Consider the following 57671-nt stretch of genomic DNA (forward strand, 5'->3'; position numbering starts at 1 on the left):
TGTTTCGTCGTCATCTTAACGACTTAATCATTATATCACGATAACTTCTTAGAAGTCAACAACTTTTTAAAAAAGTTTTTTGTGTCAGTTAGTATTTCTTAACTGGACAACTTCTTAATTATATAACAATAATTCATTGAAGTCAATTGCTTTTTTAAAATATTTTTATAACTGTTTTCCAACAGCAACTTTTATATAATATAATACTTTTTTATAAAGTGCAAGTTTTTTTATGAAATTAACTTTAGATTTTAAAAATACACCTTAGACTTACTGTCTGTGGTGTATTTCCAAAGTGTTTCTTCTATATATGAACTCGGTGAATAAATATGTTTCTTTTTAAACTCAAATCAATAATCTCGCCGCTATGTTCAATTTTAACAGTAGGTCGTGTAATTAAATTATTATTTGTATAAACAATCGTTCCGATTAATCCATTAGACAGTTCCACTACTGTACCTAAAGGTAAATCTGCTACTGACGCCAATAAGGCCTGAACGACATCTATACGATACTTACCAAATGCTGATTCTCTAATGACTTCTACTACTTTAAACACAGACTCTTTAGGTTTGTATAAACGTTCGCTAGTCATTGCATGAAATACATCTGCGATTGCAATAATATGAGCTACCTGTGTAATTGAATCACCTTTGACTCGATTAGGATAACCACTTCCGTCTAATTTTTCATGATGTTGAAAAATTGCGAGCTTCATTTCTTGTTTTAAAATCGGTATATCTTTTACCATCTTCAGACTATGAAGTGGATGATTCATGATTTCTTTAAATTCAAATTCATTTAAAGCACCCGGTTTCATTCGAATTCTCTTACTAATCTTCGCCATACCACAATCAGCTAACAAGGCAGCTGTTGCAATTTGTAGAACATCGCCTTTGTTATATTTCATCTTATTCGCAATAACAGCTGCTACTAAAGCTACTGCTACTGAATGATGGTAAATATATTCTCTAGAATCCGCATAATCATTCAATGTGAAGATTTTTGTGCGATCTGTAATCATCTCATCAATTAGCGGCATGACAATATCTCGTGCTTTAACGATATCTACTTTAGAGCCTGCTTCCCAGTTAGAAAATTCAGATTTAAATTTTTGCACACTTGTTTTAAGTTTTTTCTCAAAGTTCTGCTCATCTGTTTTAAAAATTTCTTTTGTATATACTACTTCTTTTTTAGATTCAATTGATTGTTTTGATATTGGAATCATCGATATATTGAACGCTTGAAAGACCATCAACATGTCACGGTCTACTCTTGTATCCTTATATGCGATTGGATACTGTGTGTTCGCTAAAATATCTTCTGCTAATACACTACCTAATTTTATTTCATCTAAATTAATTTTTACTGTATCCAACTCACTGCCTCCTCATTCTATTTTATAAAAAATCAATTCACATATTTTCCACTAAATAGTCTACTTTCATTAAATATACACCTAATTTTTATGTGTTCCAATATAAAAAGAAGAAATCACGCATATTAACGTGATTTCTTCTAAGTCTAACAACTATTCTTCTTCTGTAGATTCTTCTTCAACAATTTCGGATTCTTCTTCAGATGGATCTTCTTTTTCTACTTTCGCAACAGTCGCAACAAATTCTTCATCGGCTAAACGAATTAAACGAACACCTTGTGTACTACGTCCAATTTGAGAAATATCATTTACATCCATACGAATTAACATACCGTTAATTGTGATCAGCATAATATCTTCTTCACCTGTAACTGCTTTAACTGCCACTACCGGACCATTTTTATCTGTAATTTGACATGTTTTAATTCCAACGCCACCGCGAGTTTGTAAACGATATTCTTCTTCTGAAGTACGTTTTCCATAACCTTTTTCTGTAACAACAAGAATCTCTTGACCTTCTTCTAAGATTTCCATGCCGACTACATAGTCATCGTCACGTAAACGAATACCACGAACACCAGCTGCATTTCGTCCCATCGCACGAATATCTTGTTCTTTAAAACGAACTAACATCCCTTGATGTGTTCCGATAATAATTTCTTTTGTACCGTCTGTTAAACGCACTGAGATTAATTCATCATCTTCACGTAAAGAAATAGCAATCAAACCGTTAGTACGAATGTTTGCAAAGTTTGATAATGATGTACGCTTCGTTACACCTGTTTTCGTTGTGAAAATAAAGTAAGCATCTTCTTCATATGAAGGAACGCGAATCATCGCTGTTACTTTTTCATCTTTATCCACATTTAACAGATTCACAATCGGTAAACCTTTTGCTGTACGTCCAAACTCAGGGATTTCGTATCCCTTCGCTTTAAACGTTTTACCTTTTGAAGTGAAGAATAGAATTGTATCATGCGTTGAAGCATACATTAAATGTTCTACAAAATCATCTTCATTCGTTCCCATACCTTGAACACCGCGTCCACCGCGTCGTTGGCTGCGGTATGTATTAGCTGGTAAACGTTTAATATAACCATTGTGTGTAAGTGTTAATACTGAATTTTCTCTTGGAATTAAATCTTCATCTTCAATCATATTCGCGCCACCAGCAATAATTTCTGTACGACGTGCATCATTGAAGCGTTCTTTTACTTCTGTTAATTCTTCATGAATAATCGCAATGATTTTTCCTTCATTTGCTAAAATTTCTTTTAATTCCGCGATTAGAGCTAACAAACCATTGTATTCTTCTTCGATTTTATCGCGTTCTAAACCTGTTAAACGTTGTAAACGCATATCAAGAATTGCTTGTGCTTGTCTTTCACTTAATGAATATTGCTCACCTAGCGCTCGCTTCGCTTCATCTGCTGTTTGTGAACTACGAATTAATTGAATGATTGCATCGATATGGTCTAGCGCAATACGAAGTCCTTCTAGGATATGTGCGCGATCTTCAGCTTTCTTCAATTCAAATTCTGTACGACGACGAATTACCTCTTTTTGATGCTCTAGATAATGATAAAGTGCTTCTTTTAAACTTAATGTTTGAGGCTGTCCATTTACTAAAGCTAGCATATTAATACCAAAGCTCGATTGCATCGCTGTTTGTTTATATAAATTATTCAAAACAACATTTGCATTTGCATCTCTACGTACATCGATCACAATACGCATACCATTACGATCCGATTCATCTCGAATATTCGTAATGCCATCAATTTTTTTATCACGAACTAATTCAGCAATTTTCTCAATTAATCGCGCTTTATTTACTTGGTAAGGAAGTTCATTCACAATGATTACTTCTTTACCACTTGTTTTTTGTTCAATTTCAACTTTTGAACGGACAACAATTGATCCGCGTCCTGTTTCATAAGCACGACGAATTCCACTACGCCCAAGAATAAGACCACCTGTAGGGAAGTCTGGTCCTGGAATGATCTCCATTAATTCTTCTGTCGTAATTGCAGGATTTTCAGATACTGCTAAAACGCCATCAATCACTTCACCAAGTTGGTGAGGAGGGATATTTGTCGCCATACCTACAGCAATACCTGATGTTCCATTCACAAGTAAATTAGGATAACGCGCTGGTAATACAACCGGTTCACGTTCATTCCCATCGTAGTTATCTTTATAATCAATTGTATTTTTATTAATGTCACGCAACATCTCCATTGCGATTTTTGACATACGCGATTCTGTATAACGCATCGCTGCGGCACCGTCACCATCAATTGAACCAAAGTTACCATGCCCATCTACAAGCATGTAACGGTAACTGAAATCCTGTGCCATACGTACCATTGCTTCATAAATAGATGAGTCACCGTGTGGGTGATACTTACCCATAACATCCCCAACAATACGTGCAGATTTTTTATATGGTTTATCCGATGTACTACCTAGCTCTTGCATTCCATATAAAATACGTCTTTGAACTGGCTTCAATCCATCACGCACATCTGGTAATGCACGTGAAACGATTACGCTCATAGCATAATCTAAAAATGCTGTTTTAACTGTTTTAGTAATATTGACTCCTTTTACGCCGGAGTGATTTTCTTCAGACAAAACGTAAACCTCCTTTCAAAAACCTTACTTAAATATCTAAATCTGCATATACTGCATTCTCATTAATAAATTGACGACGTGGTTCTACATCATCACCCATTAATTGTTCAAATGCTTGATCTGCTTCAATTGTATCATCTAATTCAACTTGTAATAATACACGATGTTCTGGATCCATGGTTGTATCCCACAGTTGCTCTGCATTCATCTCACCAAGACCTTTATAACGTTGTGTCATTGGTTTTGGTTGACTTGGTAAACGATTTAAAATTTCTTGTAATTCAGCATCGCTATAACAGTATTCTAAATGCTTACCTTGTTTCACTTGATAAAGTGGTGGTTGTGCGATATACACATAACCTGCTTCAATCAATGGGCGCATGAAACGGAAGAAGAATGTTAATAGTAATGTACGGATATGCGCACCATCAACATCGGCATCTGTCATAATAACGATTTTATGATAACGCGCTTTTTCTAAATTAAATTCTTCACCAATACCTGTACCGATGGCTGTAATCATCGCACGAATTTCCTCGTTTGATAAGATACGATCTAAACGTGCTTTTTCAACGTTTAAAATTTTACCTTTCAGCGGTAAAATTGCTTGGAAATGACGATCACGTCCAGATTTTGCAGACCCACCTGCAGAGTCACCCTCTACAATATAAATCTCACAGTCAGCTGGATTACGAGATGAACAATCAGCAAGCTTACCAGGAAGGCTTGAAAATTCTAAAGCTGATTTACGACGTGTCATTTCACGTGCTTTTTTAGCAGCTACGCGCGCACGAGAGGCAATTAAACCTTTGTCGATAATTGTACGTGCTACATTTGGATTTTCTAATAAAAAACGTTCGAAGCGTTCTGAGAATAATGAATTCGTAATCGTACTAACTTCCGAGTTACCTAATTTTGTTTTTGTTTGACCTTCAAATTGTGGATCAGGATGTTTAATTGAAACAATCGCAACTAACCCTTCTCGTACATCTTCACCTGTAAGGTTCGCATCATTTTCTTTTATTAGATTATTTTTACGTCCATAATCATTAATCACACGTGTTAAGGCAGTTTTAAAACCTGATTCATGTGTTCCACCCTCATACGTATTGATATTATTAGCAAAAGAGAAAATATTGGATGCAAAGCCATCATTATATTGCATTGCAATCTCTACAGAAATGCCGTCCTTTTCACCTTTCAAATCAATCGCTGGGTGAAGTGGATCTTTGTTCTCATTGATATGTTCTACATATGATTTGATACCGCCTTCGTAGTGGAACTCATCACGACGTTCGCTATCTGGTCGTTCATCAATAATAATCATCGTAATACCACGATTTAAGTATGCTAATTCTCGAATACGATGCGCTAAAATATCATATTCATATACAGTTGTTTCTTTGAAAATTTCTGGGTCTGCTTTAAAACGCGTTGTTGTACCATTATGATTTGTCTCACCAATCACTTTTAGCTCTTGTACAACTTGACCACGTTCAAAGATGATTTCATGGATTTTTTCATCACGATGAACTTGTACGCTTGTTTCGACAGATAGTGCATTTACTACTGAAGCACCTACACCGTGTAAACCGCCCGAAACTTTATAACCGCCACCGCCAAATTTACCACCTGCATGTAGTACTGTCATAATAACTTCTACAGCTGGCTTACCAACTTTTTCTTGTATATCAACTGGAATACCACGACCATTATCCTCTACGCGTATCCAATTATCTTTTTCAATTGCAACAGTAATCGTGTCACAGTAACCTGCTAAAGCTTCGTCAATACTGTTATCCACAATTTCCCACACTAAATGATGAAGACCTTTAGAACTGGTAGATCCAATGTACATACCTGGTCTTTTACGAACAGCTTCCAATCCTTCTAAAACCTGAATCTGCTCGGCATCATATGAAGCTGGATTTTTCTCTTCTAACGTCATAACTTGTTCCACCTACTCTTTCATATAACATTTAGATGTCTTTTGATTTGATAAGGTTCTGTAAATACTGTTACTCAGAATCTACAGAACCTTGTTTCACGTGAAACAATTTTGCTTCACGTATTGTATTGTGGTCAATGCCATCTACACTCGTTGTTGTAACAAATGTTTGTACATCGCCATGTATTGTGTTTAATAAATGGGATTGGCGATAATCATCTAATTCAGATAAAACATCATCCAATAATAAAATCGGCGCTTCTCCCACTTCTTGTTTAATTAATTCAATCTCAGCTAACTTTAAAGAAAGCGCTGTTGTACGTTGTTGACCTTGTGAACCATATACTTGTACATCATAATCATTTACCGTAAATTGTAAATCATCACGGTGCGGACCAAGTAATGTAACACCACGCTCAAGCTCTCGATTTTTTTGTTCTTTTAATTTAGCTAATAGATGTTCTTCCATAGTTGTCGAATCCCAAGAAGCTTCTAATCCACTTACAGCTTTATAGTGAATTTCTAACTTTTCTTTTTCCCTTGAGATTCCAAAATGAATAGGCGCAGCCCACTCTTGTAATAATTCCATGAATTCAAAACGTTTACGAATAACCTTCACTGCAGCGGCAACATATTGTTCAGTGAAAATATCAAAACTTAAATCATCTAAATTTCGTTTTCCCTGATTTTTTTTCAAAATGTGATTACGTTGTTTTAATATTTTTTGAAAACTAGATAAATCATGTAAGTAAGTCGGCGAAATCTGACCAATCTCCATATCTAAAAAACGCCTGCGCAACTGTGGACTTCCTTTGACGACATTTAAATCTTCAGGAGCAAACATGACTACATTCATTTGTCCAATATATTCGCTTAATTTACTTTGATTGAGGTGATTTGCTTTCGCTTTTTTACCTTTTTTGGAGATTGTAAGTTCTAGAGGAAGTTTTCCATATCGTTTTTGAATGTCTCCCTCTATTTTACCATACTCAGCGCCCCACTGGATTAATTCTTTATCATTCGATGTTCGATGTGATTTTGCCATCGCTAAAACATAGATTGCTTCCATGACATTCGTTTTACCTTGTGCATTTTCACCGATAAAGATATTAATCGTTTTAGAAAAATTTAATTCAAAAGAATTGTAATTTCGGTAATCATGTAATTTTAAGCGTTCAATATACATGCATTATTCCTCAAGAAATGCATCTTTCACAATAAATTTCCCTACCTCAGGTAACTCCACAATATCTTCGTGTCTTAATTTTCTTCCTCGGCGATCTTCTAACTCATCATTCACAAATACATCATTCTCAGCAAGGTACCATTTTGCTTGGCCTCCAGAACTAATAATATCGACCATTTTTAAAAATTGACCTAATGTTACATATTCAGTGTCTATTACGATTTCGTTCACAGTTTTCATCCTTTTCATAACGATTCTTTATCTTTCTATTATACCGAATTTTGAGCAATAAGTAAAAATAGGTATTAAAAAAGCGAATTTAGCACCTGGTACTAAATTCGCTTGGGAAATAATTCACACTGTTGCTATTTTAAAATATTAATACGTACGCACAGGTAAAATCAGCTGTAGAATCGAGTCGTCATGAATTGAACGAATGATAAACGGACGCATCGCACCAGTGAATTGAATGATTACATCTTGACCATCGATTGATTTTAGAGCATCCATCATATATTTCGCACTAAATGAAATACGCAATTCATCACCCGTTAATTCTTGTACTTGAATTTCTTCTTCAACTTTACCAATCTCAGGTGAATTTGAAGAAATTTCGATTTGGCTTTGATCTAAAGTTGAAAAACGAACAACATTATTGCGTTCTTCACGTGCTAAAAGTGATGCACGATCGATTGCTTGTAATAATTCTTTACCGTTAATTTGTACAGTAGTTTGATATGTTTCTGGGATTAAGCGATTTGTATCAGGATAATTCCCCTCTAATAAACGTGAGAAGAAAAGAACATCTTCAGTTTTGAATAGGACTTGTTGATTTGTCATATAGATATTCACAGATGTAGATGAATCTGAAAGAATTTTGCTTAATTCAGTTAAACTCTTCCCTGGGATAACAACACTTTCCACATCTTTTGGTAAGTTATCCAGCGTGACAATTCTACGTGCTAAACGATGGCTGTCTGTTGCAACGCAAATAAGCCCTTCTTCTGTAACTTTCCAATTTACTCCTGTTAATACAGGACGCGATTCACTTGTTGAAACTGCAAATACTGTTTCACGAATAATCGATTTTAATAAATCCCCAGGAATTGAAATTTGATTTTCTTCACTTACTTCTGGAAGCATTGGATATTCATTTGGTTCTAATCCGATTAAGTGGAAATCTGATTTACCAGAACGAATACGCGTTTGATAATTTTCAGTTACTTCAATTTCAACTTCATTTGTTGGTAATTTACGAATAATTTCGTTAAACATACGAGCTTGTAAAACAATTGAACCTGTTTCATCAATTTGAATTAATTGTTGACCGTCTTTTTCAGTTGGAATAAATGTTTGAATTGTAATATCTGCATCACTACCTGTTAAACGAATACCTTCTGTAGATACATCGATTTTAATACCTGTTAAAATTGGAATCGTTGTTTTTGAACTTACAGCTTTCATTACATCATTTAGTGCATTTAATAATTGATCTCTTACTATGTTGAATTTCATGTAAATAACCTCTCTTTATATATTATTAATTAATATTATTTTTAATAGTTTAAGTAATAGGGGGTGTGGATTCTGTGGATAACCCACCTCGTACGAATAAAATCAGTCTATCTGCTTGTAGATAGACTGTGTATAAGTGTGTGGTTAAAAATCTAATTTATCCACAAGCTAATTACTTAACTTGGTTTTAATCTGTTTAATATCATCTTGTAAAATTGCGTCTGTTTTTAATAAGGATGTAATTTTTTCATGTGCGTGAATTACAGTTGTATGATCACGCCCACCAAATTCTTCACCTATTTTTGGTAGTGAGGAGTCTGTCATTTCTCGTGATAAATACATAGCTACTTGACGAGGAAAAGCAATTGATTTTGTTCTCTTTTTAGCAGAAAAATCTTCAAGTTTAATACCATAGTGTTCCCCAACAGTCTTTTGAATATCCAAAATGGATAAAATTTTTGGAGTTGTTGAAGGCATAATGCTTTTTAAAGCTTCAGCAGCTAATTCAGCTGTTAAAGGTTGATTTAGTAAGTTTGAATAAGCAACAACTCGTGTTAAAGCACCCTCTAACTCTCGAATGTTCGAATCAATTTGACTTGCAATATAACTCATTACATCATCTGAAATTTGTAAACCATCTGCATCAGCTTTTTTTCTTAATATGGCAATACGTGTTTCTAAATCAGGTGGCCCAATATCGATAATCAATCCCCATTCAAAACGAGAACGTAAACGATCTTCTAATGTTGGAATTTCTTTCGGTTGGCGGTCACTTGAAATAATAATTTGTTTAGACTCTTCATGTAGGGTATTAAATGTATGGAAGAACTCTTCTTGAGTAGATTCTTTTCCAGCTAAAAACTGGATATCATCAATTAATAACACATCTACTTTTCGGTATTTATTACGAAAGGCCTCCGTATTATTATCACGAATTGAATTAATAAATTCATTTGTGAATTTCTCCGAAGATAAATAAACTACTTTCGCATTTGGATCATGTTCTAGCACATAATGACCAATTGCATGCATTAAATGCGTTTTTCCTAAACCTACCCCTCCATGTAAAAACAAAGGGTTATAAGCTTTTGCCGGTGCTTCAGCTACAGCTAATGATGCAGCGTGTGCAAAGCGATTTCCTGGTCCGATTACAAATGTATCAAATGTATTTTTTGTATTTAACATTGCTGGAGAGTGATCATTTGCAACGACAGGTAACTCTTTTTTCTTACGTTTAGTTGATGGTTGAAAATCATCATCTGCTACTTCAGTAAAATGAATATCCAATGACGAACCCGTTAATTTTTTAACAATCCCTTGAATTGTAGTTACATAATTTTTAGCTAACCATTCTTTCGAAAATGAGTTTTCAGCTGAAACAACGAGTTGATCATCTTCATATGCAATTAATTCAGTTGATTTAAGCCAAGTATCAAAGCTTGGTTTCGATATGATTTTTTTGGCCTCATGTAACACCTGACTCCAAAAATGTTTTAGTTCTTCTTGGTTCAAAATCGTCTCTCCTTTCAATTAATTTTTATGTAAATAAAAGCGCAATGTTTAATATACATGAAAATAGAATTATACACAATAGCAACAACCTGTGGATAAGTGTTGTTAAGAGGTTGCAAATAACTTTATCCACAGAGTGTGGGAAATTGTGGATAAATAGAATTAAGAGAAAAATTGTATACAAACATTTCAACAAAATGGAAGTCCTATAATGATTGATATATAAGTATTTAAAACACTTATCCACAGAAAGAATTTATTGTTCGAATAACCTTATCCACAGGGTATTAATTTGTGAAAAACTTGTAGATAATGCCTGTGGATAAAAAATATCTGAAAATTTTTAGTCACAAGCCTTCTGTATAACCAAAATGAGATTTGTGGATAAATTTCATTTGTTATTCAGTAATGAAAATCAGGGTATTTTTGAAGCAGACTTTTTGGGATCCGTATTGACAAACTATTTATAAAAACGCTATAATGTGCAAGACTGTCTGTAGCATTTATAAATGGACTTTAGACTTTCAACAGGAGGTGTATTACACAATGAAACGCACATACCAACCAAAAAAACGTAAACATAGCAAAGTGCATGGTTTCCGTGCTCGTATGAGTTCTAAAAACGGTCGTCGCGTATTAGCAGCTCGTCGTCGTAAAGGTAGAAAAGTATTATCAGCATAAGCAAGTCCACTGACCAACATCAGTGGTCTTTTTCTTTTGAGAGGTTCGTGTCAATTTTTGGCACGGACACCTCTATTCAATAATTGTTGAGCAGGTGAACGATGAAAAAAAGTCGTAGAGTGAAGTCAGAACATGACTTTCAAAAAGTATTTCGAAGAGGTAAATCTTTTGCGAATCGTCAATTTGTTGTTTACGGTTTAGCAAAAGAAGAGCAAGAACAGTTTCGTATCGGTTTATCTGTGAGTAAGAAGTTAGGGAATGCCGTAACACGAAACCAAATTAAACGTTATATCCGACAAAGCTTTCACGAGCTAGATCTTGAGTTACGTCAAGATATGGATTACGTCATTATCGCCAGAAAACCGGCGGCCACAATGAATTTTGAAGAAGTAAAAAAGAGTTTAGAACATGTTTTAAAAATCTCTAAATTTTTGAAGAGAACTACTAGAGTTAAGCAGAATAAGCATGATAAAATAGAGAAAATGAATTGACTCGCAGGGGCGATCACTAAAAAGATTTCTACATTACTTCATCCTGCGAACAACAGGAGGGGCCCAATTGAAAGAATCGATCCAAGTCGCGAAAACAGTGGAAGAAGCTGTTGCGAATGCTTTGAAAAAACTTGATTTGACCCATGACCAAGTAGAAATAGAAATTTTACAGGAGCCTAAAAAGGGTTTTTTAGGCATTGGTGCGCGCGATGCACATGTTCATGTAAAAGAGAAATTAATATTGGTTGAACCAGAAATTGAAGAAGTAGAAAATGATGAAGCTCATCCACAAACTGTAGATAACCCTGTGGAAAAAGAAGAAGTTCAAATAAAGCATGATGACACCCGTGCAATTGAAGAAGCAAAAACGTATATTGAGTCTATCGTAAAGCAAATGGATATCCATGACTTGCAAATGGATGTTATACAAAAGCAGAAAACAATTCATATTCAATTATCAAGCGAGAAAGCAGCACTGTTAATTGGAAAACGAGGTCAAACATTGAACTCACTTCAACTAGTTGCACAGTTAGTTGTACAAAAATATGCAACGCGTTACCTTACTTTAGAATTAGATGTGGAAAACTATCGCCAAAAGCGTAGAGAGGCATTAATTGAATTGGCACATCGTTTAGCTGATCAAGCTGTATCCACAGGTAAACGTATTGATTTAGAACCAATGCCATCTAGTGAAAGAAAAATTATTCATCATTCGTTAGCGAGACGTTTGGATGTGGATACTTTTTCAGAAGGTGACGCGAACCGTCGCCATTTAGTAATTGAACCGATTCGCTCATAAGTATTAAAGGATTGTGAAAGAGTCCTTCTCACGTTTTTACGGAGAAGGACTCTTTATTTTTTGAAGTAATATGAGTGTAGTGAAAAAAGAATTTATGTTAACATATATCATTAGTGAATTACGGAAAATTAGATCCAAGGAGGATTCAAAAGATGTTTGAATTTGATACAATTGCGGCAATTTCTACGCCACCAGGAGAAGGGGCGATTGCGATTGTACGCATTAGTGGTGAAGAAGCATTTGCAATTGCTGATCGTGTATTTCATTCCCCGAGTGGAAAAAGTTTGATGGAAGCACCATCTCACACAATTCATTATGGTCATTTAAAAGAAGTGGATAGTGGACAAGTTGTGGAAGAAGTCATGGTTTCAATTATGAAGGGGCCAAAAACTTTTACACGTGAAGATGTAGTTGAGATTAACTGTCATGGTGGTCTCGTTACTGTGAATCGTGTACTTCAACTTATTTTACGAAACGGTGCACGCATGGCTGAGCCTGGTGAATTTACAAAACGCGCATTTTTAAATGGGCGAATTGATTTATCTCAAGCAGAAGCAGTAATGGATTTAATTCGTGCGAAAACAGATCGCGCGATGAATGTAGCTTTAGGACAGATGGACGGAAAATTGTCTCGTTTGATTACACAGTTACGCCAAGCACTGATTGAAGTGCTTGCACAAGTAGAAGTAAATATTGATTATCCAGAATATGATGATGTGGAAGAAATGACAATTCCACTCATGCTTGAAAAATCAAATTGGGTAAAAGGTGAAATCGAAAAGTTATTACAAACTTCTTCACAAGGTAAGATTTTACGTGAAGGTTTATCCACAGTTATTTTAGGACGTCCAAATGTGGGGAAATCATCACTTTTAAATAGTTTAGTACAAGAAAATAAAGCAATTGTAACAGATGTTGCCGGAACAACTCGTGATATCATTGAAGAGTATGTCAATGTTCGTGGTGTGCCACTTCGTCTTGTGGATACAGCAGGTATTCGCGAAACAGAAGATATTGTAGAACGTATTGGTGTAGAACGTTCACGCCAAGTATTACATGAAGCAGATCTCATTTTATTTGTTGTAAATTATAATCAAGCATTAACAGACGAAGATTTACGTCTTTTCGAAACAATTCAAGATATGAATTATATTGTCGTTGTAAATAAAACAGATTTAGAACAAAATATCGATTTAGATCAAGTGAAGACTTTAGCGAAGGATCGTCGTGTGATTACAACATCTATTTTAAATGAAGAAGGTGTAGACGCTTTAGAGGAAGCAATTTCTTCGATGTTCTTTGAAGGTTCAATTGATGCCGGAGATGCTACGTATGTATCGAATTCACGTCATATTGCGTTACTGCATCAAGCATTAGATCGTATCACAGATGCGATTAATGCAGCAGAGGCAGATGTGCCTGTGGATATGATTCAAATTGATGTAACACGTACATGGGAAATCCTTGGAGAAATTATCGGCGATACAATGCAAGAAAGTTTATTAAATCAGTTATTCTCACAATTCTGTTTAGGAAAATAAATTTATTTTTAAAAAAGAAGGGAAGTACGAACATGCCAAACACATTTGAAGCAGGCACGTTTGATGTCATCGTAGTAGGAGCAGGTCATGCAGGGGTAGAAGCTGCTTATGCTTCAGCACGTATGGGAGCAAAAACACTCGTTTTAACAATTAATTTAGATATGATTGCTTTTATGCCATGTAATCCATCAGTTGGTGGACCGGCAAAAGGAATTGTCGTTCGTGAAATTGACGCAATGGGAGGCGCGATGGGAAAAGTCATCGACCAAACTCATATTCAAATGCGTATGCTGAATACTGGTAAAGGTCCAGCTGTACGTGCATTACGTGCGCAAGCAGATAAAGTTTTATATCAACAAGCTATGAAACAATTATTAGAAGAACAAGATAATTTAACAATTCACCAAGCAATGGTAGACGAGTTAATCGTTGAAGATGGTGAAATTAAAGGATTAATTACACAAGTTGGTGCTGTATATCGTGCAGAAACAGTTGTTATTACAACAGGTACATTTTTACGCGGCGAAATTATTATTGGCGACTTAAAATATTCATCAGGTCCAAATAATCAACAACCATCGATTAAATTAGCAGATAATATGCGTGATTTAGGGTTTGAAATGGTTCGTTTTAAAACAGGTACGCCACCTCGCGTAAATAGTAAAACAATCGATTACTCAAAAACAGAAATTCAACCAGGCGATGAAGAGCCACGTGCATTCAGTTTTGAAACAACTGAATTCATTATGGATCAAATTCCATGTTGGTTAACATATACAAGTCCTGAAACACATCAAATTATTAATGATAACTTAGATTCATCACCAATGTTCACAGGTGTGATTACAGGTGCAGGTCCACGTTATTGTCCATCAATTGAAACGAAAATTGTACGTTTTAATGATAAACCACGTCACCAACTGTTCTTAGAACCAGAAGGACGTAATACACAAGAAGTTTATGTACAAGGTTTATCCACAAGTTTACCTGAACATATTCAACGTAAAATGCTTGAGACAATCCCAGGATTAGAAAAAGCTGAAATGATGCGTGCAGGTTATGCGATTGAGTATGATGCAGTAGTTCCTACACAATTGTGGCCAACACTTGAAACGAAAAAGATTAAAAACTTATACACAGCTGGTCAAATTAATGGTACTTCTGGTTATGAAGAAGCAGCAGGTCAAGGAATGATGGCTGGTATTAATGCAGCAGCGCGCGTATTAGGTAAAGAAGAAGTTATTTTAGGTCGTGCAGATGCTTATATCGGTGTTTTAATTGATGACTTAGTTACAAAAGGTACAAATGAACCGTATCGTTTATTAACATCACGTGCAGAATATCGTTTATTACTACGTCACGATAATGCAGATATGCGTTTAACAGAAAAAGCTTTTGAATTAGGTCTTGTTTCTGAAGAGCGTTATAACAAATTTGTTGAAAAGCGTGAGTTAGTAAAAGCTGAAATTAATCGTCTAGCTGAATTTGGCATAAAACCACGTCTTGTCAATGAAGCTTTAACTGAAATGGGCAGTAGTCCTTTAAAAGATGGTATTCATGGAACAGATTTATTAAAACGTCCAGAATTAAATTATGATTTTGTTGCTAAAGTGACAGAAGCTCCTGAATTACCTGAAGATGTGAAAGAACAAGTAGAAATTCAAGTGAAGTACGAAGGTTATATTGAAAAAGCTTTACAACAAGTTGAAAAACTTAAGAAAATGGAAGGTAAGAAAATTCCAGAGCAAATTGATTACGATGCCATTTCAGGAATTGCGACAGAAGCACGTGAAAAGCTAAAAGAGATTCGTCCATTAACTGTTGCACAAGCATCACGAATTTCAGGCGTAAATCCAGCCGATATTTCAATTTTATTAGTGTATATTGAACAAGGTAAAATTGCTAAAATCGCACAATCATAAATCAATTTAGTCGAGATGAGAGGGGAACAATATGAACGAGGAACAGTTTATACAAGCGTTAAAAGAACAAGGTATTGAGTTATCAGAAAAACAAATTCAACAATTCCGTCGCTACTTTGAAATTTTAGTTGAATGGAATGAAAAAATGAATCTTACAGCGATTACAGATGAACCATCTGTTTACCTAAAGCACTTCTACGATTCAATTAGTGCAAGTTTCCATTTTGATTTTACAAAAGTTACAACTGTATGTGATGTAGGTGCAGGGGCTGGTTTCCCAAGTTTACCAATTAAAATTTGTTATCCACATTTACACATTACGATTGTGGATTCTTTGAATAAACGTATTCAATTCTTGAATCATTTAAGCGATGAGATTGGTTTAGATCATGTGGAATTTGTACATGCAAGAGCAGAAGAATTTGGTCAAAATCCTCAATACCGCGAAAAATTTGAGCTTGTAACTGCTAGAGCTGTGGCACGTTTATCTGTATTATCAGAACTATGCTTACCTCTTGTTAAAGAAGGCGGTAAATTCCTTGCATTGAAAGCTGCAAGTGGTGATGATGAATTAAAAGATGCTAAAAAAGCGATTACTATATTAGGTGGTAAATTAGTGCATCATGTTGCTTTTGAGTTACCTGTTGAGGAAAGTGAACGTACCATTTATGTATTTGATAAAGTAAAAGCAACACCAAAAAAATATCCAAGAAAACCTGGAACACCGAATAAATCTCCTATTAAATAACGAATGTTTCATGTGAAACGATATGTCATCTTACTTTTTTTGTAGAAAGAAACTATAATAGAGGTATTGCGCAACAAAACAGACATAAAATCGACTTATCACAATGATGTGGAATGAGGATATACTTGAAATAATCGTTAAAAGGTGGTGCTAAACTTGAAAAGTGCTTTATCACGTATTTTTGGTGGCGGCGATAAAACTGTAACGAAAGAGTCAGCTGAAAATGTGCTAAACTTACCAATTAGTAAAATTCATCCGAACCGTTTCCAGCCACGTACAATTTTTGATGACTCCAAAATTGAAGAATTAGCTCGAACAATTCATACACATGGGATTATTCAACCAATTGTTGTACGAACAATGGAGAATGGTGATTACGAAATCATTGCAGGTGAACGCCGATATCGTGCGATGAAGTCATTACAATGGGTGGAAGTCCCAGCTATTATTCGAGAGATGTCAGATAAAGAGACTGCTTCTGTCGCATTAATCGAAAATCTTCAACGAGAAGAACTAACAGCAATTGAAGAAGCACAAGCATTTCAACAGTTGCTAGAGCTACATGAATTAACACAGGAAGCGTTAGCGCAACGTTTAGGTAAGGGCCAATCGACTGTCGCAAATAAATTGCGTCTATTAAAATTACCTGAGCAAATTAAAGAGTCTATTTTAAAACGTGAAATCTCTGAGCGTCATGCTCGTGCATTAGTTCCTTTGAAAAATGAAGAATTGCAATTGCAATTATTAGAAGAAATTAAGGAACAAGACTACAATGTGCGTCAGTTAGAACAGCGGATTCGTGAAATTCTAGAGCCAATTGAAAAGGTGAAGAAACCACGTGTTAAAAGGAAGTCTGTTAGTCGTGATGTTCGTATTGCTTTAAATACAATTCGTGAATCATTAACCCTTGTTAATAAAACAGGTATTGATGTAAAAGCAGAAGAAGAAGAACATGATGAGTATTATCAAATTACTGTAAAGATACCAAAAAATAAAAAATAAATTGCGTAAAAGGGAAGCAGACATATGAGCTGTTTCCCTTTTTCATATACTTATACTGAAAAAAATTTGATAGAATATAGAAAATACAGACAATTAAGGGATGGTGGAATTTATATGGTACGTGTAATTGCGATGGCTAATCAAAAAGGCGGTGTTGGTAAAACAACCACAACGATTAATTTGAGTGCAGGTTTGGCTAGTTTAGGACAACGTGTTTTAATTGTTGATTTAGATCCACAAGGAAATGCAACAAGTGGATTAGGTGTGGATAAAAGTACAATCGAACAATCTATTTATGACGTATTAGTTCGAGATGTACACATCAATCAAGTTATACATAAAACCAATACATCTAATCTATCCATTGTACCGACGACAATCGCGCTTGCAGGTGCAGAAATTGAATTAGTCTCTATTATTTCACGTGAATCGCGTTTAAAGAAAGCGTTAGAAGAAATAAAGGATCAGTTTGATTATATTGTAATTGATTGTCCACCATCTTTAGGATTATTAACGTTAAACGCACTGACAGCATCGGATGAAGTAATGATTCCAGTACAATGTGAATATTATGCTTTAGAAGGTTTGAGTCAGTTATTATCCACAATTACATTAGTACAAAAACATTTGAATCAAGATTTGAAAATTGCTGGTGTTTTACTCACAATGTTTGATATAAGAACAAACTTAAGCACACAAGTAGCAGATGAAGTGCGTCAATTTTTTGGTAATCAAGTTTATCAAACAGTTATTCCAAGAAATGTTCGTTTGAGTGAAGCACCAAGTCATGGCGAATCTATTTTAGAATATGATGCAAAATCAAAAGGTGCGCTCGTTTATTTAGAATTAGCAAAGGAAGTGAATCAGATTGGCTAAAGGTTTAGGAAAAGGATTAAATGCCTTATTTAATACAGATGAAGTAGTTGCAGGGGAAAAAGTTGAGAAGATTCCAGTACGTGATATTAAACCAAACCCGTATCAACCACGTAAAGAATTTAAAAAAGAAGCGCTAGAAGAATTAGCAGAATCAATTAAAGAACATGGGGTTTTACAACCAGTAGTTGTTCGTAAACAAGGAAAAGGCTATGAACTAGTTGTAGGAGAACGACGATTTAGAGCTGCTAAAATGGCTTTGCAAAAAGAAATTCCGGCAATTATTCGCGAATTCAATCAACAACAAATGATGGAGTTAGCTATTTTAGAAAATTTACAGCGTGAAGATTTAACAGCATTGGAAGAAGCAGAGGCCTATCAAAATTTAATGGAGAACTTGAATTTTACACAAGAACAATTGGCACAGCGTTTAGGAAAAAGCCGTCCCTATATTGCGAATCAAGTTCGCTTACTATCGCTACCAAAAGATGTTCAACAATTAATAGCAGAACAAATAATTACACCAGGACATGGTCGTACATTACTAGGTTTAAAACGCAATAAGCTCATTTCACAAGTAGCAGCTAAAGTTGTTCAACAAGGATTAAATGTTCGTCAGTTAGAAGCGCTTGTTCAACAATATAATGAAGATGTTTCACGTGAAACGAAAGAAAAACCTAAAAAGGATTTATTTTTACAAGAGCGTGAAGATCAATTGCGTGATGTCTTTGGAACAAGTGTTGTAATCACAAAAGGAAAGAAAAAAGGGAAAATTGAAATTGAATTTTTCTCAGAAGACGATTTAGAACGCATTTTAGAAATACTTGAAAAGTAATAGGATATAAAAAGCAGTGCAATAAAATCTTCTGCACAATTAAAGGAATCGTTTGACTTAAATTAAAATTTTATAAAATCTCCATAGTGATTTATCGCATCTATAACATAATTTTTATATAATCAAACGAGTGAAAGTGAGGGATTTTATTTGTCTAATTTGTATGGAGATGCCAAAAGTCAATTATATAAATGGGTTATGAATAAGCTAACAGATGAGGATATGTGGGTGGCATTAGGAACAGGATTGTTAAAAATTATTGCCATTACAATTTGTTCAATTATTTTAGTAAAGCTCGGAAATCATATGATAAAAAAAGCATTTGATTTACGGATTCACGCACCTGCAAAAATGACGCAGCAGCGTGAACGTCGATATGAAACGATTTTGAAATTACTTCAAAGCGTCATTACGTATGTTGTGTACTTTACAGCCATTTTAGCCATTTTATCTGTTATGCAAGTAAAAGTTGCTGGATTATTGGCAGGAGCTGGTATTGTTGGTTTAGCAGTTGGATTCGGTGCGCAAAGTTTAGTAAAAGATGTTATTACAGGGTTCTTCATTATATTTGAGGATCAATTTGGTGTTGGGGACTTCATTAAAGTTGCTGGAGTACAGGGAACAGTTATTGAAATTGGATTACGCACTACAAAAATTCGTGGAATTGAAGGCGAGATAAATATTATTCCGAATGGCTCCATTTTAGAAGTTGTTAACTGCTCTGTGAATAACTCCGTTGCAATTGTGGATATTAGTGTGGCATACAATGCAGATATCAACAAAGCTGAACGGTTAATTGAAGAATATCTAGACGGTTTAGTGGAACGTTATGAAGATGTCGTGACACGACCTAATTTATTAGGTGTTCAAAATGTGAATGGAGCAGAAATTACATTACGTATGTCAGTCGAAACATTACCAATGCGTCACTTTGCTACAGCTAATTTAATACGTAAAGATATTAAAGAAATTTTTGATGAAAATCATATTGAAATTCCATATCCTAAAATGATGGTTTATGAACGAGATACTACAAAAAATAAAGAGGAGGAAAAATAAGAGTGCAAGCAAAAGTGTATAATTTAGGCGATATCGTTGAAATGAAAAAAGCACATCCATGTGGCACAAACGAATGGAAGATTATTCGATTAGGTGCAGACATTCGAATTAAATGTGTTGGATGTCAACATAGCGTGATGATTCCACGTCGTGAATTTGAGAAAAAAATGAAAAAAGTACTTGTACAAGCGAATCCAGAAGACAATTAGACTTTTACGATAGAAGTCACTATAATAAGACGAGTTGAAAATTTGAAAACAAACAAACTGAAGGGTTGTGACATATATGGCTTTAACAGCCGGTATTGTCGGTTTACCAAACGTAGGTAAATCAACATTATTTAATGCAATTACAAAAGCAGGAGCACTTGCTGCAAACTATCCATTCGCAACAATTGATCCAAACGTAGGAATCGTGGAAGTACCTGATGCACGTCTTGATAAATTAACAGAATTAGTTGAACCAAAGAAAACAGTTCCAACTTCTTTTGAATTTACAGACATCGCGGGTATTGTAAAAGGCGCTAGCCAAGGTGAAGGTTTAGGAAATAAATTCTTATCTCATATTCGTGAAGTAGATGCGATTACACAAGTAGTTCGCTGCTTTGAAGATGAGAATATTACACACGTAGCAGGTAAAGTAGATCCAATCAGCGACATCGAAGTAATTAACTTAGAATTAATCCTAGCTGATTTAGAATCTGTGGATAAACGCTACGCAAAAGTAAGTAAATTAGCGAAACAAAAAGATAAAGAATCAATGGAAGAAGCAGCAGTTCTTGAAAAGCTAAAAGATGCTTTTGCGAACGAAATGCCAGCTCGCTCTGTTGAACTAACAGATGAAGAAAAGAAAATTGTAAAAGGTTTAAGCCTACTAACTTTAAAACCTGCTCTTTATGTAGCGAACGTTTCTGAAGATGAAGTATCAGATTCAGAAGAAAATGAATATATAAAACAAGTTCGTGAATATGCAGCTAAAGAAGGCGCTGAAGTAATCGTTGTTTGTGCGAAGATTGAGGAAGAGATTGCACAATTAGATGATGAAGAAAAAGCAATGTTCTTAGAAGAATTAGGGATTGAAGAATCAGGTTTAGATCAATTAATTAAAGCAGCATATAGCTTATTAGGTTTAGCTACATACTTTACTGCAGGTGTACAAGAAGTACGTGCTTGGACATTCCGTAAAGGTATGAAAGCACCACAATGTGCTGGTGTTATTCACTCTGATTTTGAGCGTGGATTTATCCGTGCAGAAACGGTATCATTTGATGATTTAGTAGAATATGGTTCAAAACCAGCAGCAAAAGAAGCTGGACGTTTACGTTTAGAAGGTAAAGAATATGTTGTACAAGACGGCGATGTAATGGAATTCTTATTCAACGTATAAAATAAAGAAAACTCGAAATCAATCGGTTTCGAGTTTTTTTGTATAGAAATGTAGTTTAGGATGCTCAGTATCATCTTGAATATAGTAGGCATCATCTATACGTTTTAATTGTTTGTACATATAAAAATCACCAATTGCACCTACCATAAGCCAAGCACCCACTAATGTAAGTGGTGTGTAATCAAAATAAATGCCGCAAATAGTAGGAACTACTCCTGTCACCCAAAAAGGTAGTAGAAGTGCTTTTCGCATCGCTTTATTTGGCATTAATTTTGTTGTTGTAGCATAAGCTACACCCATTTGTAAGTTCACGCCCATTTTCAAACTTTTTAAAGGAGCGTGTCCAAATAGTACAAAACCAATGAGATGACAAATTTCATGTAAAAACATAAAGAGTATGTAAAGTAGAATGACAATTAATGTACCGATTAGAAAATTGATAATTGTAAATGTGAAATTTTGATGGATTACAAATTGAAGAACTAATACAAATAGCGTTAAAATGATTGTCCATCGTGTCATAGGTTTAACGATTTCTTCGATTTTTAATTCAAATTCACCGACTTTTTCGAAATTTCCCATGAAAAATCATCTCCTTTTATTCTTAGTATATTCGATATGAAGTTATTGCACTATGGATATCCCTATGTTACAATTTAACGATGTGAGTAGTATTAAATACTAGCTCCTTGCCTTTACTCAATGAGTCTAGGCCTAAGTCCATAAGGAGGTGCTTAATAATGAGAAAATACGAATTAATGTACATTATTCGTCCAAACATCGAAGAAGAAGCGAAAGCAGCTTTAGTTGAACGTTTCAACACAATCTTAACTTCAAACGGTGCAGAACTTAATGAATCAAAAGATTGGGGTAAACGTCGTTTAGCTTACGAAATCAATGACTTCCGTGAAGGTTTCTACCAAATCATGAAAGTTACTGCTCCAGCTGCGGCAATCGATGAGTATACTCGTTTAGCTAACATCAACGAAGATATCATCCGCCACATCGCTGTTCGCGAAGAAGAAAAGTAATAACATCGATATAAAATAGATAAGGAGGTTGATTTCTGATGATTAACCGTGTTGTATTAGTTGGAAGACTTACAAAAGATCCAGAGCTTCGTTATACGCCATCTGGTGTAGCAGTTGCACGTTTTACACTTGCTGTAAACCGTACATTCTCGAACCAACAAGGCGAAAGACAAGCAGACTTCATTAATATCGTCGTTTGGCGTAAGCAAGCCGAAAACACAGCTAATTTCCTTCGTAAAGGTTCTTTAGCGGGTGTTGAGGGTCGCATCCAAACAGGTAGTTATGATGGTCAAGATGGTAAAAAAGTTTACACAACTGAAGTTGTTGCAGATAGCGTACAGTTCTTAGAACCTCGCAATGCAGGCGGCGGTGCTCCACAAACGAACCAACAATTTGGTGACCAACCATCGTATGGTGGCGGTCAATCGTATAACCAAGCACCACAGCAAAACAATTATCAGCAAAATCAATCACCAAATCAACAAAACTATACACGTGTAGAACAAGATCCATTTGCGATGCCAAATGATCAAGGTAAAGTTGACATCTCAGATGACGATTTACCATTCTAATCGTGTACAAATTTAAACAAGGAGGGGACATATACTATGGCACCACGTAGAGGAGGCCGCAAACGCCGTAAAGTTTGCTATTTCACTGCTAACAACATTAAACACATCGATTACAAAGATGTTGATTTACTAAAAAAATTCATCTCTGAACGAGGAAAAATTCTTCCTCGTCGTGTAACAGGTACAAGTGCGAAATACCAACGTAAATTAACACTTGCTATCAAAACTTCACGCGTAATGGCTTTACTTCCATTCACAACTGATGATAAATAAGTAATTGAGAGAGACTAGGGCATATTGTCCTGGTCTTTTTTTATGCGATTTTCTAATATATGTCTTTTGAAAGTAGTCATTTGCTTTTTTGTTTGCAATTGGGAAACATGGTACAATAAACAGATAAAATATTCATGTTGAAACAAAAAAGGAAGATTAAAAATGACGCAAGATCCTAAAGTTCGGCAGCTAACAACAGGTGCAATGATGGCCGCAATGTTTGTACTTTTAACACTGCTAAGTAGTTTACCTGTCATTTCACTTATTTTTACATGGTTTATTCCATTACCGATTATTTTGTACGTGTATCGTTATTCATGGAAAAGTGGATTACTTGTCATTGTAGCGGGTACAATGGTGAACTTCTTAATTGTAGGTATATTAGCAATGTTGATTAGTGCTTTATTTGCTATTATTGGTCTCGCAATCGGTTATACATTGCATAACAAAAGAAGTAAAACAGAAGTGTTTTTAGCGACGAGTTTAGCTACGTTGGTAGCGATGGCTGGAATTATTGTTGCTTATATGCAGTTTACAGGTATTAATTTAATTACAGATACATTAAAGCAGTTAAAGTCGGCTGTGTATAAAAATGTGGAATTATCAGAGCAAATGGCTAAATTAACAAATACTAAATCGACATTTACGAATGAAATGGCCGCAAATATTGTGAAAATGTTCACAGATACAATGCCTGCTATGTTATTTTTGTCGACATTTATTTTAGCGTGGTTATTAATCACAATTAATTTCCCTGTTATAAAAAAATTGCGTGTTCCTGTACCAAAGTTTCCACCAATCAAAGACTTAAGACTACCAAGAATGTTACTACTCTTTTATTTTGCTATTTTATTAGTGCAATTTATTGTGAAACCTGAAGATGGTACATATCTATATCTTGTTTATGTAAATGCATATTTATTATTGTCGATGTTATTCTTTTTACAGGGTGTTTCATTTATTCACTTTATGGTAGCACGTTCTGAAATGCCAAAAGCAGTAGCATGGGTTGCAACAATTTTTGCAATTCCATTGAATTCGTTTATCACGTTACTGGGTATAATAGATTTAGGGTTTGGACTTCGCGCATTACTAGGCGATAAGAAGACAAAATAGGAGATGAGAACTATGGGTACTCGATTTAGACAAAGACCAATAAGATATCCTCTTTTAATTTTATCGCTGTTGATGATCGCAAGTATTGTGGGTCTTATTGTGTGGCATCCCATCATTGGTACGTTATATGGAGTTTTAGTAATCGCTACGACATTTGTTTCTTGGAAGTATGAGAAAAACACATACGAGGAAACGGAACGTCATATTGCGATGCTGAGTTATCGTTTGGAAAACGTGGGAGAAAAAGCACTCCTTGAAATGCCAATTGGTATCATTTTAATTGATGATGAAACAACAATTGAATGGGCAAATCCACATATTAAAAAGATGATGAACGGTGATGAATTGATTGGCCGCGATTTATCTTTTATATCAGATGAATTAATCTCATTAACAGCACATGAAGATTTACATGAAATGAATGCAACAGTAGAAGATCGTCAATATCGTGTATTATTCAAAAGAGAAGAGAAACTTCTATATTTCTTTGATATTACAGAGCAAGTTGAAATTGAAGAATTGTATTATGAAGATCGTACAGTTTTAGCCGTGCTATTTATTGATAACTATGATGAAATTACGCAAGGTATGGATGACCAAACACGTAGTCAGACGAACACATTGATTACATCACTTGTGAATAAGTGGGGATCCTATCACGATATTTATATTAAACGTATTTCGTCAGATCGTTTTATGGCGGTTATGAATGAATCCATTTTATCGAATTTAGAAAAAAAGAAATTTGCAATTTTAGATGATATTCGTGAAATCACTGCTCAACAAAACTTATCACTTACATTAAGTATTGGTGTAGGCGCTGGCTCACCTTCTTTAACAGAGTTAGGCGAGTTAGCACAATCGAGTTTAGATCTTGTTTTAGGACGTGGTGGAGATCAGGTTGCGATTAAACAACCTGATGGAAAGGTGAAATTCTATGGTGGTAAAACAAACCCTGTAGAAAAACGTACGCGTGTAAGAGCGCGTGTTATCTCACATGCTTTACGTGATTTGATTCAAGATAGTGATCAAGTATTTGTAATGGGGCATAAGATGCCTGATATGGATGCGATTGGTTCATCTATTGGTGTACGAAAGATGGCGGATATGAATAAAGTCGATGGATATGTTGTCATCGATTTTGACCAAATTGATCAAAGTATTAATCGTTTGATGCAAGTTGTTAAAGATAAGTCTGATTTGTACGATCGATTTTTATCACCAGATCAAGTGCTAGATAAAATGACAGATAAGTCGCTCGTTGTCATTGTCGATACACATAAGCCGAGTATGACGATTGACGAACGCATTGTAAATCAAGCGAGTAAGGTTGTCGTGATTGACCATCATCGTCGTGGTGAGGAATTTATTGACCGTCCAATGCTTGTATATATGGAGCCATATGCTTCTTCAACAGCAGAACTAATCACAGAATTACTCGAATACCAACCTAAGAACGATAAGATTTCGATGTTAGAAGCAACAGCACTACTAGCAGGGATTATTGTCGATACGAAATCATTTACGCTTAGAACGGGTGCTAGGACGTTTGAGGCTGCATCATATTTACGAACAAACGGTGCAGATACTATTCTAGTTCAACGCTTACTAAAAGAAGATTTAAATACGTATTTAGAACGCGCACAAATTGTCAAAACAGCAGAATTTGTGCATAATGGCATTGTGATTGCACATGGTGAAAAAGACCAAGTATATAATTCAGTATTAATTGCACAAACGGCTGATATTTTACTTACGATGAAAGACATTTCAGCGTCCTTTGTTGTCGCACCGAGAAGTGATGGTAAAATAGGTATTAGCGCACGCTCTTTAGGCGAGATTAACGTTCAAATCATTATGGAAGCACTTGGAGGTGGCGGTCATTTAACAAATGCAGCTACACAATTACAAGTGGATACCATCGAAGAAGCAATCGAGCGTTTAAAGAAAGCAATTGATGAAACATTAGAGGGGAGTCAAGAATCATGAAAGTAATTTTCTTAAAAGACGTTAAAGGACAAGGTAAAAAAGGTGAGGTTAAAGAAGTATCAGATGGTTACGCACGTAACGTATTATTAAAAAATAAATCAGCTGTAGAAGCTACACCTCAAGCAATGAGCCAATTACAAGGTCAAAAGCGTAAAGAGCAGCAAAACGCAGAAGCAGAATTACAAGCTGCTAAAGATTTAAAAGTAAAAGTAGAAGAATTAACAGTAGAATTAAAATCAAAAACAGGCGAAGGTGGTCGTCTATTTGGTTCAATTACATCAAAACAAATTGCAGATGAATTAAATAAAGCGCATGGTATTAAAGTAGATAAGCGCAAAATGGATTTACCAGAAGCAATTCGTACATTGGGTGTAACAAAAGTTCCTGTGAAATTACATCCAGAAGTTACAGCAACATTGAAAGTGCATGTAACAGAGCAAAAATAAGGGGAGACAAATATGAATAATGATCCATTAATGGACCGTATTCCACCGCACAACCAAGAAGCTGAGCAATCAGTATTGGGTGCGATCTTCCTTGAACCACAGGCTTTAATTACAGCCTCTGAAACATTATTAGCAGATGATTTTTATCAAGCAGCGCATCGTTTGATTTTTGAAACGATGCTACGCTTGAGTGATTTAGGAAAAGCCATCGATGTCGTAACCGTAACGGAAGAACTTTCAAGCCGTAATCAATTAGACGATGTCGGTGGTATTTCATATATGACGGAATTAGCCAATGCCGTACCGACAGCGGCTAACATCGCGTACTATTCAGAAATCGTTGCCCAAAAATCATTACTGCGTAAGTTAATTCGTACAGCTACAAAAATTGTAGAAGATAGTTTTACAAGAGAAGATGAAGTAGCAGAATTATTAGCTGAAGCTGAAAAGCAAATAATGGAAGTAGCCAATCGTAGTAATTCAGGGGACTTTAAGCATGTAAAAGATGTTCTTGTACAGACGTACGAGAATGTGGAAAAGCTCCAAAATCGTAAAGGAGACATTACGGGTATTCCAACAGGTTTCCGCGACTTAGATCGCTTAACAGCTGGTTTTCAGCGTGGTGATCTCATCATTGTAGCAGCCAGACCATCTGTAGGTAAGACAGCATTTGCCTTGAATGTTGCACAAGCAGTAGGGACGCAAACAACTGAGAATGTAGCCATATTCTCACTAGAGATGGGTGCAGATCAACTTGTTATGCGTATGTTGTGTGCTGAAGGTAATATTGATGCACAAGTATTACGTACAGGTGCATTAACAACAGAAGACTGGCGAAAATTAACGATGGCTATGGGAAGTTTATCGCATGCAGGTATTTATATTGATGATGCGGCTGGTGTCCGTGTAAATGAAATTCGAGCTAAATGTCGGCGCTTAAAACAAGAAAGTGGTCTTGGGATGATCTTAATTGATTATCTTCAGTTAATTCAGGGTAGTGGTTCATCAGGACAGAACCGTCAACAAGAGGTTTCTGAGATTTCACGTTCTCTTAAAGCACTTGCTAGGGAGCTTGAAGTACCTGTTATTGCTTTATCGCAGTTATCACGTGGTGTAGAGCAACGACAAGATAAACGTCCGATGATGTCTGATTTACGTGAATCAGGTTCGATTGAGCAAGATGCGGATATCGTTGCTTTCTTATATCGTGAAGACTATTATGATAAAGAAACGGAAGATGCTAATACAATTGAGATTATTGTAGCAAAGCAACGTAATGGTCCAACAGATACAGTAAAATTAGCATTTAAAAAAGAATTTAATAAGTTTGTGAGTGTTGATTGGTCTCAAGAATCACCACCAGCGAGTTACTAACATTAAATACGAACATTTTCAATTGTAAAAATGAAATCTGTTCGTATTTTTAATTGACTTTTTAGAAGATGGTTGTTAAAATAACTTTTGTTTTTAATCAGGATACACAAAGTATCTGACGGAGGTGCTGTATAAAATGACATCAGTAGTAGTAGTAGGAACGCAATGGGGAGACGAAGGTAAAGGGAAGATTACAGACTTTCTTTCAAAACAAGCAGATATCATTGCACGTTTTTCAGGCGGTGACAATGCAGGTCATACAATTCAATTCGAAGGCGAAACATATAAGCTTCATTTAATTCCATCAGGTATTTTTTATTCAGATAAGCGCTCGGTAATGGGTAATGGAATGGTAATCAATCCAGAATCTTTAGTAAAAGAATTAAAAGGATTGCAAGAACGTGGTGTGGATACGTCAAATCTACGTATTTCAAATCGTGCGCACGTCATTTTACCGTACCACATTCATCAAGATAAAGTAGACGAAGCTTCACGTGGCGATGCAAAAATCGGTACAACATGTAAAGGTATTGGGCCATGTTATACAGATAAAGTACAACGTATTGGTATTCGTATTGCAGACTTACTTGATAAGGATGTATTTGAAGAAAAATTACGTACAAACTTAGAATTGAAAAACCGTTTATTCACGAAATTCTACGAAGTAGAAGGATTAGAGTTTGATGATATTTTTGAAAAATTCTATGCGTATGGTCAAGAGATTGCTCCTTATGTAACAGATACTTCTAAGATCTTAAATGATGTCATGGATGAAGGCGGCAAAGTATTATTTGAAGGTGCTCAAGGCGTACTATTAGATGTAGATCATGGAACATATCCATATGTAACATCTTCAAACCCAGTAGCAGGTGGTGTTACAACAGGTACAGGTGTTGGCCCAGCTTCTATTAATCGTGTAATCGGCGTATCAAAAGCATATACTTCACGTGTAGGTGATGGTCCATTCCCAACTGAACTATTTGATGAAGTAGGGAACCAAATTCGCGAGGTCGGTCGTGAATACGGTACAACAACAGGTCGTCCACGCCGTGTTGGTTGGTTTGATACAGTGGTTGTACGTCACTCTCGTCGTGTTTCAGGTATTACAGACCTAGCACTAAACTCAATTGACGTTTTATCAGGTTTAGATACAGTGAAAATTTGTGTAGCTTACGATTACAATGGTGAACGTATTACAGAATATCCTGCAAACTTACACATTATTGAACAATGCAAACCGATTTATGAAGAACTTCCTGGATGGGACGAAGATATCACAGGTGTTCGTCGTTTAGAAGATTTACCGGAAAACGCACGTAAGTATGTAGAGCGTGTAAGTGAATTAACAGGTATTCGAATTGCTACATTCTCAGTTGGTCCTGACCGTGATCAAACGAATGTATTATTAAATATTTGGGACGAGATTTAGTATCATATAAAGAAAGCAGGAATCGCATGAGAAGCGGTTCCTGCTTTTTTATACCTACGTATCAAAACGAAGATAACGAATCCCGAATTTAATTCCTGCAAGGGTTAAGGCTGTACCTAAACCTGTATAGAAATATGCAATAAAGGATTCGGGCATTAAATTCATGACACGAATGGTAATACCGAGTGTCATCATAACAGCCATGATAATAAACGATTTTAAATCAAAGAAATACCAAAAATATTGTTTTTCTGTCTCATAGCCAGCAATTCGAATCGTATGTTTATTAACGAGGCGATTAAAAATCAAAAACCAAAACAAACAAAAGACAATAATTGATAAAATAATATTGAGGGCAGTTATATGTCCAACATAAGCAAGTAAGCCAATGCGTACAATATTAATTCCTGCAATAAGCCATACAAAACAAGCAATGAGAAGTAATGTACGATTCTTAACCAAAGATGGGCCACCTTTCCTTAAATGTTTGGAAAATGAAGTTGATTCATGTCGAATAGTACCCTTTTGGATTATTTTCATAACAAAAGTATATGTATAGAAAGTTTCAATTTCTTTACAATACAATTTCAAAATGGGTAGTATTTATAATATATGATAAGTTAGAAGAGTTCATTCTTATGTATTATAATATTTCCTGGGGAATAAATTACAAAATATTACCTAAAGGTGCGTCAGAATTGAAATCATGTTAGAGTAAATAGAGAGTGAATGTAAATAAAACAGTGTATTTTAGAGAGAAAGGATGAAAGAATTTGGATAAGAAAATCTTAGTAGTGGATGATGAAAAACCGATTGCAGATATATTACAATTTAATTTAACAAAAGAAGGTTACAGTGTAGTAACAGCTTATGATGGTGATGAAGCTTTAGAAAAAGTAGAAGCAGAAAAACCAGATTTAATCTTATTAGACATCATGTTACCAAAACGAGATGGTATGGAAGTAGTGCGTGAGGTACGTAAAAAATACGACACACCAATTATTATGATTACAGCGAAAGACTCTGAAATTGATAAAGTTTTGGGTTTAGAGCTTGGTGCGGATGATTATGTAACGAAGCCGTTTAGTACACGTGAGTTAGTTGCGCGTGTCAAAGCAAATATGCGTCGCCATCAAACAACAGCGACTGTTGAAGAGGAAGAAGAGTCTTCAAATGATATTGTTGTAGGTTCATTGACGATCCAACCAGAAGCTTATTTAGTTTTAAAGAGAGATGAAACAATTGAATTAACACATCGTGAATTTGAATTGTTACATTATTTAGCGAAACATATCGGACAAGTGATGACACGAGAACATTTATTACAAACTGTTTGGGGTTATGACTATTTCGGTGATGTACGAACAGTTGACGTAACAATTCGACGTCTACGTGAAAAAATTGAGGATAATCCAAGTCATCCAGCATGGATTGTAACACGTCGTGGTGTGGGGTACTATTTGAGAAATCCTGAACAGGAGTAATGTTGAATGCAAAAGGTAGGTTTTTTTAAATCTGTACACGCAAAAGTTGTATTGATTTATGTACTTTTAATATTGATTGCCATGCAAATTATGGGGTTATACTTTGCGAATAAATTAGAGACTACGCTTAAGCACAACTTTACGCATTCCGTAACAGATCGTCTTAAGCTAGTCGATTTTAGCGTGAAAGAAGAAATGGTTAAGTCACGTGAAGAAAATGATGGGACACTGGAATCCAATTTACGCGATATTCTAGGTGGATTGTCTTCTGGTTCGGGAGATATTAGTGAAATTCGTGTAATCGATTCACATAATAGAATCTTAGCGACTTCAGATAATAACAGTCAATCGATTATTGGCCAGCGTTCCGCAGAAAGCGCAGTGACTTCAGCGCTTTCTACATCATCACCAATTGAAAAGATGGCGATTGATAAAAAGACTGATAAACGCGTATGGATTATTGCAAAACCTATTCAATCACAAGGAAAAACAATTGGTGTCATCTATGTTAAAGCCAATATTGAAACGGTATTTGAACAAATGGCTACGATTAATAAAATTCTCGCCGTAGGTACAGCAATTGCTTTATTAATTACAATTATTTTAGGCGTTTTCATCGCTAAGACGATTACAAAACCAATTTCGGATATGCGTAGGCAAGCTGTTGCAATGGCAAAAGGGAATTATTCGAGAAAGGTTAAAGTATACGGGAATGACGAAATCGGTCAGCTGGCTGTATCTTTTAACCATTTAACGAATCGCTTACAAGAGGCGCACTCAACGACTGAAGGTGAGAGAAGGAAGTTAGCATCTGTCTTAACGAATATGACAGATGGTGTAATTGCAACAGATCGTAAAGGAAAAATTATTTTGATTAACGCGCCTGCACAGAAATTACTTGCGACTGAAAATAATGAATTAATGGGACGACAAATTACAGAGATTCTGGGCTTAGATGAAGAATACACATTTGAAGATTTGATTCATATGCAAGAGGCTGTGAATTTAGATTTTAGCACGCAAGACCGCCCTTATATTTGGCGAGCAAACTTCTCTGTTATTCAAAAAGAGACAGGTTTTGTGAATGGTTTAATTGCCGTATTACATGACATCACAGAACAAGAAAAAATTGAAATGGAACGTCGTGACTTCGTTTCAAATGTATCACATGAGTTACGCACACCGCTTACAACGATGCGCAGTTATTTAGAAGCGCTAGCAGATGGTGCATGGCGTGATGAAAATATTGCACCAACATTTTTAAATGTAACACGTACAGAAACAGAGCGTATGATTCGTCTGGTTACAGACTTACTGCAACTATCTCGTATGGATAGTCGTGAATATGAATTGAATACAGATTTCGTTGATTTCGTTAAATTCTTTGATCGTATTATTAATCGATTTGAGATGTCGAAATCTAAAGAAGTAGAATTTATTCGTGAGCTACCAACTACACCTATTTATGTTGAAATTGATACGGATAAAATCACACAAGTTATTGATAATATTATTTCAAATGCGTTGAAGTATTCACCAGATGGTGGATCTATTCGCTTTAAATTAACAAATATTGATGACGAGATTTTAGTCGAAATTAAAGATACGGGTATGGGAATTCCAAAAGAGAATGTTGATCGCATTTTTGACCGCTTCTATCGCGTAGATAAAGCACGCGCGCGCTCTATGGGTGGAACAGGTCTTGGACTAGCCATTTCACGTGAAATGATTAATGCACATGGTGGACGCATCTGGGCTGAATCAGTAGAGGGAAAAGGCACATCTGTATTCTTTACATTACCAAATAATGCAGAAGAGGATGGTGAGTGGGAATAATGAAGTATTTAGAACAAAGTAAAACCGTTGTATTAATTATTCTAGTTGGTCTAAGTATTTTATTAACATTCTCCATTTGGTCATACCATCCAAACTATGAAAAAGTAGAAAAGCCAGAGCCAGCAGGTGTACTGATGGACAAAAAACGAACATTACCTGAAATTATTCAGCCTGCTCGTCTATTAATTCATCAAGAAGGTGACTGGCGTGGAACCATTGATACAGAAGAAATGGCTCCACTATTTACTGAGATGAAGAAATGGCAACTGACGGATATTTCAACTGTTAGTAGTAACTTTAATTTACAAAAATTAAATGATCAACTATTAGTAGATCAACGAATTGTTCTTCAATTCGATGGAGAAGTACCAATGCCTGTATTTCAAAGTTTACTTCCTGTGACAAGTAAGAAAGTACCTGAAATTAATTTCGATCAGGTCATTATCAGTTGGTCTACAGAAGAATCAGATATCCCTAAGAATGAATTAACAATTCTTTTTTCTAATGTAAAACAGAAGCAGTTATACAGAGGAAAAGTGAAAGTGAAAAGTGAGAACGGTTTTAAAAATGATGTGTTAGGATCATTCCAAGATTTAGCATCATATGAACCAATTCAAAGAGATAATGCAAATACACTATTCTTACCAACTCAAACGCAAAAATTAACACAGTATAAATATCTGATTTCAGCGATTAGCATTGAGGATTTTAAAAATGCACTCTTTACGATGCCAGGTATTGTAAAGATGAGTCCAGATTTAGAAGCAGGTATTGATAAATACACTGATGATAAATCGATTATGACAATTGATAAAAATCGCTATCTCGCAACATTTGTAGATGCGACAGCTACAGAGAATCAAGAAAATATTCAAAAGAGTAATTTGATTGCATCAACGTTTAATTTTATTAACTTACACGGTGGCTGGACAGGCGATTATCGTTATGCCAACGTGGACTATAATGCACAAGAAGTAGTGTATCAACTGTATATAGAAAATTTACCAGTGCTAAAAACAGATTTAGGTACAGCTAAAATTGAAGCATTCTGGGGGAATGGTCGCATCTATCGTTACATTCGTCCGACATATAAATTAGCTTATTTACCACAAGAGGAAAATAAGGAGATTAAGCTAATTTCAGGTATTGATGTCGTTCAAAAACTGATGGCAAGTAATGAAATTGACTTCAATAAAATTACTGCACTTCGTGTTGGATTAACAATGAAACAAGATGAAGGGCGCTCATCTATTTATTTATTTGAACCGACATGGTTTTATCGTTTAGATGGTGTATGGTATCCAATTAACCCGAAAGATGCACAAGTAGGAGGTGATACAGATGGATTGGAGTAAAACAAAAACCATCTTTATCATCGTATTCTCTATTTTGAATGTATTCTTATACTCGGTGTATATTAATAATTACAATGAAGAACAAGAGCTAGAAGTACTTGGTGAATCCAATATTGAGAGTGATTTAAAAAATGCGAATATCTCAGTAGGGAATTTACCTGTTTCGACGGAGAAAGTAACATACGTATCAGGAAAAATTAATACCTTTGATAATTTTGATTTTGATCAAGTGACGAAAAATCAAATTATTACAGTAAGTGATAATATGATTATTGAAGGAACAATGAAAAAACCAGAAAAACTAGAAGCGCTAAATGAAAAAACACTAACTGAGTTCTTAAAAAGGACGGTTTTCAAAGGTGAAGAATATCGACTATGGCAGATTAATAAATCGGCACGCGAAGCGACATTTTTCCAAGTGATGAACGATAAAACAATCTTTTATAATCAAAGTGCGACCATTAAAGTTTATTGGTCTGAAAAAGAAGAGATTACAAAGTATGAGCAAACGATGTTTGGTTCTTTAAAAGCTGTTGGTGAGAAAAGTATGTTGATTAAACCAATTCAAGCGATTAAAACTATTTTTGAAAAAGGTTATTTAAAAGACCATACAACCATTTCATTTGTGAATTTGGGCTATTCAACATTAGTTCCATTAACAGAAACGCAAGTATTGTCTCCAACATGGCATATTCGTGCTATGGTACCAGATGAAAATGGACGTAAAAAACAACAGGACTTTTTTGTGAACGCAGTAGATAATCAAATATTAGATATTGAAAAAAATATTCAATTCAAAAATAAAGCAGCTACGGATGTAGAATATAAAGAGAGAGTTCGCTCAAATGTAGATGCAAAGCAATCTGAATTAAGTAAGTAAGGAGTCTTTCACATGAAGTTTAGTGTATTGGCGAGTGGTAGTACGGGTAATGCTGTTTATGTTGAAAGTGGCGATCAGGCTTTCATCGTAGATGCAGGGCTGACAGGTAAAAAGATGGAGCAGCTATTTGCCAAAATTGATCGCGATATTAAAAAATTATCAGGTATTCTTGTCACACATGAACATTCAGACCATATCAAAGGTGTTGGGGTATTAGCACGTAAATATAATGTGCCGGTCTTTGCGAATGAGAAGACGTGGCAAGCGATGACACCATCTGTTGGGAATATTCCATTAGACCAGCGTTTTCAATTCAATATGGAGACGGTTCAGGCTTTTGGAACATTAGAGATTGAATCGTTTGGTGTGTCACATGATGCCGCAGATCCGATGTTTTATACATTCCATGAGAATGGTCGTAAGTTAGCAGTGATTACGGATACAGGCTACGTGAGTGACCGTATGAAGGGGATTATACGCGGAGCAGATGCATTCGTATTCGAAAGTAATCATGATGTGAATATGTTGCAGATGGGCTCATACCCGTGGTCTACAAAACGTCGTATTTTAAGCGATGTGGGGCATGTGAGTAATGAAGATGCGGCAATTGCAATGAGTGATGTGGTATTTGAAAAAGATACGCATATTTACTTATCGCATCTAAGTAAAGATAATAATATGAAAGATTTAGCAAGACTTAGCGTGGCACAAACGCTGCAATCTGTTGGCATCATGCCAGGTGAATTTGTTCATCTACATGATACGGATGCAGAGGAGCCAACGAAGTTAGTAATGGTTTAATTTGAAGAACAATCGTAAAATGCGATTGTTCTTTTTATATTTTGAAGAGATAGTTTTTATCTATTCGAGAAGGGGAATAAATGAGATATCATGAAATTTTGAGGGTATTTTAAAGCAATTTTCATCTAATTTTCATGTTTGACAGGTATAGTAAGAATAACAAAAGAATAGAGGGAGGAAAACAAATGGGATACTATGATGATACAGAACATGGAAGACGGCAACAAAAAAAGGGAAGTAAAGTAGGCTACTTTTTCACGGGTTTAATCGGTGTAATTGTCGGCGCATTACTTGTCTGGTTGATTGTACCTTCTATCTCGAATACAGGAAGTAATAATACAACGAATCCTGTAAAAACAGAACAACTATCCACAGAAGTAACGACAGATGTCACAAAAGCTGTTGATAAGACGAAGGATGCAGTTGTTGGGATTACAAATATTCAAAAACGCCAAACAGCGAATGATATCTTCGGTGGTGCATTTGGTGGAAGCACAGATAACCGTGATTCAAGCACAACAGAAGAATCAGGCAGTGGTTCAGGTGTTATTTATAAAAAAGCGAACGGTAAAGCATACATCGTAACGAATAATCACGTTGTAGAAGATGCAGATCGTTTAGAAGTAACATTACCAAACAATAAAAAAGTAGAAGCAAAATTAGTAGGTACAGATCAATGGACAGACTTAGCTGTTATCTCAATGGATGAAAAATATGCAACGACAGTAGCGAAATTCGGTGATTCGGATAAACTAAAACAAGGGGAAACAGTAATTGCGATTGGTAACCCACTTGGTTTAGATTTATATGGCTCTGTAACAACAGGTGTTATCTCAGGTACAGAACGAACAGTACCAATGGATATTAACGGTGATGGTAATGCAGACTGGAATGCGGAAGTATTACAAACAGATGCAGCGATTAACCCAGGTAACTCAGGTGGTGCGTTAATCAATCTAGCAGGACAAGTAATTGGTATTAACTCAATGAAGATTTCACAATCTACAGTTGAAGGTTTAGGATTCTCTATTCCAAGTAACACAGTAATTCCAATCATTAGTGAGCTAGAAGCGAAAGGTAAAGTACAACGACCAGCGATGGGCGTATCGTTAATCGACTTAACAGAAGTACCTGCATTCTATCAAAAAGAAACATTAAAGTTGCCTGAAGACGTGACAGAAGGCGTTGTCATGGCACAAGTTGAAAATGGTTCAGCTGCTGAAAAAGCAGGTATTAAACAATACGATGTAATTGTTGAGATGGATGGACAAAAAGTCGGTAGCTCAGTTGAATTACGTAAAATCCTATACAGTAAAAAAGTGGGCGATTCAGTTACAGTGAAAGCTTACCAAGACGGTAAACTTGTAACGAAAACGATGAAACTAACAAGTACGATTTCTAAATAATGTGGATAACTTCAAAAGAGATTGTCGTAGAAAGTGTGGATACACTTTGCGACAGTCTTTTTTGTTTGTTACAATGATGTGTGGATAAAAAATGTGAATTGTGTATAACTTTTTATAAATTCTGAAAATAGAAAGGATGTTAGATTATGGAGATTAAATGCTGTGAAAACCATACAGGACATGCGATTGATGTGTTCCTAGAAAAGGAAAAAGATTTTCCAATTTTAAATAAGCTAGAAGAAAGCGAACAGTTGTCCACATCATGTGCATACTGTGAAGCCCCAGCAGAATATGTTGTAGGGAACAAATAATCCCCTACAACATATAGGGTGTTTTGTGGATATGTGTATAAGTTTTGTGGATAACTCGCTAACAAATAAAGGAAAAGAGTGACGAATACGTGGGGATTAGTATCATTTCAGTTGGAAAATTAAAAGAAAAGTATTTGAAATTGGGCATTGATGAATATGCGAAACGTCTGGGTAGTTATACGAAGTTAGACTTAATTGAAGTAGCGGACGAAAAAGCACCTGAACAATTAAGTGAAGCAGAAATGGAGATTGTGAAGAAAAAAGAAGCAGAACGCATCTTAGCTAAAGTACCACAAGATGCTTACGTTTTTGCACTCGCAATCGACGGAAAACAACGCACATCGGAAGAGATGTCAAAAGAGATTGAGAACCTCTTAACCTATGGACAAAGCAAAATCATCTTCATTATTGGCGGATCACTCGGACTACATGACGACGTACTCAAACGCGCCGACACCAAAATCTCGTTCGGCAAAATGACACTCCCTCACCAACTCATGAAACTCGTCCTGACCGAACAGATTTACCGCAGCTTTCGAATTATGAAAGGTGAACCGTATCATAAGTAAGTGCTATTTTAATAAACCATCAATTACAGTAGTTTGTGATTTATTTTTATTAGCTAGAGAATAAGAATAAAAATCTGTAGGAGTTACAACATTTGTTCCAATATAACTTACTAAGCTCAAAAAACCGCACTTACTGTCATCACAAGTAAGTGCGGTTTTTGAGTTTCTTAATTAGATATCAATCCAATAATCATTCTACTTTACCATTCTTTTGGTTCGTAGTTTAATTCTCTAAATAATTGAGTTCGCTCTTTTTTAGATAAATCTCTCCATTGACCAGGAGGAAGTTTGCCTAATTCAATGTTCATGATGCGAATTCTTTGTAATCGGTAAACTTCGTATCCTAATTCAGCGCACATGCGGCGAATTTGACGATTTAATCCCTGTGTTAAAATGATTTTAAAATCATATTTTGATAGTTGAACGACTTCACATGGAAGGGTTGTTGTGCCTAATATTTTGACACCTTCCGACATCTTCTTCAAGAATTCAGGCGTAATAGGTCTATCTACTGAAACGATATATTCTTTTTCATGTCTATTTTCAGAACGTAGAATTTCGTTTACAATGTCACCATCGTTTGTCATAAGTATTAAGCCTTCTGAATCTTTATCCAGACGTCCAATATTGAATATTCTTAATGGATGATTGACTAAATCAACAATATTTCCTTTTACACCTTTTTCGGTTGTACTCGTAATGCCTACAGGTTTATTTAAGGCAATATAGACATTATTTCGTGCCACTCGGACAATATTTCCATCTACTTCAACTTCATCCCCAGGTTCGACTTGGCTACCTATAGTTGCACGTTTACCATTAATTTTAACTCGGCCTTCGGTAATTAATTTATCAGCGCCTCGTCTAGAAGTCTTCCCAGATTCACTTATATATTTATTAATACGCATGTTGCCACATCCTTATTCATGGATTGTTTTATTAAATACTAACTATACTTTATTTTAAGGATAAATTACATACTATTGTGTAGGTAATTGAATTATGGATTGTCATCATAGTCTCTCTAAATAAGATGCTTTTCTTTATACATACATCTTGTTTATGCTTTAATAAACATGAAAACAATTACATGAATCGATGTCTTGGAAAGGGAGAGGTTCCTCTTGGGTAAAACGGTTTGTATTATTGGTGCGGGTGTTGGTGGCTTGATGGCTGGTGCTTTTTTGGCGAAGAAGGGTTATCAGGTGATGGTTCTTGAAAAGGCTACAAAGGTTGGTGGTTCGGCGGGTTCGTATGTGCGAAAAGGGCGCACGTTTCCTACTGGTGCGACGATTGCTTTTGGGTTAGAAGAACAGGGGTTACTCGACCCTTTAATAAAAGAACTTCAACTTGATTTGCCATTCCAGTTGTTGCAACATCCAATGGATATCATCTTATCGGATCGTCGAATCTCGATTTATCAGGATCAAAAAAGATGGGATGAAGAATTGCAACAGATACTACCAGAACGTCAAAAAGATGTGCAAGCTTTTTGGAAAAAACTTGAGCAGATTAGTGAATATGTGTACGGTGTAACAGCTACGGGTGTATCGATGCCGATTAGTCGTCCTTATGATTTAGGGAAGTTACCAAGTTATGCACTAACACATCCAAAAGCGATGTTACATTTGGCGCGCTATGCGACGTGGACAGTGGAGGATTTATTACGTAAATATCATTTAGAATCGTATGAGCCGCTTCGTCAGTTGATTGATGCACAGTTAATGGATGCAGCACAGACGGATTGTACAGAGGCTGCTTTACTACCTTCTAGCTTAGCATTAGCAATCTATAGACGTGGTAGTTTCTATATTGAAAAAGGTATGGGGCAATTATGCGAAGTACTAGCCGAGCGTATTGTTGAGCTTGGCGGTGAGGTCATTTTAGCAGCGACGGTAAAAGAGCTGACATATGAACAGAAAAAGTGGCATGTGACAAGTCGAAAGCGAAGTGGTGAATTCGACATCGTCATTAATAACACTGGAATTTCATTCGGCAAGGGAACAAGCTACGCCGATTCAGATTCATTTTCTTGGGGTGCCTTTCGTGTAGATGCACTGTTAAAAGATACATTTTGGCATCAGGAATTACAGGGAAGACCGCTTCCTTTTGCGCTTCAAATTGTGCCGAGTAAAGAACAAACGGTATTATTTTCAGATGTTCATGGACCTGTATATGCAACGTTTCAACCTGCTTACGACGACCAAGGGGAGAAGGTATCAGAAGAAATCATGATGACGATTTCCATTCATGCAAATGAAGATGGATGGAGAAAGGAATCAAAAGATGTATATAAAGCAATCAAACAGCAAATAACGGATGCGATGTTTAAGGAGATTCAAAAAGTAATTAATATAAAAGATTATTTAATTTATGAAGAATCTGGAACACCTTTAACATATAAAAAGTATATGGGGAAAACGAGTGTCGGTGGTTTCCCGTTAACAGTGAGAAATGCTATTACAAAACCGAAAAGTGTTCGTTCACCTTTGCCACAACTCTATATTGTAGGTGAACAAGCCTTTCCGGGACCGGGAACACTATCATCGGCATTGAGTGGTTACCACGCAGCACGCGCTATTATGCATACACATCGTTTAAAATGAAAAAATAAAGTCCAGAACATATATTAAATTATTCAGCTTTATTTGAGTTTTTTTCTAAATAATTTGTGTGATTTCGTTTGTTTGTGCATTAAAAATGAGCTGAACAGGTTGTTGTGTAAGAAATTCGAGTGCGTGAATCGAGAGTAAGTGGTTATTCCATTCTTTAAATTCAATATAGTCAATCATAATAGGCGTTTCAATAGGGGTGATTTGTTGTTCAAATTCCTTTGAAGTATCTAAATTTTTTTGTTTGGAGATGAAAATAGTATAGTAATCGGATAACATAACTTGACCAGATGGTGTGAGTGTAACGTTTCGAAGTAAGCCACCTACATCATCATAATTGAGTGTAGTGAATTGTCTGGGCTGTGCACGATTAATTTCATAAAGTAAAAGATCAGTTAGTACATAGCAACAGTCATTTTCATTGGAGATGGCGATTTGTCTAGGTTCACCTTTGAACTGACCATAGAATGTGTCATAAGAATCAGTTTCGAATTTTACCCATGTCCAATGTTCTGTATGGATGGGTGCATCAAAGATCTGTTCTGGATAGAGTCCGGATATTGGTGTTGTTGTTATTTCAGCTGTTTGAATCATATGAATCACCTTCTTTTTAATATTCTTTGACTATAACATATAGTAATCCTTTTTCAGTTTCTTTCATTTTTCCTTTGTCTATTTTTTTGAAAGCCTTATAATGATAAAAGATGTATTTTAGTGAGCATTCTTTCGAAATGGGCAACCATTTGAGGAAAGAGCTTGAGAGAAAGGGCGCGCAGAAATCAAATGAAAAAAGTTGGATTTGATATCGAGAAGTATTTGCAAGAACAATCTGCTTATATCCTAGAACGAGTAGAGCAGTATGATAAGTTATACTTAGAATTTGGTGGGAAATTAATCGGTGATAAACATGCAAAGCGTGTGTTACCAGGCTTTGATGAAGATGCGAAAATCAAATTATTAAACACATTAAAAGATAATGCAGAGATTATCATTTGTGTGTATGCAGGAGATATCGAGCGTAATAAAGTACGTGAAGATTACGGGATTACCTATGACCAAGATGTACTGCGTTTAATCGACGAGTACCGCGCATACGGTATTTCTGTGAATAGCGTACTTTTAACACGTTATGAAGGACAACCGACAGCAAAAGTATTTATGACGAAGTTAGAGCGTAGTGGTATTCGTGTGTTCACACATAGCCAAATCAAAGGTTACCCTACAAACGTAGAAGAAGTCATTGGTGAAGAAGGATTTGCGAAGAATCCATATATCGAAACAACGAAGCCAATCGTCGTTGTAACAGCTCCAGGACCAGCTAGCGGTAAGTTAGCGACGTGTTTGAATCAGATGTATCATGAACATCGTTTAGGTAATAAAGTGGGTTATGCGAAGTTTGAGACATTCCCTGTTTGGAACTTACCTTTAAAACATCCTGTAAATATCGCATATGAAGCAGCAACAGTCGATTTAAAAGATGTGAACCTAATTGATAACTATCACTATGAAGCTTATGGGAAAGTCGCTGTAAACTACAATCGTGATATGGAAACATTCCCTGTCATTAAACGTATTATTGAGCGTATTACAGGTAAAGAATCGGTATATCAATCACCAACAGATATGGGTGTAAACCGTCTGAAATCAGGAATTACAGATGATGAAATCGTACAAGAAGCAGCGCGCCAAGAGATTATTCGTCGTAGTTTTAGCGTAGAGAATGATTATAAAAAAGGTTTAGCTGATGAAGATAGCGTACGTCACATGCAAGTGATTTTAGAAGAAACGAATTTGAAAAAAGAAGATCGTGCGCCGGTATTACCTGCGCGTGAATATGCGAAGCAATTACAGGAACAAGAAGGTAGCACGAATTTACAAGCTGTAATCGCTGTAGAATTACCGAACGGTGAAATGATTACAGGGCGTACAACAAAGTTAATGGATGCATCAGCTGCAGCCATCTTAAATAGCTTGAAGAAATTAGCGAATATTTCAGATGAAATTAAACTATTATCACCAATGATTTTAGAAACAATTCAACGCTTAAAAACAGATGAGCTAAATAGTCGTGTACCGACATTAACGGCGAACGAAGTGTTAATTGCGTTATCAATTAGCGCAGTAACGAATCCAACGTCTGAGTTAGCTTATAAGCAATTACCAAACTTACAAGATACACAGGCGCATTCAACAGTTATTTTAAATCGTGAGAATGAGCAAACATTGAAAAACTTAGGTATGGACGTAACGAACGATCCAATCTATCCAACTGATAATTTATTCTATAACTAATGATATATGTAGTCTTCTTTGCAAGAGAAGGCTACATTTTTTCATGTACAATAAAAGAAAAGGAGGAGAGTATCTTGGGTAGAGGTTCGAAAGTTTTACAAATAGAGAAGATGGATCGACGAGAGCTTGGCTATTACTATACACCTGACTTCGTATCGCGTTATTTGACGGACAGACTTCGCATGATTCAACCAGATGGACGAACTGTATTGGACCCTTGTGTGGGAAAGGAAGAGTTAGTCACGCATTTCTTAGCAGATGGTTATACAGTGGACGGTGTAGATATTTTTCGACATGAAGAAACATATGGTTGTACATTTACACAGATGAATTTTATTGATGTATATAGAGAACAACGAGAACCACTTCACTATGATTACTATATTGCGAACCCTCCTTATAATTGCCACGAAGTCGATTATATTCAAAAGAATAAAAAAGAATTGAAGACATTATTTTCCGATGTGGGCGTACACAATATGTATAGCATGTTCATATCGGCTTTAATTGATGTAGCGAAAGACGGTGCAGTACTTGGATTGATTACATATGACTCTTTCTTTACAGCGAAGGCTCATCAAAATTTACGCAGAAAGATATTGGAAACATGTACGATTCATGAGATTACGATGTGTCCAACAGATTTGTTTCATGAACAATCGGCAGACGTAAGAACAAGCATCATCATTTTACAAAAAGGAACGTCTTATCAAAAGGGCGTCTATGCAAAAAACCGACCAATTTCAACAGCTGCTTTTACAGAACAATTGCAACAACAGCTGACTGAATTTATGAATGGAGAAGTAGACACACACACGTTAGATGAATTAATTTTGAATGATGAAAAAGATTATGCAGAGTGGATGATTGATTGTCCTGTGGAGGTTAAAAAGCTTTTTCAATATGACCGACTCGGTGACAAGTTTGATTGTGTGACAGGTATTTCAACAGGAAAAGACGCACTTTATTTATCAAAAGAAAAACGTGCACCATTTACAATTCCATTTTATAAAAATCCAGGAAGTCACCGCTTCTATGCACCGGTTCGACTTTATTTACATGAAGATTTTTTAGAATTTGATCGAATGATTAAAACGTTTAATGTGCGTAATAAGCAACTACTTTATCAATCGGGTATTACCTGTTCTTCCATGGGCGTGGCTTTTACAGCGAGTCGTTTACCTAAAAATGCAACTTATGGTGTGAACGCGAATATCATTTGTGAGGATGAAGATGTCTGGTGGTTACTAGCCTACCTCAATTCAGATTTAGTCACTTATTTAGTACGTGGTATTTTAAATCGTTCAAATATGGTGACCTCAGGTTATGTGGCGAGAGTCCCTTTATTACCGTTTACGAATGAGCAAAAAAGTCAGTTAGGCATATTAGCAAAACAGGCTTATGAACTTGCAGAACAACAATATGCATATGAGGATCAATTAAGGGACATCAACGACATGATTCATCGCGTTACTGCATTCTCAAATGAAACAACGAAGAAAATTAAAGAATTTAATAGGAATCTGGTACAACGGACATAAAAGTATGCAACATGGATTGCATACTTTTTTTATATACTAATTTATTATTATAAAATAAGTTAACTTAAAATAAAAATCAGTTGACACATATCGAAAGATTACAGTATGATAACACCAGAATTTATTACATATTTTGTTTAAAGGAGTTTGAAAAAATGACACGTAAAGAATTAACTTTTGTTGCTTTATTCGCAGCAATCATGGGGGCGCTTGGAATGATTCCACCAATCGTTTTAACATTTACACCAGTGCCGATTACATTACAAACAGTCGGTGTTTTATTAGCTGGTGGAATTTTAGGTGCGCGTTTAGGAGCTTTGAGTCAAATTGTCTTTTTATTATTAGTAGCAGCTGGTATGCCTTTATTATCAGGTGGGCGTGGGGGATTAAGTGTATTTGTTGGACCGAGTGTTGGCTACTTAATTGGTTATCCACTAGCAGCTTTCGTGGTCGGTTATTTATTCTCACGTATTCAAAATCTTAAATTGTATAAAGTGTTACTTGTGAATTTAACAGCAGGTATTTTTGTAGTGTATTTAATTGGTATGCCGATGCAAGCATTTATGATGGATATTCCTGTCCTAACTGCTGTGAAGTTAGGTCTAGTTTATTTACCAGGGGATGCATTAAAAGCGATTATCGCTTCTATTTTGGTCTATAAATTAAGAAAACATCCTTTCTTTGTACGAGCTTTATCAAAAAAGCCAGTGAAAAAAATGATGACGGAAAGTATTTAAAATGTTGAAGGGATCTCTTAAGTGGTTCCTTCTTTTTTATTAAAGGAGAGGAAGTTAATGATTACGGAAACATATCAAGTATTTGTGAATGAAGATCCTGAAAAAATAGCAGTTACAACTTCTACTGAAAAAATTAGCTATTCACAGTGGCATACGTGGACGAATCAAACAGCACACTGGTTAAAAAGTATGCAAAATGAATATAAAACCGTTGGTATTTTACTACCGAATAGCCGTCACTTTCTACAAGTTTTTTTAGGTGCTGCAAAAGCAGGGTGGGTAGCTGTTCCTTATGATGTGCGTTGGACAACAGATGAATTAATGAAAAGAATCCAACTATCAAAGCCCGATCTCATTGTGACAACAGATGCTTTAAAAAGTAAGCATCATCAGTTATCGCAAAACTGGTTTGATGTCGTCGATTTAGATTTAGCTATACATTCTTTCCCAACAGAAAATATAGTATTAGAAAAAAATAAACCATTCTATATTGGTTTTACTTCTGGAACAACAGGCACTCCTAAAGCTTTTATTCGTTCACAAAAATCATGGGTAGCTAGTTTTCAATGTAATCGTTGGGATTTTCATTTGGATAACACGAAGCATGTTTTAATTCCGGGTTCTTTATTTCATTCGCATTTTCTATATGGAGCTGTGAGTACACTTTATTTAGGTGGAAGTGTATATATCATGGAACAATTCACGCCGCAATTCACGATGCAGTTTTTGAATCAACACCCAATCTCTGTTTTATATGTTGTTCCTACAATGATAGAAGCGTTTTTTAAATCTCAAATGGCTGTAAAACAGTCGATTCAATTGATTTCATCTGGAGCGAAATGGTCACCACAATCAAAAAAACAAATTCATGAAGTTTTTTATGATGTCCAAATGTATGAATTTTATGGCGCAAGTGAAACAAGTTTTATCACCGTTTTATCAAATGAAGACGCGCTAAATCGTCCAGAGACAGTTGGTAAAGCTTGTACAGGTGTTGAAATTCAAATTCGACATCAAAAAGAAGAAACACAGATAGGCAAAATCTATGTAAGAAGTGAATTATTGATTGATGGATATATTATAGGTATGAATCGTGAGGTTGAAACGATTTGTGACGCAGAAGGGTTTGCGACAGTAAATGATATGGGATATATCGACGAAGAAGGTTATGTAACAGTTATAGGACGTGAACATAATATGATTTTATACGGCGGTATTAATATATTCCCTGAAGAAATCGAACAGGTATTAAAGACACATGAATTCGTCGAAGAAGCTGTAGTGATGGGTGTTGCAGATGCTTATTGGGGACAAATGATTGTAGCCATTATTAAAGGGAATGTTAGTAGATTAGAGCTCAAAAAGCATTGTCGAAAAGTACTTGCATCTTATAAAATCCCACGTAAATGGTTATTTGTTGAGCAAATGCCCTATACGACAAGCGGTAAAATAGCGCGCGGCGAATTACTAAAGCAGATTGAACGTGAGGAGCTTACATATGTTTAATGCGGTAATTGTGAAAGCTAAACGAACGCCAATTGGAAAAGTAAATGGACAATTTAAACATATACCGCCACAACAATTGATGACACCTATTTTAAGAAATTTAGTAGAAGGTTTAACAGTGCCAATTGACGATGTTATCTTAGGAAATGTTGTAGGGCCTGGTGGAAATGTAGCGCGATTTTCCGTATTGGAAGCAGGTTTACCGATGGAAATCCCTGGCATGACAATTGACCGTCAATGCAGTGCAGGGTTAGAAGCCATTAGACTGGCAAGTTACTTTATAAAGTCCGGAGCAGGACAATGTTATATTGCTGGTGGGGTTGAAAGTGCTAGTACATCACCCTTTTCTAAAAGAGCACAATTTTCACCAAAAGAAATAGGCGATCCTGATATGGTTGAAGCGGCAGAGAATGTAGCAAGAAAGTTTTATGTTTCAAAAGAACAGCAAGATGCTTATGCTTTAACGAGTTATGAAAGAACATGGCGAGTATTTGAGAGTGGGTATTTACAACAAGAAATTATACCGATTCAGCAGTTACAATGTGATGAAGAATTATATAAGAAAAGGGATTTATCTATTTTACTCAAAAGAATACGTCCGCTTTTAAAAGATGGAACTGTAACAGCAGCTAATAGTTGTGGTATTCATGATGGCGCTTCAGCAGTATTGGTTATGGAAGAAGAATTAGCAATTCAACAAGGATTTCAACCAGTCCTACGTTTTATTGATAGTGTCGTAGTTGGAAATCATCCGAATTATCCTGGAGCTGCACCGATTCCAGCAATTCAACAGCTTTTAAAAAAGCAACAACTAACAGTAGAACAAATTGACTTATTTGAAATAAATGAAGCTTTTGCATCTAAAGTGGTAGCCTGTATGCAAGAGTTGAATATTCCATTTGAAAAAATAAACTGCAGAGGAGGGGCACTAACCATTGGACATCCTTACGGTGCATCAGGGGGTATTCTAATCACGCGTTTATTCTATGAAGTACAAAGACGGGAAAATCTAAAGTATGTAGTAGCGGCAATCGGTAGTGGTGGTGGGATTGGTGTAGCTGTCTTACTTGAGGTAGTTGTATGAAAGAGAAATGTTTTGATATCGCATTTACAGAAGAAGAAGTAAAGGGATTTTTAGATTTAATAGATATGGAACCTAAAAACAATCGACAATTACCTCATATGTTTCCAATGATTGCTTGCAAATTTGCACAGGAATTATATATATGGTCAAGTCCACCTATTTTACGTAAACAAAATTGTATCATGTATGAAACAATGTATGTGAATCATATATATCATGTGAAGATTTATGTAACCAATCCTATTAAAAAGCGACATATTATGTATGCACAGCAAATCATTAAAATATACGATGAAGAAAAATGCCTGTTTGAAGGGGAGTCTGATTTAATATGGAACAATATCAGTTCACTCTAAAAATTTCATGTGAAGAAATTCACGCATATAGTATATTATCAGGAGATAAGAATCCCATTCACGTAGATCAATTAGCAGCAAAGCAAGCTGGATTTAAAAGTATTGTAGCGCATGGATTACTCGTGCAATCAAAAATCATATCGCGCCTAGAATCATTGTTTCAACTTGAGCAAGAAAGTATACAAATAGCATGTACATTTTTATCACCCGTCTATGCGGAAGAAATACTAGAAATAGAAGTGATATCTACGGTACAAGAAATAAAATTCAAAGGCACCATACAATTGCATGAAGTAGTTCGAGGGGGAATCAAAAAGAGTGAACGCATTTAAATTTGTTCACTCTTTTTACTATGAGATTCTTTTGTCTAAAACTACGCCAATAATCAATCCGATTGTTGAAATTAAAAAAAGATAGGCACCTGAACCTGCTACATTAATGGCAGTCCCAAATATTTCGTCTGATTTTGAACTAATATAAGCAATTGAAGCAATTAATGCTACGATTCCACAAACTAGTCCGCCAACTTTATTTATATAAGTATTCTTGAGAACACAATAAACTGGATAAATAAAAGCAATTAAAAAAAAGATATCCACCTTGTTGGAAACTAGAAGCACTTAAAATACCTAATTCAACCCACGGCAAAAATAAAGAAATAAGAGCGATTACAGTTGTAATTAAGATAATTTTTTTACCGAGTGATAGTTGTTTAAAGTTCATATTATTCACCACCTCCACCTTATTTTACCATAAAATATAAAAAAAGATTTATAATGTAAATCAATAAACCATTTAAAAATAGTGGAAATATTAAAAAGTATATACAATACATCTTTAGTTCTAGTTAAAAAGACCTTATAATGTATAAAATAGTATATATTTTAGATGGGTGGGTAAATGATGATATTATTTGTGGTTTTACTATTATTAATTTTATGCTCTTATATCTACATGCAAAAAGTAAAGCTTTCTAAAAAAATTACTTTATTACAACCTATGGTGGAATCTGTAGAGAACATCCGAGATTTACTTTATTATTGTGAAACTTATCCAGAATTTAAATATCATTATCTAAGCCCGACAATTGATGATTTATTAGGACCAGGAACGTTAAAATCGCATCTTCATAATCCTAAAGCAATTTATGATTTAGTTCATCCAGAAGATTATGCATTATTAGAAGCGAAGGAGCGGGGTGAAGTCGATTTCACACAACCACTTCGATTTCGCTTTCGTAATCATCATGGAGAGTACCTTTGGTTTGAAGAATATGCGACTCCAGTCTATGAAAATGGACGTTATGTGGCTGTTCAGGGGCTATTTCGTAACATTCATGAGAAGGTTATTTTAGAAGAAAAATTATCTAATCAAGCAATTCGAGACGGACTTACTGGTGTTTACAATCGTCAATATTTTCAACAACAATTGGAGAAATATGATGCACTACAGGAAGAAATGATGATTGCTGTAATTGATTTAGATGGTTTAAAAGAAGTGAATGATACATATGGTCACATGACTGGAGATCTTATGATTCAAGCAACGGCGCAAGCTTTACAACAATATGCTTGTGAAAATACAGTGGTTGCACGAATTGGTGGAGATGAATTTGTGATTATTAAACCGAATTGTAACTATACTGAATTCGAACAGTATATCAAGAAAGTACATGGTTATTTATCTAATATACATGAACAAATTCAAATGTCTGTAGGTTCTGCTTATGCACCAAATTCATATGGCAAAATGAATGAACTATTACATGAAGCAGACCTTCAAATGTACGAACAAAAGAAACAGCAAAAACAATTATAGAGTGAATGAGATACTTCTTTTAAGAGGTATCTTTTTTTGTATGACCACATCATTTTAAAGATTTTGCATAGCTTATTCTATGTTCTGAAAACTATAAAATCAGTAAGATAGAGGTAACAACATGAACGGAGGTGTCTTCATTGGCTGTCGAGCAACTTGTATGGGGCTCTGTATTCATTGCAGGCTTACTATCATTTTTTTCTCCATGTATTTTACCGTTATTGCCGGTCTATATATCGATTCTTTCAACAACTGAACAGGGGGCGAAAGGAAAAGTCATCTCGATTGGGAAGTGGCATATTCATCCGCTACTTGTATTGAAGACCATTATTTTCGTTACGGGTCTATCAACAAGTTTTGTATTATTAGGTTTTGGCGCAGGTTATTTAGGTGCAGTTGTACAAAGTGAATGGTTCATCGTCATTTGCGGTGCAATTGTCGTATTTTTAGGTTTACAACAAGTTGGACTATTCAACTTTTCATTTTTAAATCGCGAAAAGAAAGTTGAAGTGAATCGCAGTAATAAACGTGATTTGTTTGGAACATACTTACTCGGTTTAACATTTAGTATGGGATGGACTCCTTGTATTGGGCCGATCTTAGGTGCAGTACTCGGTTTATCAGCAAGTGAAGGACAAGCAGCATATGGTGCATTATTAATGTTCATTTATGCACTTGGTTTATTAATTCCATTCCTTGTTTTAGCGCTATTTTCAGATTTATTACTAGGGCGCGTACGCAAATTAAATCAGTATATGGGGAAGTTAAAAGTATTCGGTGGTGTGGTTATCATCATCATGGGTCTATTCTTAATGACAAATAATCTAAATTGGTTTACAACACTTATTCCACAGTAAAGGAGAACGAGTAGATGAAACGAATAAAAATTCTAACACTAGCAACCGTATTGATGTTATTACTAGTTGCCTGTTCCTCAGGTGGCGAAACGAAGACAGAATCAAAATCAAATGAAACAACGACTACAACTGCGAGTGCAGGTGAAGCAGCACCTGATTTCACATTGACAGATGTAAATGGCAAAACACATAGCTTAAAAGATTATGAAGGTAAGAAGATCTATGTGAAGTTTTGGGCTTCATGGTGTCCAATCTGTTTAGCAGGTCTTGAGGAGTTAAATACATTACAAAATACGAAAAAAGATTTTGAAGTATTAACGGTTGTAGCACCTGGCTACAAAAACGAAAAAAACACAGCCGACTTTAAAAAATGGTTTAGTGGTGTAGAAGAAGCACCAGATATTACAGTATTACTTGATGAAGGTGGTAAAATTGCCGACCAATATGGCGTTCGTGGTTACCCAACATCAGCGTATATCTCATCAGATGGTAAAGTTGTTCAAACATTACCAGGACATGCAAGTAACGAACAAATTATCGAGAAATTTAAAGAAATTAAATAGAGAAAGGTTGTCAGGCAAATGAAGAAATTTTTATGGCTTTATTTACTAGGCGCTGTATTGCTACTTGCGGCATGTGGTTCAGCTGGCATTACAAGTGGTGGTTCAAATGGCAGTAATGGGGCAGAATCAAAGTTCCCTGAAAATCCAAATGAGAATTTAACATTCGATAAGAAGAACTTAAAAGAAATCTATTTAGCTGGCGGTTGTTTCTGGGGTGTCGAAGCCTATATGGCACGTGTGTATGGTGTCTATGATGTAACGTCAGGCTATGCGAATGGTACAACAAAAAATCCAACGTATGAAGAAGTCGTTAGCGGTAAGACAGGTCATGCGGAAACAGTTCATGTATTATATGATCCAGAACGTGTAGATCTAGAAAAGCTACTTTCTTATTACTTTAAAATTATCGATCCAACATCTTTAAACAAACAAGGTAATGACCGCGGTACACAATATCGCACAGGTATTTACTATACAGATGAAAAAGATAAAGCAGTTATTGATAAAGTTATGGCAAAAGAACAAAAACGTTATGATGATAAAATTGTAACGGAAGTAGAACCACTTAAAAACTTTGGTTTAGCAGAAGAATATCATCAAGATTATTTAGAGAAAAATCCGAATGGTTACTGCCATGTGGAATTCGATTCACTTGAAGATCAAAAAGTACCTTCATTGATTGACCCTGCGAAATATCCAAAACCAAGTGCAGAAGAAATCAAAAAGAAATTAACAAAAGAACAATATGAAGTAACACAAGGTAGCGACACAGAGCGCGCATTCTCAAATGAATATTGGGACACATATGAACCAGGTATTTATGTAGATGTGGTAACAGGTGAACCATTATTTGCATCAGAAGATAAATATGATTCAATGTGTGGATGGCCAAGCTTCACAAAACCAATCGATCCAGCGGTTATTGTAGAGCGTGAAGATAACAAATACAATATGGTTCGAACAGAAGTAAGAAGTCGTACAGGCGATAGCCATTTAGGTCACGTATTTGATGACGGCCCAAAAGATAAAGGCGGTCTACGCTACTGTATTAATAGTGCAGCAATCAAATTCATTCCAAAAGAAGACATGAAAAAAGAAGGTTACGGCTACCTATTGAAATTTGCAAAATAGGTCGATTTAGTACAGTATAAGAAAAGCTAAAACAATAAGAGAAATCGCGTTTCACGTGGTTTCTCTTTCTTATTACATAGAAAAGGAGTGATACGTGTTATGTATAGATTATTATTAGTAGATGACGAAGCGATTATTATTCGTGGCATTCGCTCATTCGTTGATTTTGATGCACTCTCGATTTCAGAAGTATATGAAGCTTCCAATGGTGAAGCAGCACTGGCGCTTTTTAAAGAGCATGAACCCGATTTAATTTTAGCTGATATTAATATGCCAAAGATGAATGGTCTTGATTTTTCAATTGCGGTCAAAGAGATAAAACCTGATACAAAAATTGCGTTGATTACAGGGTATGACTACTTCGATTATGCGTTGACAGCTTTAAAAGCAGGTGTAGATGATTATGTATTAAAGCCTGTATCTAAAACAGATATTCAACAAACATTGCAAAAACTCATCGCAAAACGCCAACAAGATGATAAGCACCTCGCTGTGACAAAAATTGTAGAAGACCTAACGAAAAAAGTAGACACAGTAGACGACACAGGATATCAAGAGAAGATTCAAAAAGAGATTGATGACCACATGAATGATGTTGATTTTTCACTAACGTATTTAGCAAAACAACTATCACTCAGTACGTCCTATTTAAGTAATTTATTTAAACGATTATACGGTCAAACTTTTCAAGAGTATATGCTGACAAAGCGTTTGGAACGAGCAAAAATTCTCTTGCTTAGTACGAATATGAAAGTATATGAAATTGCATCGGCAGTTGGATTTGATGATCCGAATTATCTAAGTAGTTCTTTTAAAAAGAAGTACAAGATGTCCCCGAATCAATTTCGAGATAAGGTGAAAGAATGAAAAAAGCGCGTTTTCCAGTTTTAAAAAAATTACGTGTACAGATGTCCTTGCATTACGTCATCGCAAGTATTTTAACACTTGCTTGTATGGGAATTATTTTGTATTACAGTATGACGTCCATTGTTCAAAAAGAAGAAACTACGACAACAGAGACTGCAATTGAACAGAGTGGTATGTATATTGATTTGTATTTAGACCGTTTAAAAGCCATGTCACGTGTTCTAGCAGAGAATCCACAACTCGTTGATTATTTAGCAACAGAAGAACGCAATCAAACGACAAAACAAGATTTACTATCCACAATTCGCACAACGATGTCTACAGACCAAGCAATTGAGTCGGTTGTCATTGTCAGTAAAAATGGTGAAATCTTATCGAATGAAAAAGGGCTTAATATGAGTATGTCGAGTAATATGATGAAGGAATCGTGGTATATGTCAGCAATCGAAAATGGTGACCAACCCGTTTTAACATCTGCACGCATGCAAGACTTTTCAATGGATAAAGACAATTGGGTGATTTCATTAAGTCGTGAGATTAAAGATGCAGAAGGTAAGAATATTGGAGTTCTCTTGATTGATATTCAATATAAAGTCATTGAAGATTACCTTAAAAACTTAAACTTAGGTAACGAAGGATTTTCATTTATTTTAAATGCCAATAATGAAGTGGTATATCATCAAAATCCAAGTTATTTTCAAAATCCTGTGAAGCAAAAATATTTACAGCAAATTGCGGATAACCCGAAAACATTCGATGAAAAAGAAGGGACATTCACGTATTCGTTCCCACTTGAAAATGCGGACTGGAAGCTCGTGGGCGTATCTTCACAAGATGAGTTAGTGGCGATTAAAGACAAGCTAATGAAGATTGTGTTAGCTGTCGGTCTCATCTTTTTAGTGCTCGCGATTGTGAGTATTGTTATTTTTACAGGGCGCATTACAAAGCCTTTCAAAAAGTTAGAGCAGGCGATGCAAGATATTGAACAGGGATTGGTTGAAATCCCTGTAGATGAGCGTGGATGTTACGAAGCGCAAAGTTTAACACGTCATTTTAATGAGATGGTTGTGGAGATTAAAACGCTGATGGAAGAAGTGACTGAAAAGGAAAAAGCATTACGTCATTCGGAAATTCGTACATTACACAGTCAGATCAATCCACACTTCTTATACAATACGCTCGATACGATTGTCTGGATGGCAGAGTTCAATGATAGCGAAAAAGTGATTGATATGACAAAAGCGCTAGCGCAGTTCTTCCGCCTATCATTGAGTGGCGGTGCAGAACTAACGACTGTTGAAAATGAATTGGATCATGTCAGACAATATTTATTCATTCAAAAAGAGCGTTATGGTGATCAACTTAATTACACAATTGAGTGTGAACCGTCACTTGCTTCTATTCAAATGCCAAAGATTTTATTACAGCCAATTGTTGAAAATGCGTTGTATCATGGTATCCGAGGTCTTTCGCATACAGGTGAGATTCGAATCTATGTAAAAGATGAAGGAGAAGATTTAACCTTTTATGTAGAGGATAATGGAGAAGGATTCGACACATCGACTCTAGATGAAATACAAGAGAAAAAACAAACAAAACTAGGCGGTGTCGGTATTCAAAATGTAGATGAGCGTATTAAATTGTACTACGGAGAAACGTACGGTGTGACGATTGATTCTACAATCAATGAAGGGACAACCGTTGCCATTAAAATTAGTAAAACATTGCACACATAATAGATATAAAAAAACAGCCCTTTGGTTCAAGAAAGGGCTGTTTTTTTAGTCATAAAATAATTTTTGTTGTAGTAAATTAAGTGCTTTTTCAAGTTCAAACTTTTCGGCAGCAGTTAAATGCGCGATTCTTTTTTGAAATTTATGCTCGATCTTTTGGAAAGAAGCAGACATCATTTTTGTACCTTCAGTAGATAATGAAATCACTTGTTTTCGACGATCCACAGCATCTGTTTCTTTTATAATCCATTTTTGTTCTAATAATTTTCGTAATTCACGACTTGTATTCGGTAGAGAAATATGGAGACATTCGCTAATTTCACTTGGCGTTACAGGTTGGCTCACTGTAATGTACTCTAAAATAGCATATTGAACAGATGTTAGATGTTCATTTTTTACATCCTTTGTGAGTTGTTGTGTGGTTAAATGTACAGCAGATGTAAAGGAAATAACTTTTTCAAATAAGGTTTTTTCGTTCATAAGAGACACTCCTTTAAAAAAACATATCAAATAACTTATCTAAAAACAATTATCATTTGACAACTAATTACTTTACAAGTTATATTTAGTTATCAAATGATAACTAAAAGAGGTGTAGAATGAATATTTTAATTGTGTACACATATCCGAATCACGAAAGTTTAAATGCGTCATTTTTACAACACACATTAAAAGGGCTGCATGATCATTCTCAAAAACATGAAGTACAAGTGCTCGATTTATATGCTGAAAATTTTAATCCAGTATTAGATTTCCATAAAGAAAAACGAAGAAGAGATTTATATAAAGACCCAGATTTAGAGAAATACAGGGAGCAAATTAAATGGGCGAATCAACTGATTTTTATTTATCCAATTTGGTGGGGAAGACCACCCGCAATGTTATTGGGATATATTGATAAATTATTTTCTGCAAACTTTGCATATCGAGATACAAAGGGATTATTTGCAGAGGGGTTATTAAAAGGAAAATCAGCTATTTGTATTTCAACAATGAAAGGACCAACACATTATCCATTCATTTGGCTGCATAATGCACATAAAATTTTGATGAAGCGTGCACTATTTCAATTTGTCGGTATTAAAAAGATAAAGTTTTTTGAATTTGGTTCTATGGAGAAAAAAGAGGGAAAACAACAAAAGAGGTTGTTACAAATTGAAAGTCATATGAGAAATTTATAAAGAGCCCGGGACAAAACATGTCATCTCCCTTTTTTAGAGTTCGCAACGAAAAATTGGAACCGCGCCACAGCGCAATTCCAGTTTTTCTTATGCTCATATGGGATGTTTTTTTTACCCTTATGTCCCAGGCTCATAGATACTCATTTATTCAATTTTTGTATCAATTTCTTGAATATAAGTTTGAAGAATGTCAATTTGCTCAACTAATGTTTGTTTATGTTGTTGCAAAATTGCTTGCACATTTAATTCTGCATGTTGTGATTCAAATGTTTGAATTTGCTGCTGGATTGTCTGAATGGACATACCGAGCGTTCGAAAACAGCGAATTAAGTTGAGTAATTCGATTTCTTTCTCTGTGAATATTCGATTACCCTTTGTATCACGTTGAACAAAAGCGAGTAGTTGAATTTTTTCGTAGTAGCGAATTGTGCTTGCAGGCACTTGTGCTAATTCTGAAGCTTGTCTAATAGAGTACATGAATCGTCCGCCTTGACTTAAAGTATGGTTTAACTTGTACCATGAATCATATCAAGAAAAAAGGAGTATGTATAATGAAAAAAATCTTAGTTGTCGTAACGAATGTATCAAAATATCCAAACCAAGCGCGTGCTACAGGATTATGGTTAGCAGAAGCAGTTCACTTTGTAGAAGAAGTAACAAAAGCAGGCTATGAAGTGGATTATGTAAGTCCTAAAGGTGGTTATACACCACTTGATCCACATAGTCTTCAAGCAGATCAAATGTCTGAACTAGATTGGTCTTACTATACGAACCCTACATTTTTAAATCGTTTAGGAACAACAATGGCTGCAAGTGAAGTAGATGCAAGCGAGTATGATGCAATTTATTACACAGGTGGTCATGGCGTAATGTGGGATTTCCCAGAAGATGCACACCTTCAAAAATTAGCGAGTGTCATCTATGAAAAAGGCGGCGTAGTAGCGGCTGTATGTCATGGTTCAGTCGGCTTATTAAATATTCAAACTGCAACAGGTGACTATTTAATTA

Annotated in this window: 58 protein-coding genes (1 of these 58 running past the window's edge); 44 read left to right on the plus strand and 14 right to left on the minus strand. The window is 35.5% G+C overall.

Annotated elements, in window-relative coordinates:
* Positions 1-304: 304 nt before the first annotated feature.
* From ACKVQX_RS12165 to dnaA, 7 genes are all read right to left on the minus strand, one after another.
* Positions 305-1378: an HD-GYP domain-containing protein gene (locus ACKVQX_RS12165; protein ID WP_068456848.1), complete on the minus strand. Its 1074-nt coding sequence runs from the start codon at positions 1376-1378 to the stop codon at positions 305-307.
* Between the two features lie 153 nt (positions 1379-1531).
* Positions 1532-4015 carry a DNA gyrase subunit A gene (gene gyrA, locus ACKVQX_RS12170; RefSeq protein WP_087682067.1) on the minus strand — a complete coding sequence of 828 codons (2484 nt, stop codon included), beginning with the start codon at positions 4013-4015 and terminating at the stop codon, positions 1532-1534.
* Positions 4016-4043: 28 nt separating this feature from the next.
* Positions 4044-5963: a DNA topoisomerase (ATP-hydrolyzing) subunit B gene (gene gyrB / locus ACKVQX_RS12175; protein ID WP_068456851.1), complete on the minus strand. Its 1920-nt coding sequence runs from the start codon at positions 5961-5963 to the stop codon at positions 4044-4046.
* Between the two features lie 70 nt (positions 5964-6033).
* Positions 6034-7149 carry a DNA replication/repair protein RecF gene (gene recF / locus ACKVQX_RS12180; RefSeq protein ID WP_325943780.1) on the minus strand — a complete coding sequence of 372 codons (1116 nt, stop codon included), beginning with the start codon at positions 7147-7149 and terminating at the stop codon, positions 6034-6036.
* A gap of 3 nt (positions 7150-7152) precedes the next feature.
* Complete coding sequence (gene yaaA, locus ACKVQX_RS12185) at positions 7153-7389, minus strand: S4 domain-containing protein YaaA (RefSeq protein WP_409136396.1); 237 nt, start codon at positions 7387-7389, stop codon at positions 7153-7155.
* A 138-nt stretch (positions 7390-7527) separates the two neighbouring features.
* Positions 7528-8664 carry a DNA polymerase III subunit beta gene (gene dnaN, locus ACKVQX_RS12190; protein ID WP_409136371.1) on the minus strand — a complete coding sequence of 379 codons (1137 nt, stop codon included), beginning with the start codon at positions 8662-8664 and terminating at the stop codon, positions 7528-7530.
* Positions 8665-8832: 168 nt separating this feature from the next.
* Positions 8833-10176: a chromosomal replication initiator protein DnaA gene (gene dnaA, locus ACKVQX_RS12195; RefSeq protein WP_068456863.1), complete on the minus strand. Its 1344-nt coding sequence runs from the start codon at positions 10174-10176 to the stop codon at positions 8833-8835.
* A gap of 546 nt (positions 10177-10722) precedes the next feature.
* Here dnaA and rpmH point away from each other — a divergent pair.
* The 12 genes from rpmH (at position 10723) to ychF (ending at position 21513) form a co-directional block, all read left to right on the plus strand.
* The gene (gene rpmH / locus ACKVQX_RS12200; protein ID WP_036200974.1) at positions 10723-10857 is read left to right on the plus strand and encodes a 50S ribosomal protein L34; all 135 of its coding nucleotides are present in this window, start codon (positions 10723-10725) and stop codon (positions 10855-10857) included.
* 101 nt (positions 10858-10958) lie between these two features.
* Positions 10959-11348: a ribonuclease P protein component gene (rnpA, locus tag ACKVQX_RS12205; protein WP_087682065.1), complete on the plus strand. Its 390-nt coding sequence runs from the start codon at positions 10959-10961 to the stop codon at positions 11346-11348.
* 67 nt (positions 11349-11415) lie between these two features.
* The gene (jag, locus tag ACKVQX_RS12210; RefSeq protein ID WP_068456868.1) at positions 11416-12147 is read left to right on the plus strand and encodes an RNA-binding cell elongation regulator Jag/EloR; all 732 of its coding nucleotides are present in this window, start codon (positions 11416-11418) and stop codon (positions 12145-12147) included.
* 152 nt (positions 12148-12299) lie between these two features.
* Positions 12300-13688, plus strand: coding sequence for a tRNA uridine-5-carboxymethylaminomethyl(34) synthesis GTPase MnmE (gene mnmE / locus ACKVQX_RS12215; protein WP_068456871.1), 1389 nt, complete (start codon positions 12300-12302; stop codon positions 13686-13688).
* 32 nt (positions 13689-13720) lie between these two features.
* The gene (gene mnmG / locus ACKVQX_RS12220; protein WP_068456875.1) at positions 13721-15610 is read left to right on the plus strand and encodes a tRNA uridine-5-carboxymethylaminomethyl(34) synthesis enzyme MnmG; all 1890 of its coding nucleotides are present in this window, start codon (positions 13721-13723) and stop codon (positions 15608-15610) included.
* A 31-nt stretch (positions 15611-15641) separates the two neighbouring features.
* The gene (rsmG, locus tag ACKVQX_RS12225) at positions 15642-16358 is read left to right on the plus strand and encodes a 16S rRNA (guanine(527)-N(7))-methyltransferase RsmG (RefSeq protein WP_068456877.1); all 717 of its coding nucleotides are present in this window, start codon (positions 15642-15644) and stop codon (positions 16356-16358) included.
* 156 nt (positions 16359-16514) lie between these two features.
* Positions 16515-17360, plus strand: coding sequence for a nucleoid occlusion protein (gene noc / locus ACKVQX_RS12230; protein WP_068456880.1), 846 nt, complete (start codon positions 16515-16517; stop codon positions 17358-17360).
* 114 nt (positions 17361-17474) lie between these two features.
* Positions 17475-18236, plus strand: coding sequence for a ParA family protein (locus ACKVQX_RS12235; protein ID WP_068456883.1), 762 nt, complete (start codon positions 17475-17477; stop codon positions 18234-18236).
* Complete coding sequence (locus ACKVQX_RS12240; RefSeq protein ID WP_068456888.1) at positions 18229-19068, plus strand: ParB/RepB/Spo0J family partition protein; 840 nt, start codon at positions 18229-18231, stop codon at positions 19066-19068. Before ACKVQX_RS12235 ends, ACKVQX_RS12240 begins: the two co-directional genes overlap by 8 nt.
* Before the next feature lie 150 nt (positions 19069-19218).
* Positions 19219-20127: a mechanosensitive ion channel family protein gene (locus tag ACKVQX_RS12245; RefSeq protein ID WP_231726963.1), complete on the plus strand. Its 909-nt coding sequence runs from the start codon at positions 19219-19221 to the stop codon at positions 20125-20127.
* 2 nt (positions 20128-20129) lie between these two features.
* Positions 20130-20336: a DUF951 domain-containing protein gene (locus tag ACKVQX_RS12250; protein ID WP_068456891.1), complete on the plus strand. Its 207-nt coding sequence runs from the start codon at positions 20130-20132 to the stop codon at positions 20334-20336.
* 76 nt (positions 20337-20412) lie between these two features.
* Positions 20413-21513 carry a redox-regulated ATPase YchF gene (gene ychF, locus ACKVQX_RS12255; protein ID WP_368634449.1) on the plus strand — a complete coding sequence of 367 codons (1101 nt, stop codon included), beginning with the start codon at positions 20413-20415 and terminating at the stop codon, positions 21511-21513.
* 18 nt (positions 21514-21531) lie between these two features.
* Here ychF and ACKVQX_RS12260 read toward each other — a convergent pair whose 3' ends face one another.
* Complete coding sequence (locus tag ACKVQX_RS12260; RefSeq protein WP_068456896.1) at positions 21532-22095, minus strand: DUF3267 domain-containing protein; 564 nt, start codon at positions 22093-22095, stop codon at positions 21532-21534.
* Between the two features lie 158 nt (positions 22096-22253).
* Between ACKVQX_RS12260 and rpsF the strand changes: the two genes are divergently transcribed.
* The 8 genes from rpsF (at position 22254) to ACKVQX_RS12300 (ending at position 29743) form a co-directional block, all read left to right on the plus strand.
* The gene (rpsF, locus tag ACKVQX_RS12265; RefSeq protein WP_068456899.1) at positions 22254-22544 is read left to right on the plus strand and encodes a 30S ribosomal protein S6; all 291 of its coding nucleotides are present in this window, start codon (positions 22254-22256) and stop codon (positions 22542-22544) included.
* A 38-nt stretch (positions 22545-22582) separates the two neighbouring features.
* A complete protein-coding gene (ssb, locus tag ACKVQX_RS12270; RefSeq protein ID WP_068456903.1) occupies positions 22583-23116 on the plus strand; it encodes a single-stranded DNA-binding protein in 534 nt (177 codons plus the stop codon).
* A gap of 36 nt (positions 23117-23152) precedes the next feature.
* Positions 23153-23389: a 30S ribosomal protein S18 gene (rpsR, locus tag ACKVQX_RS12275; RefSeq protein WP_068456906.1), complete on the plus strand. Its 237-nt coding sequence runs from the start codon at positions 23153-23155 to the stop codon at positions 23387-23389.
* A gap of 162 nt (positions 23390-23551) precedes the next feature.
* Positions 23552-24505, plus strand: coding sequence for a YybS family protein (locus ACKVQX_RS12280; protein ID WP_068456909.1), 954 nt, complete (start codon positions 23552-23554; stop codon positions 24503-24505).
* Between the two features lie 12 nt (positions 24506-24517).
* On the plus strand, positions 24518-26494 hold the full coding sequence (locus ACKVQX_RS12285; RefSeq protein ID WP_068456912.1) for a DHH family phosphoesterase: 1977 nt from the start codon (positions 24518-24520) through the stop codon (positions 26492-26494).
* The gene (rplI, locus tag ACKVQX_RS12290) at positions 26491-26940 is read left to right on the plus strand and encodes a 50S ribosomal protein L9 (protein WP_068456915.1); all 450 of its coding nucleotides are present in this window, start codon (positions 26491-26493) and stop codon (positions 26938-26940) included. The genes ACKVQX_RS12285 and rplI overlap by 4 nt, the downstream gene beginning before the upstream one ends.
* Positions 26941-26952: 12 nt before the next feature.
* Positions 26953-28314: a replicative DNA helicase gene (gene dnaB / locus ACKVQX_RS12295; protein WP_068456918.1), complete on the plus strand. Its 1362-nt coding sequence runs from the start codon at positions 26953-26955 to the stop codon at positions 28312-28314.
* Positions 28315-28450: 136 nt separating this feature from the next.
* A complete protein-coding gene (locus ACKVQX_RS12300; RefSeq protein ID WP_068456921.1) occupies positions 28451-29743 on the plus strand; it encodes an adenylosuccinate synthase in 1293 nt (430 codons plus the stop codon).
* Between the two features lie 54 nt (positions 29744-29797).
* Here the strand turns inward: ACKVQX_RS12300 and ACKVQX_RS12305 are convergent, their stop codons facing one another.
* Complete coding sequence (locus ACKVQX_RS12305; RefSeq protein ID WP_068456923.1) at positions 29798-30205, minus strand: hypothetical protein; 408 nt, start codon at positions 30203-30205, stop codon at positions 29798-29800.
* Positions 30206-30516: 311 nt separating this feature from the next.
* Between ACKVQX_RS12305 and yycF the strand changes: the two genes are divergently transcribed.
* From yycF to rlmH, 8 genes are all read left to right on the plus strand, one after another.
* Entirely contained in the window at positions 30517-31227 is a 711-nt protein-coding gene (gene yycF / locus ACKVQX_RS12310) for a response regulator YycF (protein ID WP_068456927.1), read from the plus strand.
* 6 nt (positions 31228-31233) lie between these two features.
* The gene (gene walK, locus ACKVQX_RS12315; RefSeq protein WP_068456929.1) at positions 31234-33063 is read left to right on the plus strand and encodes a cell wall metabolism sensor histidine kinase WalK; all 1830 of its coding nucleotides are present in this window, start codon (positions 31234-31236) and stop codon (positions 33061-33063) included.
* Entirely contained in the window at positions 33063-34418 is a 1356-nt protein-coding gene (locus ACKVQX_RS12320; protein ID WP_087682060.1) for a YycH family regulatory protein, read from the plus strand. The genes walK and ACKVQX_RS12320 overlap by 1 nt, the downstream gene beginning before the upstream one ends.
* On the plus strand, positions 34405-35298 hold the full coding sequence (locus ACKVQX_RS12325) for a two-component system regulatory protein YycI (protein ID WP_087682059.1): 894 nt from the start codon (positions 34405-34407) through the stop codon (positions 35296-35298). The genes ACKVQX_RS12320 and ACKVQX_RS12325 overlap by 14 nt, the downstream gene beginning before the upstream one ends.
* Before the next feature lie 12 nt (positions 35299-35310).
* Positions 35311-36099 carry an MBL fold metallo-hydrolase gene (locus ACKVQX_RS12330; RefSeq protein ID WP_068456937.1) on the plus strand — a complete coding sequence of 263 codons (789 nt, stop codon included), beginning with the start codon at positions 35311-35313 and terminating at the stop codon, positions 36097-36099.
* A gap of 185 nt (positions 36100-36284) precedes the next feature.
* Positions 36285-37505: a S1C family serine protease gene (locus ACKVQX_RS12335; protein ID WP_068456940.1), complete on the plus strand. Its 1221-nt coding sequence runs from the start codon at positions 36285-36287 to the stop codon at positions 37503-37505.
* A gap of 146 nt (positions 37506-37651) precedes the next feature.
* Positions 37652-37816 (plus strand): CxxH/CxxC protein, encoded by a 165-nt coding sequence (locus tag ACKVQX_RS12340; protein WP_082701495.1) that lies wholly within the window; start codon positions 37652-37654, stop codon positions 37814-37816.
* Between the two features lie 89 nt (positions 37817-37905).
* Entirely contained in the window at positions 37906-38385 is a 480-nt protein-coding gene (rlmH, locus tag ACKVQX_RS12345; RefSeq protein ID WP_087682057.1) for a 23S rRNA (pseudouridine(1915)-N(3))-methyltransferase RlmH, read from the plus strand.
* Positions 38386-38585: 200 nt separating this feature from the next.
* Here the strand turns inward: rlmH and rluF are convergent, their stop codons facing one another.
* A complete protein-coding gene (rluF, locus tag ACKVQX_RS12350; protein WP_068456946.1) occupies positions 38586-39293 on the minus strand; it encodes a 23S rRNA pseudouridine(2604) synthase RluF in 708 nt (235 codons plus the stop codon).
* A gap of 216 nt (positions 39294-39509) precedes the next feature.
* Between rluF and ACKVQX_RS12355 the strand changes: the two genes are divergently transcribed.
* Positions 39510-40991, plus strand: coding sequence for a phytoene desaturase family protein (locus ACKVQX_RS12355; protein ID WP_409136372.1), 1482 nt, complete (start codon positions 39510-39512; stop codon positions 40989-40991).
* 54 nt (positions 40992-41045) lie between these two features.
* Here ACKVQX_RS12355 and ACKVQX_RS12360 read toward each other — a convergent pair whose 3' ends face one another.
* Positions 41046-41591 carry a hypothetical protein gene (locus ACKVQX_RS12360; RefSeq protein ID WP_325943767.1) on the minus strand — a complete coding sequence of 182 codons (546 nt, stop codon included), beginning with the start codon at positions 41589-41591 and terminating at the stop codon, positions 41046-41048.
* 189 nt (positions 41592-41780) lie between these two features.
* On the opposite strand from ACKVQX_RS12360, the gene ACKVQX_RS12365 reads away from it, so the two are divergent.
* The 7 genes from ACKVQX_RS12365 to ACKVQX_RS12395 all read left to right on the plus strand — a co-directional run bounded on the left by ACKVQX_RS12365 (position 41781) and on the right by ACKVQX_RS12395 (position 48845).
* Positions 41781-43289, plus strand: a complete 1509-nt coding sequence (locus tag ACKVQX_RS12365) for a DUF1846 domain-containing protein (RefSeq protein ID WP_087682039.1) — start codon at positions 41781-41783, stop codon at positions 43287-43289.
* Positions 43290-43363: 74 nt separating this feature from the next.
* On the plus strand, positions 43364-44830 hold the full coding sequence (locus tag ACKVQX_RS12370) for an N-6 DNA methylase (RefSeq protein ID WP_409136373.1): 1467 nt from the start codon (positions 43364-43366) through the stop codon (positions 44828-44830).
* 155 nt (positions 44831-44985) lie between these two features.
* Positions 44986-45567 carry a biotin transporter BioY gene (locus ACKVQX_RS12375; protein WP_087682037.1) on the plus strand — a complete coding sequence of 194 codons (582 nt, stop codon included), beginning with the start codon at positions 44986-44988 and terminating at the stop codon, positions 45565-45567.
* A 57-nt stretch (positions 45568-45624) separates the two neighbouring features.
* Complete coding sequence (locus ACKVQX_RS12380; RefSeq protein ID WP_368634454.1) at positions 45625-47073, plus strand: AMP-binding protein; 1449 nt, start codon at positions 45625-45627, stop codon at positions 47071-47073.
* Positions 47066-48157 (plus strand): acetyl-CoA C-acyltransferase, encoded by a 1092-nt coding sequence (locus ACKVQX_RS12385; protein ID WP_338838403.1) that lies wholly within the window; start codon positions 47066-47068, stop codon positions 48155-48157. Before ACKVQX_RS12380 ends, ACKVQX_RS12385 begins: the two co-directional genes overlap by 8 nt.
* Positions 48154-48513: a hypothetical protein gene (locus ACKVQX_RS12390; protein ID WP_285215654.1), complete on the plus strand. Its 360-nt coding sequence runs from the start codon at positions 48154-48156 to the stop codon at positions 48511-48513. The genes ACKVQX_RS12385 and ACKVQX_RS12390 overlap by 4 nt, the downstream gene beginning before the upstream one ends.
* On the plus strand, positions 48489-48845 hold the full coding sequence (locus tag ACKVQX_RS12395) for a MaoC/PaaZ C-terminal domain-containing protein (RefSeq protein ID WP_285215653.1): 357 nt from the start codon (positions 48489-48491) through the stop codon (positions 48843-48845). The genes ACKVQX_RS12390 and ACKVQX_RS12395 overlap by 25 nt, the downstream gene beginning before the upstream one ends.
* A 196-nt stretch (positions 48846-49041) precedes the next feature.
* Here the strand turns inward: ACKVQX_RS12395 and ACKVQX_RS12400 are convergent, their stop codons facing one another.
* Entirely contained in the window at positions 49042-49236 is a 195-nt protein-coding gene (locus ACKVQX_RS12400; protein WP_409136374.1) for a hypothetical protein, read from the minus strand.
* A 180-nt stretch (positions 49237-49416) separates the two neighbouring features.
* On the opposite strand from ACKVQX_RS12400, the gene ACKVQX_RS12405 reads away from it, so the two are divergent.
* The 6 genes from ACKVQX_RS12405 (at position 49417) to ACKVQX_RS12430 (ending at position 55485) form a co-directional block, all read left to right on the plus strand.
* A complete protein-coding gene (locus ACKVQX_RS12405) occupies positions 49417-50331 on the plus strand; it encodes a GGDEF domain-containing protein (protein WP_068456982.1) in 915 nt (304 codons plus the stop codon).
* Positions 50332-50471: 140 nt separating this feature from the next.
* Positions 50472-51188 (plus strand): cytochrome c biogenesis CcdA family protein, encoded by a 717-nt coding sequence (locus tag ACKVQX_RS12410; RefSeq protein ID WP_068456985.1) that lies wholly within the window; start codon positions 50472-50474, stop codon positions 51186-51188.
* A 14-nt stretch (positions 51189-51202) separates the two neighbouring features.
* The gene (locus tag ACKVQX_RS12415; RefSeq protein ID WP_068456988.1) at positions 51203-51751 is read left to right on the plus strand and encodes a redoxin family protein; all 549 of its coding nucleotides are present in this window, start codon (positions 51203-51205) and stop codon (positions 51749-51751) included.
* An 18-nt stretch (positions 51752-51769) separates the two neighbouring features.
* Complete coding sequence (gene msrAB / locus ACKVQX_RS12420; RefSeq protein ID WP_068456992.1) at positions 51770-52882, plus strand: bifunctional peptide-methionine (S)-S-oxide reductase MsrA/peptide-methionine (R)-S-oxide reductase MsrB; 1113 nt, start codon at positions 51770-51772, stop codon at positions 52880-52882.
* Positions 52883-52981: 99 nt separating this feature from the next.
* A complete protein-coding gene (locus tag ACKVQX_RS12425) occupies positions 52982-53749 on the plus strand; it encodes a response regulator (RefSeq protein WP_409136375.1) in 768 nt (255 codons plus the stop codon).
* Positions 53746-55485: a sensor histidine kinase gene (locus ACKVQX_RS12430; RefSeq protein WP_285215651.1), complete on the plus strand. Its 1740-nt coding sequence runs from the start codon at positions 53746-53748 to the stop codon at positions 55483-55485. The genes ACKVQX_RS12425 and ACKVQX_RS12430 overlap by 4 nt, the downstream gene beginning before the upstream one ends.
* A 45-nt stretch (positions 55486-55530) precedes the next feature.
* Here ACKVQX_RS12430 and ACKVQX_RS12435 read toward each other — a convergent pair whose 3' ends face one another.
* A complete protein-coding gene (locus ACKVQX_RS12435) occupies positions 55531-55962 on the minus strand; it encodes a MarR family winged helix-turn-helix transcriptional regulator (RefSeq protein WP_068457004.1) in 432 nt (143 codons plus the stop codon).
* Between the two features lie 119 nt (positions 55963-56081).
* Between ACKVQX_RS12435 and ACKVQX_RS12440 the strand changes: the two genes are divergently transcribed.
* The gene (locus tag ACKVQX_RS12440; RefSeq protein ID WP_068457007.1) at positions 56082-56663 is read left to right on the plus strand and encodes an NAD(P)H-dependent oxidoreductase; all 582 of its coding nucleotides are present in this window, start codon (positions 56082-56084) and stop codon (positions 56661-56663) included.
* A 144-nt stretch (positions 56664-56807) separates the two neighbouring features.
* Here the strand turns inward: ACKVQX_RS12440 and ACKVQX_RS12445 are convergent, their stop codons facing one another.
* Positions 56808-57140 carry a MerR family transcriptional regulator gene (locus tag ACKVQX_RS12445; protein WP_368634457.1) on the minus strand — a complete coding sequence of 111 codons (333 nt, stop codon included), beginning with the start codon at positions 57138-57140 and terminating at the stop codon, positions 56808-56810.
* 74 nt (positions 57141-57214) lie between these two features.
* Here ACKVQX_RS12445 and ACKVQX_RS12450 point away from each other — a divergent pair, with 74 nt between their 5' ends.
* A protein-coding gene (locus ACKVQX_RS12450) for a type 1 glutamine amidotransferase domain-containing protein (protein WP_087682025.1) crosses the window boundary here: on the plus strand, positions 57215-57671 show its 5' portion. Its footprint extends 230 nt past the window's final position; only the first 457 of its 687 coding nucleotides appear in the window; it begins with the start codon at positions 57215-57217; its stop codon lies off the right edge, out of view.

It is taken from the genome of Kurthia sp. ISK08, from assembly GCF_046159805.1.
GTDB lineage: Bacteria > Bacillota > Bacilli > Bacillales_A > Planococcaceae > Kurthia > Kurthia gibsonii.

Bases quoted from the DNA above. Each gene is read 5' to 3' on its own strand.
- gyrB (WP_068456851.1), bottom strand. From the start codon at position 5,963: ATGACGTTAGAAGAGAAAAATCCAGCTTCATATGATGCCGAGCAGATT.
- recF (WP_325943780.1), bottom strand. From the start codon at position 7,149: ATGTATATTGAACGCTTAAAATTACATGATTACCGAAATTACAATTCT.
- yaaA (WP_409136396.1), bottom strand. From the start codon at position 7,389: ATGAAAACTGTGAACGAAATCGTAATAGACACTGAATATGTAACATTA.
- dnaN (WP_409136371.1), bottom strand. From the start codon at position 8,664: ATGAAATTCAACATAGTAAGAGATCAATTATTAAATGCACTAAATGAT.
- rpmH (WP_036200974.1), top strand. From the start codon at position 10,723: ATGAAACGCACATACCAACCAAAAAAACGTAAACATAGCAAAGTGCAT.
- rnpA (WP_087682065.1), top strand. From the start codon at position 10,959: ATGAAAAAAAGTCGTAGAGTGAAGTCAGAACATGACTTTCAAAAAGTA.
- mnmE (WP_068456871.1), top strand. From the start codon at position 12,300: ATGTTTGAATTTGATACAATTGCGGCAATTTCTACGCCACCAGGAGAA.
- mnmG (WP_068456875.1), top strand. From the start codon at position 13,721: ATGCCAAACACATTTGAAGCAGGCACGTTTGATGTCATCGTAGTAGGA.
- rsmG (WP_068456877.1), top strand. From the start codon at position 15,642: ATGAACGAGGAACAGTTTATACAAGCGTTAAAAGAACAAGGTATTGAG.
- ACKVQX_RS12235 (WP_068456883.1), top strand. From the start codon at position 17,475: ATGGTACGTGTAATTGCGATGGCTAATCAAAAAGGCGGTGTTGGTAAA.
- ychF (WP_368634449.1), top strand. From the start codon at position 20,413: ATGGCTTTAACAGCCGGTATTGTCGGTTTACCAAACGTAGGTAAATCA.
- ACKVQX_RS12260 (WP_068456896.1), bottom strand. From the start codon at position 22,095: ATGGGAAATTTCGAAAAAGTCGGTGAATTTGAATTAAAAATCGAAGAA.
- rpsF (WP_068456899.1), top strand. From the start codon at position 22,254: ATGAGAAAATACGAATTAATGTACATTATTCGTCCAAACATCGAAGAA.
- ssb (WP_068456903.1), top strand. From the start codon at position 22,583: ATGATTAACCGTGTTGTATTAGTTGGAAGACTTACAAAAGATCCAGAG.
- rpsR (WP_068456906.1), top strand. From the start codon at position 23,153: ATGGCACCACGTAGAGGAGGCCGCAAACGCCGTAAAGTTTGCTATTTC.
- ACKVQX_RS12280 (WP_068456909.1), top strand. From the start codon at position 23,552: ATGACGCAAGATCCTAAAGTTCGGCAGCTAACAACAGGTGCAATGATG.
- ACKVQX_RS12285 (WP_068456912.1), top strand. From the start codon at position 24,518: ATGGGTACTCGATTTAGACAAAGACCAATAAGATATCCTCTTTTAATT.
- rplI (WP_068456915.1), top strand. From the start codon at position 26,491: ATGAAAGTAATTTTCTTAAAAGACGTTAAAGGACAAGGTAAAAAAGGT.
- dnaB (WP_068456918.1), top strand. From the start codon at position 26,953: ATGAATAATGATCCATTAATGGACCGTATTCCACCGCACAACCAAGAA.
- ACKVQX_RS12300 (WP_068456921.1), top strand. From the start codon at position 28,451: ATGACATCAGTAGTAGTAGTAGGAACGCAATGGGGAGACGAAGGTAAA.
- walK (WP_068456929.1), top strand. From the start codon at position 31,234: ATGCAAAAGGTAGGTTTTTTTAAATCTGTACACGCAAAAGTTGTATTG.
- ACKVQX_RS12320 (WP_087682060.1), top strand. From the start codon at position 33,063: ATGAAGTATTTAGAACAAAGTAAAACCGTTGTATTAATTATTCTAGTT.
- ACKVQX_RS12325 (WP_087682059.1), top strand. From the start codon at position 34,405: ATGGATTGGAGTAAAACAAAAACCATCTTTATCATCGTATTCTCTATT.
- ACKVQX_RS12330 (WP_068456937.1), top strand. From the start codon at position 35,311: ATGAAGTTTAGTGTATTGGCGAGTGGTAGTACGGGTAATGCTGTTTAT.
- ACKVQX_RS12335 (WP_068456940.1), top strand. From the start codon at position 36,285: ATGGGATACTATGATGATACAGAACATGGAAGACGGCAACAAAAAAAG.
- ACKVQX_RS12340 (WP_082701495.1), top strand. From the start codon at position 37,652: ATGGAGATTAAATGCTGTGAAAACCATACAGGACATGCGATTGATGTG.
- rluF (WP_068456946.1), bottom strand. From the start codon at position 39,293: ATGCGTATTAATAAATATATAAGTGAATCTGGGAAGACTTCTAGACGA.
- ACKVQX_RS12360 (WP_325943767.1), bottom strand. From the start codon at position 41,591: ATGATTCAAACAGCTGAAATAACAACAACACCAATATCCGGACTCTAT.
- ACKVQX_RS12365 (WP_087682039.1), top strand. From the start codon at position 41,781: ATGAAAAAAGTTGGATTTGATATCGAGAAGTATTTGCAAGAACAATCT.
- ACKVQX_RS12375 (WP_087682037.1), top strand. From the start codon at position 44,986: ATGACACGTAAAGAATTAACTTTTGTTGCTTTATTCGCAGCAATCATG.
- ACKVQX_RS12380 (WP_368634454.1), top strand. From the start codon at position 45,625: ATGATTACGGAAACATATCAAGTATTTGTGAATGAAGATCCTGAAAAA.
- ACKVQX_RS12385 (WP_338838403.1), top strand. From the start codon at position 47,066: ATGTTTAATGCGGTAATTGTGAAAGCTAAACGAACGCCAATTGGAAAA.
- ACKVQX_RS12390 (WP_285215654.1), top strand. From the start codon at position 48,154: ATGAAAGAGAAATGTTTTGATATCGCATTTACAGAAGAAGAAGTAAAG.
- ACKVQX_RS12395 (WP_285215653.1), top strand. From the start codon at position 48,489: ATGGAACAATATCAGTTCACTCTAAAAATTTCATGTGAAGAAATTCAC.
- ACKVQX_RS12400 (WP_409136374.1), bottom strand. From the start codon at position 49,236: ATGAACTTTAAACAACTATCACTCGGTAAAAAAATTATCTTAATTACA.
- ACKVQX_RS12405 (WP_068456982.1), top strand. From the start codon at position 49,417: ATGATATTATTTGTGGTTTTACTATTATTAATTTTATGCTCTTATATC.
- ACKVQX_RS12415 (WP_068456988.1), top strand. From the start codon at position 51,203: ATGAAACGAATAAAAATTCTAACACTAGCAACCGTATTGATGTTATTA.
- msrAB (WP_068456992.1), top strand. From the start codon at position 51,770: ATGAAGAAATTTTTATGGCTTTATTTACTAGGCGCTGTATTGCTACTT.
- ACKVQX_RS12425 (WP_409136375.1), top strand. From the start codon at position 52,982: ATGTATAGATTATTATTAGTAGATGACGAAGCGATTATTATTCGTGGC.
- ACKVQX_RS12430 (WP_285215651.1), top strand. From the start codon at position 53,746: ATGAAAAAAGCGCGTTTTCCAGTTTTAAAAAAATTACGTGTACAGATG.
- ACKVQX_RS12435 (WP_068457004.1), bottom strand. From the start codon at position 55,962: ATGAACGAAAAAACCTTATTTGAAAAAGTTATTTCCTTTACATCTGCT.
- ACKVQX_RS12440 (WP_068457007.1), top strand. From the start codon at position 56,082: ATGAATATTTTAATTGTGTACACATATCCGAATCACGAAAGTTTAAAT.
- ACKVQX_RS12445 (WP_368634457.1), bottom strand. From the start codon at position 57,140: ATGTACTCTATTAGACAAGCTTCAGAATTAGCACAAGTGCCTGCAAGC.